This is a genomic window from Ectobacillus sp. OTK, from assembly GCF_059698935.1.
Genome location: NZ_AP048547.1, coordinates 590,515 through 648,185, shown reverse-complemented (window position 1 = coordinate 648,185; position 57,671 = coordinate 590,515). Strand labels below are relative to the sequence as shown.

At 40.4% G+C, this 57,671-nt stretch carries 42 protein-coding genes, 15 tRNA genes, 3 rRNA genes and 1 pseudogene (2 of these 61 only partly in view); 19 read left to right on the top strand and 42 right to left on the bottom strand.

Going from position 1 to position 57,671, the window contains the following annotated elements; genetic code table 11:
• The 5 genes from AC6HZ4_RS03315 to AC6HZ4_RS03295 form a co-directional block, all read left to right on the top strand.
• Positions 1-452, top strand: the 3' portion of a protein-coding gene (locus AC6HZ4_RS03315; protein ID WP_497493638.1) for a phosphatase PAP2 family protein. The gene continues 229 nt to the left of window position 1, outside the view; the window shows 452 of its 681 coding nt (coding positions 230-681); the start codon falls outside the window, past its left edge; its stop codon occupies positions 450-452.
• A gap of 282 nt (positions 453-734) precedes the next feature.
• Complete coding sequence (locus tag AC6HZ4_RS03310; protein ID WP_497493637.1) at positions 735-2,348, top strand: spore germination protein; 1,614 nt, start codon at positions 735-737, stop codon at positions 2,346-2,348.
• Between the two features lie 18 nt (positions 2,349-2,366).
• Entirely contained in the window at positions 2,367-3,566 is a 1,200-nt protein-coding gene (locus AC6HZ4_RS03305) for a Ger(x)C family spore germination protein (protein WP_497493636.1), read from the top strand.
• Positions 3,567-3,645: 79 nt separating this feature from the next.
• A complete protein-coding gene (locus tag AC6HZ4_RS03300; RefSeq protein ID WP_497493635.1) occupies positions 3,646-4,743 on the top strand; it encodes a GerAB/ArcD/ProY family transporter in 1,098 nt (365 codons plus the stop codon).
• A gap of 41 nt (positions 4,744-4,784) precedes the next feature.
• Positions 4,785-4,910, top strand: coding sequence for a hypothetical protein (locus AC6HZ4_RS03295; RefSeq protein WP_497493634.1), 126 nt, complete (start codon positions 4,785-4,787; stop codon positions 4,908-4,910).
• A gap of 119 nt (positions 4,911-5,029) precedes the next feature.
• On the opposite strand, the gene xylB is transcribed toward AC6HZ4_RS03295, so the two are convergent.
• The 7 genes from xylB to AC6HZ4_RS03260 all read right to left on the bottom strand — a co-directional run bounded on the left by xylB (position 5,030) and on the right by AC6HZ4_RS03260 (position 10,654).
• Positions 5,030-6,526: a xylulokinase gene (gene xylB / locus AC6HZ4_RS03290; protein ID WP_497493633.1), complete on the bottom strand. Its 1,497-nt coding sequence runs from the start codon at positions 6,524-6,526 to the stop codon at positions 5,030-5,032.
• Positions 6,527-6,715: 189 nt separating this feature from the next.
• Entirely contained in the window at positions 6,716-7,087 is a 372-nt protein-coding gene (locus AC6HZ4_RS03285; protein WP_497493632.1) for a transaldolase family protein, read from the bottom strand.
• 130 nt (positions 7,088-7,217) lie between these two features.
• Positions 7,218-8,018 (bottom strand): SDR family oxidoreductase, encoded by an 801-nt coding sequence (locus AC6HZ4_RS03280; RefSeq protein WP_497493631.1) that lies wholly within the window; start codon positions 8,016-8,018, stop codon positions 7,218-7,220.
• A 96-nt stretch (positions 8,019-8,114) separates the two neighbouring features.
• Entirely contained in the window at positions 8,115-8,480 is a 366-nt protein-coding gene (locus AC6HZ4_RS03275; RefSeq protein ID WP_497493630.1) for a PTS glucitol/sorbitol transporter subunit IIA, read from the bottom strand.
• A 115-nt stretch (positions 8,481-8,595) separates the two neighbouring features.
• A complete protein-coding gene (srlE, locus tag AC6HZ4_RS03270; RefSeq protein WP_497493629.1) occupies positions 8,596-9,648 on the bottom strand; it encodes a PTS glucitol/sorbitol transporter subunit IIB in 1,053 nt (350 codons plus the stop codon).
• 13 nt (positions 9,649-9,661) lie between these two features.
• Positions 9,662-10,207, bottom strand: a complete 546-nt coding sequence (gene srlA / locus AC6HZ4_RS03265) for a PTS glucitol/sorbitol transporter subunit IIC (RefSeq protein ID WP_497493628.1) — start codon at positions 10,205-10,207, stop codon at positions 9,662-9,664.
• Positions 10,208-10,228: 21 nt separating this feature from the next.
• Positions 10,229-10,654, bottom strand: a complete 426-nt coding sequence (locus AC6HZ4_RS03260; protein ID WP_497493627.1) for a transcriptional regulator GutM — start codon at positions 10,652-10,654, stop codon at positions 10,229-10,231.
• A gap of 487 nt (positions 10,655-11,141) precedes the next feature.
• Here AC6HZ4_RS03260 and AC6HZ4_RS03255 point away from each other — a divergent pair, with 487 nt between their 5' ends.
• From AC6HZ4_RS03255 to AC6HZ4_RS03245, 3 genes are read left to right on the top strand one after another with little or no spacing between them, the layout of a single operon-like run.
• Entirely contained in the window at positions 11,142-13,259 is a 2,118-nt protein-coding gene (locus AC6HZ4_RS03255; protein WP_497493626.1) for a BglG family transcription antiterminator, read from the top strand.
• Positions 13,260-13,263: 4 nt separating this feature from the next.
• Complete coding sequence (locus AC6HZ4_RS03250) at positions 13,264-15,132, top strand: PTS sugar transporter subunit IIA (RefSeq protein WP_497493625.1); 1,869 nt, start codon at positions 13,264-13,266, stop codon at positions 15,130-15,132.
• Complete coding sequence (locus AC6HZ4_RS03245; protein WP_497493624.1) at positions 15,133-15,393, top strand: HPr family phosphocarrier protein; 261 nt, start codon at positions 15,133-15,135, stop codon at positions 15,391-15,393. It begins immediately after the preceding gene.
• A gap of 455 nt (positions 15,394-15,848) precedes the next feature.
• Here AC6HZ4_RS03245 and AC6HZ4_RS03240 read toward each other — a convergent pair whose 3' ends face one another.
• The gene (locus AC6HZ4_RS03240) at positions 15,849-16,508 is read right to left on the bottom strand and encodes a DNA-binding response regulator (protein ID WP_497493623.1); all 660 of its coding nucleotides are present in this window, start codon (positions 16,506-16,508) and stop codon (positions 15,849-15,851) included.
• Between the two features lie 151 nt (positions 16,509-16,659).
• Between AC6HZ4_RS03240 and AC6HZ4_RS03235 the strand changes: the two genes are divergently transcribed.
• The 8 genes and pseudogenes from AC6HZ4_RS03235 to AC6HZ4_RS03200 all read left to right on the top strand — a co-directional run bounded on the left by AC6HZ4_RS03235 (position 16,660) and on the right by AC6HZ4_RS03200 (position 25,307).
• Complete coding sequence (locus tag AC6HZ4_RS03235) at positions 16,660-17,856, top strand: MFS transporter (RefSeq protein WP_497493622.1); 1,197 nt, start codon at positions 16,660-16,662, stop codon at positions 17,854-17,856.
• 749 nt (positions 17,857-18,605) lie between these two features.
• A pseudogene (locus tag AC6HZ4_RS03230) lies at positions 18,606-18,779 on the top strand (DapH/DapD/GlmU-related protein); the annotation flags it as partial.
• 42 nt (positions 18,780-18,821) lie between these two features.
• Complete coding sequence (locus AC6HZ4_RS03225; RefSeq protein ID WP_497495582.1) at positions 18,822-19,418, top strand: acyltransferase; 597 nt, start codon at positions 18,822-18,824, stop codon at positions 19,416-19,418.
• Positions 19,396-20,640, top strand: coding sequence for a glycosyltransferase (locus AC6HZ4_RS03220; RefSeq protein WP_497493621.1), 1,245 nt, complete (start codon positions 19,396-19,398; stop codon positions 20,638-20,640). Before AC6HZ4_RS03225 ends, AC6HZ4_RS03220 begins: the two co-directional genes overlap by 23 nt.
• Before the next feature lie 19 nt (positions 20,641-20,659).
• Positions 20,660-22,900 carry a prenyltransferase/squalene oxidase repeat-containing protein gene (locus AC6HZ4_RS03215; RefSeq protein WP_497493620.1) on the top strand — a complete coding sequence of 747 codons (2,241 nt, stop codon included), beginning with the start codon at positions 20,660-20,662 and terminating at the stop codon, positions 22,898-22,900.
• Between the two features lie 72 nt (positions 22,901-22,972).
• Positions 22,973-23,521 (top strand): chorismate pyruvate-lyase family protein, encoded by a 549-nt coding sequence (locus AC6HZ4_RS03210; protein ID WP_497493619.1) that lies wholly within the window; start codon positions 22,973-22,975, stop codon positions 23,519-23,521.
• Between the two features lie 25 nt (positions 23,522-23,546).
• On the top strand, positions 23,547-24,566 hold the full coding sequence (rfbB, locus tag AC6HZ4_RS03205; RefSeq protein ID WP_497493618.1) for a dTDP-glucose 4,6-dehydratase: 1,020 nt from the start codon (positions 23,547-23,549) through the stop codon (positions 24,564-24,566).
• Positions 24,567-24,998: 432 nt separating this feature from the next.
• The gene (locus tag AC6HZ4_RS03200; RefSeq protein ID WP_497493617.1) at positions 24,999-25,307 is read left to right on the top strand and encodes an ArsR/SmtB family transcription factor; all 309 of its coding nucleotides are present in this window, start codon (positions 24,999-25,001) and stop codon (positions 25,305-25,307) included.
• 136 nt (positions 25,308-25,443) lie between these two features.
• Here AC6HZ4_RS03200 and yhbH read toward each other — a convergent pair whose 3' ends face one another.
• From yhbH to AC6HZ4_RS03060, 28 genes are all read right to left on the bottom strand, one after another.
• Positions 25,444-26,622: a sporulation protein YhbH gene (gene yhbH / locus AC6HZ4_RS03195; RefSeq protein WP_497493616.1), complete on the bottom strand. Its 1,179-nt coding sequence runs from the start codon at positions 26,620-26,622 to the stop codon at positions 25,444-25,446.
• Positions 26,623-26,990: 368 nt separating this feature from the next.
• Positions 26,991-28,886 (bottom strand): PrkA family serine protein kinase, encoded by a 1,896-nt coding sequence (locus AC6HZ4_RS03190; protein ID WP_497493615.1) that lies wholly within the window; start codon positions 28,884-28,886, stop codon positions 26,991-26,993.
• 513 nt (positions 28,887-29,399) lie between these two features.
• Complete coding sequence (locus tag AC6HZ4_RS03185) at positions 29,400-31,484, bottom strand: sensor domain-containing protein (RefSeq protein WP_497493614.1); 2,085 nt, start codon at positions 31,482-31,484, stop codon at positions 29,400-29,402.
• A gap of 139 nt (positions 31,485-31,623) precedes the next feature.
• Positions 31,624-32,121 carry a tRNA (uridine(34)/cytosine(34)/5-carboxymethylaminomethyluridine(34)-2'-O)-methyltransferase TrmL gene (gene trmL, locus AC6HZ4_RS03180; RefSeq protein WP_497493613.1) on the bottom strand — a complete coding sequence of 166 codons (498 nt, stop codon included), beginning with the start codon at positions 32,119-32,121 and terminating at the stop codon, positions 31,624-31,626.
• A gap of 58 nt (positions 32,122-32,179) precedes the next feature.
• On the bottom strand, positions 32,180-33,076 hold the full coding sequence (locus AC6HZ4_RS03175; RefSeq protein ID WP_497493612.1) for an amidase domain-containing protein: 897 nt from the start codon (positions 33,074-33,076) through the stop codon (positions 32,180-32,182).
• Positions 33,077-33,123: 47 nt separating this feature from the next.
• Positions 33,124-34,266 carry a tRNA epoxyqueuosine(34) reductase QueG gene (queG, locus tag AC6HZ4_RS03170; RefSeq protein WP_497493611.1) on the bottom strand — a complete coding sequence of 381 codons (1,143 nt, stop codon included), beginning with the start codon at positions 34,264-34,266 and terminating at the stop codon, positions 33,124-33,126.
• Between the two features lie 539 nt (positions 34,267-34,805).
• On the bottom strand, positions 34,806-37,781 hold the full coding sequence (locus AC6HZ4_RS03165; protein ID WP_497493610.1) for a hypothetical protein: 2,976 nt from the start codon (positions 37,779-37,781) through the stop codon (positions 34,806-34,808).
• Positions 37,782-38,284: 503 nt separating this feature from the next.
• Positions 38,285-38,626, bottom strand: a complete 342-nt coding sequence (locus AC6HZ4_RS03160) for a DoxX family protein (protein WP_497493609.1) — start codon at positions 38,624-38,626, stop codon at positions 38,285-38,287.
• Between the two features lie 128 nt (positions 38,627-38,754).
• A complete protein-coding gene (locus AC6HZ4_RS03155; protein ID WP_497493608.1) occupies positions 38,755-39,339 on the bottom strand; it encodes a TetR/AcrR family transcriptional regulator in 585 nt (194 codons plus the stop codon).
• Positions 39,340-39,623: 284 nt separating this feature from the next.
• Positions 39,624-40,274: a DsbA family protein gene (locus AC6HZ4_RS03150; protein ID WP_497493607.1), complete on the bottom strand. Its 651-nt coding sequence runs from the start codon at positions 40,272-40,274 to the stop codon at positions 39,624-39,626.
• A gap of 197 nt (positions 40,275-40,471) precedes the next feature.
• Positions 40,472-40,552 (bottom strand) — tRNA-Leu (locus AC6HZ4_RS03145).
• 1 nt (position 40,553) lies between these two features.
• A tRNA-Cys gene (locus AC6HZ4_RS03140) sits at positions 40,554-40,628 on the bottom strand.
• 8 nt (positions 40,629-40,636) lie between these two features.
• Positions 40,637-40,711: transfer RNA gene (locus AC6HZ4_RS03135), tRNA-Gly, on the bottom strand.
• A gap of 5 nt (positions 40,712-40,716) precedes the next feature.
• Positions 40,717-40,791: transfer RNA gene (locus AC6HZ4_RS03130), tRNA-Gln, on the bottom strand.
• A 117-nt stretch (positions 40,792-40,908) separates the two neighbouring features.
• A tRNA-His gene (locus tag AC6HZ4_RS03125) sits at positions 40,909-40,984 on the bottom strand.
• 11 nt (positions 40,985-40,995) lie between these two features.
• A tRNA-Trp gene (locus AC6HZ4_RS03120) sits at positions 40,996-41,069 on the bottom strand.
• Between the two features lie 5 nt (positions 41,070-41,074).
• Positions 41,075-41,159: transfer RNA gene (locus tag AC6HZ4_RS03115), tRNA-Tyr, on the bottom strand.
• Between the two features lie 6 nt (positions 41,160-41,165).
• Positions 41,166-41,238 (bottom strand) — tRNA-Thr (locus tag AC6HZ4_RS03110).
• A 35-nt stretch (positions 41,239-41,273) separates the two neighbouring features.
• Positions 41,274-41,349, bottom strand: a tRNA-Phe gene (locus AC6HZ4_RS03105).
• A gap of 3 nt (positions 41,350-41,352) precedes the next feature.
• Positions 41,353-41,428 (bottom strand) — tRNA-Asp (locus tag AC6HZ4_RS03100).
• A gap of 4 nt (positions 41,429-41,432) precedes the next feature.
• A tRNA-Met gene (locus tag AC6HZ4_RS03095) sits at positions 41,433-41,509 on the bottom strand.
• A 22-nt stretch (positions 41,510-41,531) separates the two neighbouring features.
• A tRNA-Val gene (locus AC6HZ4_RS03090) sits at positions 41,532-41,607 on the bottom strand.
• Positions 41,608-41,613: 6 nt separating this feature from the next.
• A tRNA-Glu gene (locus tag AC6HZ4_RS03085) sits at positions 41,614-41,688 on the bottom strand.
• A gap of 6 nt (positions 41,689-41,694) precedes the next feature.
• Positions 41,695-41,785: transfer RNA gene (locus AC6HZ4_RS03080), tRNA-Ser, on the bottom strand.
• Between the two features lie 3 nt (positions 41,786-41,788).
• A tRNA-Asn gene (locus tag AC6HZ4_RS03075) sits at positions 41,789-41,863 on the bottom strand.
• Between the two features lie 29 nt (positions 41,864-41,892).
• Positions 41,893-42,008: ribosomal RNA gene (gene rrf / locus AC6HZ4_RS03070) — 5S ribosomal RNA — on the bottom strand.
• 114 nt (positions 42,009-42,122) lie between these two features.
• Positions 42,123-45,048, bottom strand: a 23S ribosomal RNA gene (locus AC6HZ4_RS03065).
• Between the two features lie 153 nt (positions 45,049-45,201).
• Positions 45,202-46,739: ribosomal RNA gene (locus tag AC6HZ4_RS03060) — 16S ribosomal RNA — on the bottom strand.
• The 16S, 23S and 5S rRNA genes sit together here with 15 tRNA genes alongside, the layout of an rRNA operon.
• Before the next feature lie 323 nt (positions 46,740-47,062).
• Here AC6HZ4_RS03060 and AC6HZ4_RS03055 point away from each other — a divergent pair.
• Positions 47,063-47,419, top strand: coding sequence for a YgzB family protein (locus AC6HZ4_RS03055; RefSeq protein WP_497493606.1), 357 nt, complete (start codon positions 47,063-47,065; stop codon positions 47,417-47,419).
• A gap of 15 nt (positions 47,420-47,434) precedes the next feature.
• Here the strand turns inward: AC6HZ4_RS03055 and perR are convergent, their stop codons facing one another.
• The 6 genes from perR to AC6HZ4_RS03025 all read right to left on the bottom strand — a co-directional run bounded on the left by perR (position 47,435) and on the right by AC6HZ4_RS03025 (position 51,820).
• Entirely contained in the window at positions 47,435-47,866 is a 432-nt protein-coding gene (gene perR, locus AC6HZ4_RS03050; protein ID WP_497493605.1) for a peroxide-responsive transcriptional repressor PerR, read from the bottom strand.
• A gap of 397 nt (positions 47,867-48,263) precedes the next feature.
• The gene (gene bcp / locus AC6HZ4_RS03045; protein WP_497493604.1) at positions 48,264-48,725 is read right to left on the bottom strand and encodes a thioredoxin-dependent thiol peroxidase; all 462 of its coding nucleotides are present in this window, start codon (positions 48,723-48,725) and stop codon (positions 48,264-48,266) included.
• A gap of 50 nt (positions 48,726-48,775) precedes the next feature.
• A complete protein-coding gene (locus AC6HZ4_RS03040) occupies positions 48,776-49,186 on the bottom strand; it encodes a potassium channel family protein (protein ID WP_497493603.1) in 411 nt (136 codons plus the stop codon).
• A 46-nt stretch (positions 49,187-49,232) separates the two neighbouring features.
• A complete protein-coding gene (locus AC6HZ4_RS03035) occupies positions 49,233-50,018 on the bottom strand; it encodes an ABC transporter permease (protein ID WP_497493602.1) in 786 nt (261 codons plus the stop codon).
• A 4-nt stretch (positions 50,019-50,022) separates the two neighbouring features.
• Positions 50,023-50,814 (bottom strand): ABC transporter permease, encoded by a 792-nt coding sequence (locus tag AC6HZ4_RS03030; protein ID WP_497493601.1) that lies wholly within the window; start codon positions 50,812-50,814, stop codon positions 50,023-50,025.
• The gene (locus tag AC6HZ4_RS03025) at positions 50,807-51,820 is read right to left on the bottom strand and encodes an ABC transporter ATP-binding protein (protein WP_497493600.1); all 1,014 of its coding nucleotides are present in this window, start codon (positions 51,818-51,820) and stop codon (positions 50,807-50,809) included. The genes AC6HZ4_RS03030 and AC6HZ4_RS03025 overlap by 8 nt, the downstream gene beginning before the upstream one ends.
• A 183-nt stretch (positions 51,821-52,003) precedes the next feature.
• Here AC6HZ4_RS03025 and AC6HZ4_RS03020 point away from each other — a divergent pair, with 183 nt between their 5' ends.
• Both AC6HZ4_RS03020 and AC6HZ4_RS03015 read left to right on the top strand, forming a co-directional pair.
• Entirely contained in the window at positions 52,004-53,311 is a 1,308-nt protein-coding gene (locus AC6HZ4_RS03020) for a glutamate-1-semialdehyde 2,1-aminomutase (protein ID WP_497493599.1), read from the top strand.
• A gap of 332 nt (positions 53,312-53,643) precedes the next feature.
• On the top strand, positions 53,644-57,671 hold the 5' portion of the coding sequence (locus tag AC6HZ4_RS03015) for a glutamate synthase-related protein (protein WP_497493598.1). Its footprint extends 418 nt past the window's final position; the window shows 4,028 of its 4,446 coding nt (coding positions 1-4,028); its start codon is at positions 53,644-53,646; the stop codon falls past the right edge of the window.

Genomic DNA, 57,671 nt, shown 5'->3' with positions numbered 1-57,671 from the left:
TTTTTCTCTATATCGTGTTAAAGCATCGATCAGAGCTGATTCTATTGAGTACTGCCGTTTTAGGAAGCAACCTCCTCTTTATTACATTAAAGCTGTTCTTCCACCGAGCCCGCCCGGATTTACATCGGCTCATTGAGGTAAGCGGCTACAGCTTTCCAAGCGGTCATGCAACAAATGCGTGTACATTGTACGGGATTCTCTCATTCCTGCTATGGCGGCATATTCCTACCCGATGGGGACGCACCATCTTGGTTATCATAAGTATCATAATGATTCTCGCAATTGGAATAAGCCGCATTTATCTGGGTGTACATTATCCCAGCGATATCATTGGGGGATATTTTATTAGTGTATTTTGGTTAACTGTGCTCATTTGGTTTTATCAGCAATATAAGGAAAAACAGTATGTCTGGCAACAAGCTCGTATAAGCAGGAATAAAACAAACATATAAGGGATCATATACAGAAAAGACCCTGCATATAGACACCCCCATTCCTTCTAGAGGAAGTTCTCTAGAAGGAATGTTTGTACAATATCTTACTATTTTATCCCCCCTCTCAGAAGCGCTTCTCATCGTAACGCTGTTCCCTGCAAATTGGAGCATTTTCATATCACTCCCCCTCCAAAAGCATAGACTTATTCATTTGCACAATTATGCATAATTGGTATTTATTTCAACAAAAATAACATAAGAATCAAATGAAATCATTTGGAGGAGAGAAGCGCGGTCGATATGATTAAAAACATTACGAAATTCATTATATCTCTTTATCACAACAGCAGCTCCTATAACAAAGAACGTTCGATTCAAGATGAACAAGACTCATTAAAAAATAAGGTGCTTACCGGAAACTTAGAGCACGACTTACAGGAATTAAAAACGATTTTTACTCGTTCCTCCGATATAGTGTATCGCGAGTTTCAAGCAGGCGGACAAAACGGAACTCTTATTTTTTTAGATGGGCTTGTCAGTACGGAATTAATGGATGCAGATGTATTAAAGCCGTTATTTAACTATGGAAAAGACCTGGCGCATCCTCCTGAACCCTCTCTCATCAAACAGCTGCTTCTGGAACAAGTCATTACAGCGGCTCAAATCAGTGAGGGACAAAAGATTCAGGACGTGGTTGATCATGTTTTGTCAGGTGATACGGTAGTGCTCATCGACAGAATGCAGCAAGCGCTATTCATTAGCTTGCAACAATGGGATAAACGCAGCGTAGAGGAATCATCAACAGAGCCCGTAGTGCGAGGGCCGCGGGAAGGGTTTACAGAAAACTTGCGAACAAATACTACTTTAATACGGAGAAGACTAAAAACTCCTAAACTAAAGATGGAATCACTAACCGTTGGACGATTATCAAAAACGAATATTGTCATTACGTATCTCGAAGACATTGCAGATGACTCGTTAGTAACAGAAGTTCGCGAAAGAATTAATCGAATTGATATCGATGCTGTATTAGAAAGCGGATATATTGAAGAATTAATCATGGACAATCCTTTTTCTATTTTTCCTCAAATTGCATATACGGAACGGCCTGATAAAGTAGTGGGCAACCTACTGGAAGGACAGGTTGGTATTTTAGTTGATACCACACCTTTTTGTCTGATTGCTCCGCAAACATTTTTTCAATTTCTTCAAGGTACTGAAGATTATTACCTGCGTTATCCTATAGCCTCGTTTATTCGTTGCATTCGGTATCTGTTTTTACTTATTTCCTTGCTTTTACCATCCCTTTATATTGCGATTACAACGTTCCATCAAGAGATGCTGCCGACAAGCTTGCTGCTTAGCGTAGCTGCATCACGTGAAACCGTTCCGTTTCCAGCATTTGTAGAGGCATTGATCATGGAAATCTCATTTGAAGGATTACGGGAGGCAGGCGTTCGTATGCCGCGGCCAGTCGGACAGGCTGTTAGTATTGTAGGTGCTCTGGTCATCGGTCAAGCCGCCGTACAGGCTGGAATTGTTTCGAATCCAATGGTTATGATTGTAGCACTAACTGGTATCGCATCGTTTATCAATCCAAGCTATAACCTTGGGAACTCTATCCGCATCCTTCGGTTTCCTATGATGCTGCTGGCGGGGGTCATGGGATTGTACGGAGTATTATTAGGCGCAATCGCTCTGCAAATTCATATTTGCCGTCTGCGCTCCTTTGGGGTGCCGTATTTTTCACCTGTAGCCCCTATAGATGCCGATAGCACCCTAAGAGATGTCATCATCCGAGCCCCAAGATGGGCCATGGTGAAACGACCAGGGCTGGGAGTAAATAACAAGACTACGCGTATGAAGGACACACTGCGCCCTGGACCTCATCAAAATAGTAAACGTTCAAACTAAATGAGATGAGGATAGCAGATGAAAAGAATACTGACATTACTCATAGTGGTAGTACCTTTACTAGCTGGTTGTTGGAGCCGACATGAAGTCAATGATGTAGCGATTGTGCTCGGGGTAGCTTTAGATAAGGCAAAGGATAGAAAACTCCGGCTTGCGCTGCAAATTGCAGTTCCCAAAGCATCTGGAGGAGCTAACGCATCCAATCAAGGTTCCGATGCCACAAAATCAACCCTGATAGTTTCTGCAGAAGGAGCAACTATCATGGAAGCATATCGAACCCTTCAAGAAAAAGTCCCTCGAGAAATTTTTTTCGCTCATGGCCGTGTAATTATTGTGGGGGAGAAATTAGCCAAGGACGGTGTTTCTTCTATTCTTGATTTCTTTTCAAGACATCGGCAGGCTCACCTACGTAATTATCTTTTATTTACGAAAGGGGAAGCGATTGATATCTTACAGGCAGATCCCCAGTTTGAATCGGCTTTGGCAGAAGAAATTAGAGAAAAGGAAAAAGCGGGAGTTGGAGTGAGGACCCGAGTGCGAGAATTCTGGGGAAGAATGCTGTCAGAAGGAGAAGAACCCGTTGCGGCCCAAGTGTCAAACTTGCCCTTAGCAGCAAGCCGAAATAAAAGAAAAGGATCTGAAGCATCCAAAAGAGTCCCTGCTATTATTGGAGCGGCAATATTTCAAGAAGACCGATTAATTGGTTGGTTGAATGATAAAGAAGCCCGCGGAATTTTGTGGATTCGGGATGAATTGGAATCTGGGGGAGTTTTAGCAGTATCGATACCAAAAGAAAAAGGCGGTGGAAGGATAGGGGCTCAAATATGGAACGTATCCACCAAAACTAAACCAATATTCCGTAATGGTAAGCTTAAAATCAAGATAGAAACTTATGGAGAAGTAGAGCTCTTTGAGAATGCTTCAAGATTAGATTTAAGTAATCCAGCAGTAATCAATACTCTGCAATCAATGCTTGAGAAGGATGTGAAGGCAAGAATCCAGCTCACACTTGGTAAGGTGCAAAAGGAATTGAAATCAGACATATTTGGATTTGGACAAGCTGTTTATCGGGCGAATCCGAAGAAATGGGAGACGTATTATAAAAAAAAGTGGCTTAAAATCTTCCCAAATATAGAAATAGAAATTGTGCCTCACATAACAGTAAAGGGCACTGGATTCACTACAAAATCAACGGTACTGCCAGATACTAAAAGATGAGCAACATTTTTAGCATTCTTCACCACTAGTATCACACGTTATATAAAACTGTTGTTGCCAGACTCAAGGGAGGGATTGCATGGAACGGATCTCTGTTTTTCAACTTTTTACAATGACAGTATTTCTACAGGTTGGTACGACAGTTATATTTGGTTTTGCTTCGTCCGCAGGTAGGGATGCTTGGCTTGCTATTTTAATCTCTACTGTTATAGGCATGATTATGATTTTATTGTATACGTTCCTTATGAAAATGAATCCAAGTTTAACACTCGTGGAATGGTTCCCTGCGCAATTCGGGCGGTGGCTAGGCATGCCTCTTGCGTGGATATATCCGCTTCTATTTTTGTATGTTGCAGGACGTATATTTTCTGACTTAAAGGCGTTAGTACCGGCAACTCTTCTGCCGGGCACACCATCATGGTTTGTAGTTATAGCCATGTTGCTAGTTATTATATATTGCCTATTTTCGGGAATAGAAGTATTGGCTCGGTTCACAGAATATCTAGTACCTGTTCTGTTTTTGCTATTCATCATAGAAATTATCCTGCTATTTGGTTCAGGGCTTGTCAACTTCAAACATGTACAGCCTATTTTAGGACAAGGGTGGGGAAAGGTTTGGTCGGCGGTATGGCCGACAGGCATCACTCAAACATTTGCGGAGACTCTGACGCTAGCCATGATTTGGCCATCGGTAAAGAAACCGGAAAAAGTCAGGAAGATAACTATAATCGCGACCTTGATATCAGGGCTCATCATTTCCGCTTTTAGCCTGATGGAGCTTCTCGTTTTGGGTGAAGACATAGCGGCTCATACAATTTATCCTGTTTATGTATTAGTTAGACAAATATCGATTGCTGATTTCCTAGAAAACTTAGATGCAATGGTAGCCTTAACTATGATTATCACAGCCTATACTAAAGTAACCATTTACTTATTTGCGGCAATTCGCGCTATTCAAATTCTGCTGAATATGCTTGATAATCGTCCAATTATTTTCCCCGTTGCAGCTGTTGCATATTTATTGGGTATAACAATGTCTACCAACATAAATGAACATATTTATGTTGGTCTCACTACGTTCCCTCTTTATGTATGGGTACCCTTATTAATCGTTCTACCAATTGCACTGCTAATTATTACGGTAATAAGAAGAAAATTGTTTAAAGCATTGGGATAAACCTCTATAAAACGAATCAACATGCGAGGAGTCTAACAGAAATGAATCAATATCTATGGCCATGGCAAACACATGTGATGCTACAGCATCCATGGGCACTGCTTGCATTTTTTATCATGCTTTCCATTCCTTTGTCCATCATTTCTTGGAAACGACAAAAGAAATAATCTACTTTAGGCCAAACTGAGCACGTATGATTTTCCCGCGCTCAGTCTTTTTTCATTTCTAAATATCTGTTGCCCCATGGATCAAATTTCCCTGAGATACACTAATCACATACTCTTCTTCAAATAGTCATATCAAATACAAATAGATCCTGATTTCTCCTATACAATTCTTTAAATAACCCATAGTAATGACTATATATCTTTACATTGTCTTGTATAGGCTCTACTGTCTCTGAGTGAAATGAAATCAGCTTTTTACAGGCTTCCTCAATTGAAGGGTACACCCCAACACCTACACCAGCAATAATGGCGGCACCTACACAAGCCTCTTCATTTGTTTTAGTGGTATACACAGGCTTATTGAAAATATCCGCTTGGATCTGGAGCCATAATTTACTTTTTGCTCCACCACCTGATGCAATAACTCTATCAGCCTGAATGCCTAGCGACTCAATAATCTCCAAAGAGTCTTTTAGGGAATACGTCACTCCTTCCATTACTGCCCTCACAAGATGGGCATCTCGATGTTTGAGAGTTAAGCCAAAGAAAATACCCTTCGCATTTGGATCTAGATGTGGTGTTCGTTCCCCAGTTAAATAAGGTAAAAAGATGAGCCCTTCACTTCCTGATGCAATGTTTTCTGCCATTTCCGTTAATGTTTGAAAGTCATTCTTCCGCAAAATGTTTGACTTTAGCCATCCCAAAGAAAGACCGCTGTTTAAACTTGAACCTTGAATATTCCAGGTATTAGATTTAATATGGCAAAATGTATTGGTTCTTAGTTTTGGATCATACACTGGTTTATCAACCATTACCGCAATTTGTCCACCTGTTCCAATATTTGAGGAAACAATGCCGGGGAACACAATACCATTTCCAACCGCCTGCATAAATTGATCTCCACCGCCAAATACAACAGGGGTCCCTTCCTGCAGTCCTGTCTCCTCAGCCGCACGTGTTGTTATTCCACCAGCTACTTCGTATGGTTCATAACAAGTTGGGAATAAGTCTTCCTTAATTCCTAATTTGTTGATGAGAGAAATTGCCCATTTTCGCTTGGCAACATCAAATGCAAGTGTACTAGATGCATCAGTTACTTCAACTGCGAGTTCTCCTGTTAATCGATAGCGTATATAATCCTTCGGCAGAAGAATTGTATCGGCTTTTGTATAGCTTTCCGGTTCATTTTCCTTTACCCACAATAAGGAGGAAATTGCAAAACCTGTTGAAACTGAATTCATCATGCTGTCGATTGCTTGTTCCTGCTTAATAAGCTGATTAATTTTTTCCATTTGTGTTTTTGAACGTTGATCAGACCAAATAATGGCGGGACGAATCACTTCTCCTTTACGGTCAAGCATTACAAGGCCATGCATTTGGCCTGATAATCCGATTCCGCCTATCAAAGCTGGATCTACAGGTTCTTTTTCTAGTATTGTCCTCAGTACCTTTACAGTTGCAGACCACCATACCTTAGGGGATTGCTCGGCATACCCGAGTTCAGGCACTTGGATCGAATAACTTTCCTGTGCTTGTGCAATTACATCCCCTTCCACGTCCATTAAAATTGCTTTTACACTTGAAGTCCCTAAATCAATACCAATTAGATATCTCATATTTATGCCCCTTTTCTGCCCCTGCTTTAATCATTTGCCAATACTATGATTCTAGTCCTAGTAAAACAATAACTACTTTAGGTCTATCATCTATTCTAAAAAACTTGATTGTACTCCCTATTACAGTATCTAGAAAAACAGAGGCAATCAATAGAATTATCCATTTTTTCACAAATATTCTCTCTGCTGTCATAACATAAGGCGTATAGACATAGAAAGGCTAAATAGCCAAGCTGCCAATGTTTTAATACTTTGTTGTTTTAGCAGCTGTATTGCTTTTATTCCTTCACTGGTAACAGGGATTTTTACATACAGATTTCCGCCAATTGCTTCATTTAAATAGAGCGCCTCATTCACAATATCTTCTGCTTTTTCCTCTAAAGCTTGGATATGAAGCATCTTTTCCTCTCCAATAATCGACCGAATTTCTTTTAGTAATGGAAGAAAGGGCATTTTTTCCTTCACTACAATTGTTGGATTTGTTGTAACACCATCTATCGGAAATAGTTCATGTAGTTCCTTAATACTTTCTAGATTGGCTGAATCTATCAAAAGTTCCATAAAATTAATCATCTCCTATATACAAAAATAAGGATAACCCCTTAGGTTATCCTCATAAGAATTGCAGGAAAGCTATTTATCTACTCCTTCTATAGTGACAGAAATGCTTATGGCAAGCGGAGTTCATCTTTTATCCGCGGGATTTTCCTCCTGAAATGTTCACAGTCGTACCTGTAATATAGCTTGCACGATCTGAAGCTAGATATGTGATCAATTCACCAATTTCATCCAGCTTTCCAGGGCGTCCAAGCGGTATTGCTTTGCTGTAATCTGTTCCAAGGCCTTCTACTGTCACTCCTCGTGTATAAGCCAATGCCTCGTTATAGGCAGGTGTTGTTAATCCTGTTTGTTCATTTATGCCTGGTGCAACGCCAACTACACGGATGTTGAATTTCCCTAGTTCTTTAGCCCAGGAGCGAGTAAATCCATTGACAGCGCCCTTTGTAGCAGAATAAGCACTTTGTCCAGCAGACCCTTCCATGCCTGCTTCAGAGGAAACATTAATAATAACACCCTTATTGTTTTTGATCATTACTCTCGCAGCTGCCTGAGCACAAAGGTAAGGTCCCTTCTGATTCACGGCAACCATGAAATCAAAATCCTTTTCATTTAGCTCATACTCTGGCTTTTCACCACGGAAGTCAACAAGTAAACGCGGCAGGTTCACACCAGCGTTATTAACTAAAATGTCTACTGTTCCAAATAGCTCTACAACTTTGTTTGTCATGTTTTCAACACTTTGTTTGTTAGTAACATCGCATTGGATATGGTACGTTCCATCAGCTTGTTCCCCAGTAGTTACATTTAAGTCAGAAACAACCACTCTTGCCCCGTTCTTTACTAAATGAGCTGTTATTTTTGAGCCAATTCCAGATGCACCGCCTGTGACAATTGCTACTTGATTTTCTAATTGAAGCCATGATTGATTCATTCTTTTTTCCTCCTTAATTATCTGTATAGGGTCAGTTACCATTTGTAAAACCAAAAATAGGAAGAAACTCCCAGCATATATTAATCTTTGAAAAACCTATTTTTTAAGAATTTGAATCTGTGAGCCAGCTTCTGGAACTTGAATATCAGCAGCCTCAAGATAAAGGGTTCCTGGCAGTTCAGGAGTATCGGAATCATCAAATTTCAATGTAATATGTCCTAATGAACCTAGATTCTTTTTCACTGCATCGCCTACAGCTGTAATTTTATATTCTGTGCCGTTTAATACTAAAACGTCCCCTTGCTCAATTTCACCTTCGATTTCGTTTACATTAATTAATAAACAATAGTCTGCTAGTTCGGCTGGAGCGTTATCTCCGAATAAAATAAACATGTTCTCTCCAAGAAAATCAGATACGGATGAACCAATTTTATTAATTTTAGTTTGATAAACTGTTTGCATAGTAATTCCTCCAACACCTTATACGAATTTATAGGGAGAAATAAAATCAAAATGAATTAATTTTATTTCTCTCCCTACTCTTAATAATGAATTAATCTCTTATCTTGCCTAAGCTTTACTGCTCATACATCCCAAAGCTTGCGAGCCATGCAATAAACACTGTTGGTGCTCCTGTTAAGAAACGGGAATATAACACAGAAGGAACTCCAACTTCAATTGTTTCAACCTCTGCCTCTGCCAATCCTAACCCTACTGGAACGAAATCTGCTGCAGCCTGCGAGTTAATCGCGAAAAGTGCCGGTAATGCTAAATGTGCAGGAATATTGCCTTTTCCAATCTCTACACCAATTAAAGTGCCAATTACTTGCGAAATAACTGCCCCAGGTCCCAAGAATGGCGAGAGTAACGGGAAGGAGCATACTAGAGAAATTAAGAGTAATCCAGGTAGAGATCCTGCATATGGTGATAAATACTTTGCAAATACATCACCAATTCCAGATGCTTTAATAACACCAATTAGCATTGCAACGAATCCCATGAATGGTAAAATCGTTTTAATCACTGTATCAATGGCTTCACGGCCAGCTTGATAAAACACGCTGACAATGGAGCCCATAGCCATACCAATACGTGCGATTGCACCTTTAGGTTTTTGTTGTTCACTAATTTTCTTATCTGCGCTATACTTAGGTTGATTACTTTTTTCTGCTTCGGCAGCAGGCTCAGCAGCAGCTGCTTGAGGTGTTGCCGCACCTTCATACAAGCTGATGTTTGCTGGTTTGACTCCAGAGACGTAAATGTCTTCCGTAATGTGCTTTGCCAATGGGCCACTTTTTCCTGTTGGCATCACGTTAATTGTCATAATTCGTTTTTGTGGATATAAACCGCATCGTAAGGTTCCGCCGCAATCGATAATGACGCAAGCCATTTCGCTCTCTGGAACACTTGTTTTAAAACCATCCACTAATTCACAGCCTGTTAATTCCGCAATTCGATCCGCGATATCAGGCTTCGTCCCGCCTGTAATGTACACGACTTTATTTTTCTGTTCTGTTGGTGTAATTACAAGTGGGCCACCAAACCCTCCTGGTCCTGCTTGTACAAGAATCGAGTTGTAGCTTCGCCCCACCTTGTCCTCTCTTCCGATTACGCTGCTGTTTGTACTCATATGTTTCCCCTCCTCATAGCTCGACTGTGTCTTTCAGCTTCACGTTTTGTTGTTTAGCTACAAAAGCTGTTGTTAAATCTGTTACCCAACCTCTCAGAAAGTTCGTCACAATTCCTACTAAGAAATAGCGAACTGCTAATTCTGTCGTTTCAAAGCCAAGTGTTGTAATTCCTGCAGCAATTCCTAAGAATACGAATAGTTCTCCTGGATTAACATGCGGGAAAAGTCCATTATGTGTGTGGCAAGAAAATGATGCTGCCGCATAGTAACTTGGTTTGTACTTTTCTGGTAAAAATCTTCCTAGTGATAAGGTCATTGGATTCGCCAAGACGAATGTTCCGATGATCGGAAGAACAAAATATCTTGTGAATGGGTTTTTACCTGATTTTTTTGCTAGTTTTTCCACTCTTTCTTCCCCGACTAGGCGAATAAGCGCATTCATGGCCACTAAAAGCATAATCAATAATGGTACAATTCCAGTTACTAAACTTACGAAAGTTTCAGCGCCTTCTCTAAATAAGCCCATAAACCCATCTGCGAACTTTACAATATAGTCCATCTTGCTTTCACCTCAAGTTAATTATTTTTTAGTTGGTATAAGTAAATCAATCCAGCCTTTTTTGACCTTTAACTCACCTCCTTTAGCAATAATGTGATAGCTATTCAAAGCATCCTTAATAGCCAATCGTGTTAGCTTGTTTACTTTATTAAAATCCTCTTCCCCTAACTTCAATAGATTTTTGCCTTCAAATCCCCTGAGGCTTCTGACTCTTGAGAAGACTGTTATCCCTTGCATTTTGGTTGCCTTTATGATGGTATTCTTTCTGTCGATGGCAAACATAACTATTGTACCTGCCTGAAAAAGCCCTGTTTTCTTTCCAATTGCCACTCGCCCCAACCTTCTCAGCTCTGCATACTTTCTGTTAAAATGCCTAATTTGAAGAAAGCCTAAAATACTTTGGAGAAGCCATGAAAATCCAAAAAACAATATGATATACCAAATCATAAATTCCCCCCTTTCCAAAATTCGGATAGCACAATGTACAATTGTAGACAAAATTAAATTTCTTTCTATGAAACTGATTATATACTACGAAACACACGATGTAACCACTTACATATACAACATTGTCTTAATTGGAATCACGACATTTTTTAACGTCTACACATAAAAAAATGTCACCATTAACATAGCGACATTTTTTAAGAAAGAGGTCTATTGAAGTAGAGAAACAGTTTAGATATAAAGAGATTAACAAATTTAGAAGCGATTACTCTTATCAGTATGCTCTATCTCGAGATAACAGTTTTCACAAATTAGGATTGTTTTCAATCACTTCTATAATAAGATAGAAAGGAATTTGTATTGATAATCTAAAAATTCACCTTGCCGTTTTATATAATTAGAGTATATATTTAATTTTGTCGTTGAATTCACTTGGAATATACACATAAGATTATTTCAATATTAAATCTTGTCAGGAGTGTTCGTGATGCTAGAAAAAGAAGAAACTCAGCTTAATTCTAGGCAGCAGCAAATTCTCTTGCTTCTTCTAAAGTCTCCTTCTCCTGTAACGTTGAAGGAAATTTCAAAAGAGGTTGCAATTAGCGGCCGCACCATTCAAAGGGAGCTATCCGGATTAGATCGTTTTTTGGAGTCGTATGGGCTTGTCTTAAATAAAAAGACGGGAGTCGGACTCTCGTTAGATGGTGATGAGCATGCTCGGGAGAAATTGCTGCAGTATTTATCCATCAACCAGTCAAATAAAATATTTTCACCTGAAGAACGTCAGTATATTCTGAAGCAATTGCTTCTCACATTAAAGGAACCAACTAAGCTTTACCATTTCAGCACTAAGTTTAACGTGACGGAAGCGACGATTAGTAATGACCTGTTAAAGATAGAACCTTGGTTTGATAAACATAACATCAAGCTCATTCGTAAGCCCGGATTTGGGATCTATATTGAAGGAAATGAAAAAAGCATTCGAGAGGCAATTGTTGATTTATTTTACCAGCATTTTAGTCAAGAACAATTAATGGAGGTTCTCTCTACTTACTCATATGCTTCTCACGATAAGATGAAGCTGCATCTCTCGATAAGAAACCGTCTGCTGCAGTTTATTGACCCCGATACGATATCAAAAATTGAAACAGTGGTACAGAAAACCGAACGATGGGGCTACATCTTAACCGACAGTGCCTATGTAGGCTTAGTGGTTCATATTGCATTGGCTGTTCAGCGCTTAAAAAATGGGGAAATTATTACGATTGCCCAAGATGCCTTTAAGAGCATAAAAGATACGCAGGAATATGAAGCCGCCAGCCAAATGGCTAAGGAACTGGAAGCTGAGCTTGAAATCAATATCCCATATAGTGAAATTGGATATATTACAATGCACCTTTTGGGAGCTAAAGTCAAAAGATTACATGCTGCCCCTGTCTATACAAACGATATTGATGAATACGTATATCATATGATTCAAATTGTAGAAAACGAAATTAGAGTAAGTTTATCTAGCGACTCTTCACTTATTGATCACTTAAGTACACATTTAAGATCGGCTATTCATCGAATCAAGTTAAATATGGAATTTCGGAATCCGCTTCTGGGGAACATTAAAGAAAAATATCCTCATATTTTTGCTGCTGCCAGTAAAGCTGCAGCATATTTAGAAAAAAAATTGCAATGTCCAATCCCAGAGGAGGAGATTGGATATTTGGCTATGCATTTTGGTGCTGCGGCAGTAAGAAATGAAGAATTAAAAGATAAATCTTATCGTGTACTTCTTGTTTGTACAAGCGGAATCGGTACTTCCTATTTGCTGTCAGCCCAGATCGAGAGGCAATTTCCGTATATAGAAGTTGTGGATGTTGTTTCTCTTCTTCATCTTAGCGAATGGATTAGAAAGCAGCCGCCGGTTGATTTAATTATTTCAACAGTGCCGTTTGAGTGTGAAGGACAAGTAGTAGTGGTGGTGAATCCATTTCTTCTTCCTCAAGACATTCAACTGATTGAAGGTCATTTAAAACAATTACAAAACTTAAAAAAGCAGGAGCGGGAGATTGTGCATAAAAATATTGAAATTGAAGATACCGTTCAGAAAGTCAATCGTTATGGAGAAGCCATGACTCAGCTGTTAAACCATATTTTTATTTTCACTGATAGTAAAGCGTTATCAAAGGAAGAGGTTATCAAGCAGGTGGCGGAATATGTACAATCCCAGTTTACTGGGGTCGATTCTGCATCTCTGGCAGAAGAGTTACGGAAACGAGAGGAAATAGGAGCATTGGTCATTGAGGAGGACAAGCTCGCTATGCTTCATTGCCGTAGTCATCTGATAAATCATATGTGTATCTGCTTGTTTAAAATAAAAGAAGAAGTAGACTGGGAGCATGGTGTGGCTGTTCGTACAGTTTTGGTATTGCTCGCTCCGAGAAATGCACCTCGGGAGCATATTGAAATCATTAGTGAAGTGAGTAAGGCCTTAATTGAAGAGGACTTTGTTCGAGTTCTAGCAGGAGAGAACATGGAAGAGGCCAAAAATCAAATTAAATCTGTTCTTGGAAAAGGATACTTAGTGAAGTCCAACGCACTATTGAGTAGGTGAACATATGAGACATCTCGATCGAATGGGTCGCTTTATAAGCAGAATGGTATTTAAAAACATGGCTGTATTAATTATTTTAGGCTTGATCAGAGTAGTATTCGGGCCTATTGGCTGGTCGCCCAATCAAGAGATTTATCAAGTCGCGGTTCTTATGGTCAGCTATTTTATTCCTGTTCTTTTTGCATATACTGCCGGTCAGATGCTGGGCAAACATCGGGGAGGCGTTGTTGCAGCCATTGTTATGTTTGTATTAGTAATAGAAAACCCCTCAAGTATGCCGATGATTCTTCCCTCTATGGTAATTGGGCCTGTCATAGGATATAGTATTAAAAAAATGAGTCAGTGGCTCGAAGGAAAAATACCGACAGGGTTTGAGCTGCTGCTGAATAATGTTATTGATGGCATGGCCGCAATCCTATTTATATCTATCGGTATCCATTGGGCCAATCCTATCTTTGTAAAAGCAATGGATGTAATTCTTTATCAAGTAGAATTCCTGACTCAATCTGGATATATGCCATTGATGGCTCTTATCATTGAACCAGGTAAGGCTTTATTTTTTAATAGTGTAATAAATCACGGTATTTTGGAGCCATTAGGAATTCAACAGGCTCAAGAAAATGGGAAATCTGTTTTATTCCTTCTGGAAACAAATCCAGGTCCTGGATTCGGGATGTTACTAGGCTGCTATTTCTATTTAAACGGGACAGAAAAGGAAAATCTAAAATCAGCTCTTCCAGTTCACGTCCTAGGAGGGATTCATGAAGTATATTTCCCTTATGCACTCATGAAGCCTTTGCTCATCATTCCCCTTATCTTAGGGGGAGTGACGGGAAATTTAATCTTCTATCTATTTAACGCAGGACTAGCTGCTACCCCTTCTCCCGGCAGTATTATTCTATTGCTTATGATGGCGGCAAAAGGAACGCACATAGCGGTTGCTGTCGGCTTTCTGGCGTCAGCTGCTGTGAGCTTCTGCGGGTCTATCCTTGTACTGTCTTATGATAAGAAAAGAAAAGCCACAAATCAAAATGGAATTAGGAACGATAGCATGTTAATTCCATTGGAACCTAAGGAGAAAAAGATGGAAGTGAAAAATATCATTTTTGCTTGTGATGCAGGTATGGGCTCCAGTGCAATGGGAGCCGCTGCGTTACAAAAAAGGCTGAAGCAGGAGAATCTGGACATAATGGTGGACAACCTTTCTGTCGATGACATTCCCCACGATGCTGATATCGTCATATCCAATATTCGCTTAACAGAAAGAGCGCGTGCATGTGCCCCGCAGGCAGAGCATATTTCTGTTACCTCCTTTTTAGATCGCTCATTTTATGAAGAATTGATTCCGCGTCTTAAGGCTCAACAGGGAAAAGAATCTATCAAGGAATCATGCACAATCGATACCTTCGAAAATTTGAATGAAGAATATGTTCTTCTTAATATGAAGGCGAAAGATAAATGGGAAGCTATTGAGCAAGTCGGGAATGTATTAGTCGATAGGGGGAATGTAGAAAGTCATTATATTGAAGAAATGAAGCAACGTGAACGGGTTTTCTCCACGTATCTTGGAAACGGTGTAGCTCTGCCACACGGAATGAACGCCAAAAGTGATCAGATTAAAAAAGCAGGTATTTCTATTGCCCAATATCCACATGGAATTGTTTTCGCAGACGGACAGAAAGCTTATATTTTGATAGCCATAGCCGGCAAGGGGCAAAATCAATTGTCCATTCTTTCGCGATTAGCTGAAATCATCGAGCAGAAGGAGATAGTGAGTCAGTTGATTCACGCTGCTACTCGTGAGGAAATCGTTCGAATTATCAAGAATGGGTTAGTTAGATCTGAGAATAAAGGAGAAGGGACTACAGTTTAAATGATCGCAGAAGAAATACTAGTAAGAAATAAATTCGGTTTCCATCTCCGCCCTGCAACTATGTTTGCTTCTGTAGCTCAAGGGTTTTCCTCTGATATTAAAATCGGCTACAACGGGAGGCTTGTGGACGGCAAAAGCGCTATAGGTCTTCTCAAATTAGAAATTAAAGAAGGGGAAATCATTTCCATACAAATTGATGGGACAGATGAACTCGAAGCAATGAAAACTTTAATTCAATTAATTAATAGAGGGTTCATGTGATGTATAGAATTCCATCCCGTGTTGTTTCTTTTCTATAGTTAAGATGCATACAATGAATCTTCCCTCTCCCCCCCCCCCCTGTTACGTAATCGGGGAGGGGGGAATTCTTTTGTAATTTTAGTAAACAAACTAAAAGACAGCTATCCAAACAGAGAAAATGGGGAGTATCATTAAGTTTGTATACTAAGAAACAACAATCAGGACGTCACTTGACCACATCAGAAAAGAGCTGCAAGCGGCATAAGGTATCCGTCATTTCTATTTGACTGGTAATATTTTCGCTAAAAAATGCTCATTTTGAGTTAAAAATATTAAAAACAGCCTGAATTAGATTTATGAAGTTTATCAACTATGTAAATATTAATTTTTTTGATTTTTAATAATAAAAACGTAAGGAAAGACAGTGCTCAATTAAGTTAAACTCATTAGCAAGTTAAAAATTTCACAGGCTATATTCAACCGCAATTTAAATAATACCCTTTTTCTCTTGAATGTATTAGCAGCTTTGGCTTACAAGGGTTTTCCTCTAGTTTTTCTCTTAATTTCTTTATATAGACATATAAAGTATTATGACCTGTAAGTCTTAAATGATTAATTAATTCCTCAGCTTTAAAAGACTTCCCTCTTTTGGTAGATAATAAAAACAAAAGCTTAAATTCAGAGGTAGATAACAATATATCCTCCCCATTCTTTTCTATACTATGTTCTCCTACTTTAAATGTAATATTAGAGCTTATTTTGATTTCATCATCTTTTAAATTCAAATCCCCGACACAAAGATTAGGATTCAGAACACTAAAAAAATCTATTAATGGCTCAGATAACTGTAATGTAGCTAACCCCCTTAGTTGAGCATATTCAATATTACTAACATTAGAATTAATAATCCAAATAGGTAATTGAGTTATTGTGACTAAGTTTCTCCAAAGTGCAAAATCCTCTAGCTTGGGAGATGGAAAATCTAATAATACAGCTAATACATCATTTTGTTTGTGAAGTATTTCGTTAATTTCTTCTTCTGTACTAGCTCTTAGGACAGAAATTTTTTGTTTTGATAATAAGCATTGCATGAAATTTGTGAACATAGTTTTTTTTGAATAGATGATTACTTTCATGAATATTGCACCCCTGCTTTTTTAAAAAATAATTATTCACTTTTTTTATTGTTTTGTGCTATTATATTTCTATGATATTCGAACTTTAGAACATAATCAATATCCAAAATATGTTTTAAAGAACCTTTTAATATCTTAAGGAGGAGTTACTATGTCAGTATCACATGCTTCGGTTCAGACAAATCCTGCAGCAAGCACAAAAGATTTTTTTGTAATTATTGGTTTGTTTTTAGGAGTATTTGTAGTAGGGGCAGATTCATTTATTATTTCACCTTTGTTACCAACAATAGGCGGAGCACTAAATGCTTCTATTGAGCAAGTTGGATTGGGAGTTTCTATTTATGCTGTATGCTATGCATTAGGTGCACCTTTTTTTGGACCTTTAGGGGATAAATTATCTAGAAAATTTATGTTTGTAACAGGTCTTACTATATTCTTAGTAGGAACATTATTATGCGGCATAGCATGGAATATAAGTAGTTTCTATGTTTTTAGAGCTATAGCGGGTATTGGGGCTGCACTATTTACACCTAATGTATGGGCATTCATTGGAGGCCATTTTACAGGTGCAAAGATGGGGAAAGTAATGGGAATCGTAATGTCTGCTCTTTCCTTATCGATAGCTTTAGGTGTTCCTATTGGTTCGTTTATCGCTAATGCAGTTGATTGGAAATGGGCATTTTTTGGTTCCGCAATTTTAGGAGCAATAGCATTTATTATAATTATTACAACTGTACCATTTGTGAAAAATAATAATGTTGTTAGCTATAATTATTTTGCGCAATTTTCTAATGTATTTAAAGCACAGAATGCATTTCTTGCACTTTTAGTAACATTAACTTGGATGTTTTCATTTTATGGTGTTTATACTTACTTAGGATCATTTATTCAAACAAATTATAGCTTTAATACAGCACAAGTTGGCTATGTTTTTATTGTGTATGGTTTAGGTAATTTTATTGCCAGCTTCTTTGGCGGATGGGTAATGAATGCCCTTGGAGCAAAAAGAAGTGTTATTATTAATGGAATTTTGGCGGCATTTATTATAGGAATGCTACCTTTTGTAGGAACAAAATTAATGGGATTAGTTATTTTACTAGCTATTTTATCCTTTGTTCAAGGGTTTGGTGTTACTTCTTTAACCGCATATATAGCAACTATTGTGCCTGCGAACCGTTCAACGATGATGGCTTTAAATAATTCATTCATATATTTAGGATTAACATTAGGATCAGCTATTGGCGGGTATATATTTGAAAGCTATGCATTCACTACTTTAGGGTTAGTTGCGGCAGGCAGTAATTTATTATCCATTTTAATTGCCAGCTCTTTAAGAAAAGCAAACTAAATCGAGTATACATATAACCAGTTAAAATTGAAGCTATTTTTTCAGAGTGTTGGGAAACCGCCCAGGTTTCCCAACACTCTGAAAGTTATTTATTGTGATAAAAATTTCCCTTCACTTCACCTCACCAAAAGGTCAAGTGAAGGGAAATTTTTTCATGTTTAATAGGCAGCGATGAGACAGCATGACCCTCGAAGCCAAGTGTATCATGGCCTGTAAAATATCCTTACCGCCACTTCTACTCAAAATTGCAACTTTTGAATTTTTGCTGGATATACATTCTTTCGCTGGATCAAACAACATCTCAATATGCCCGTGTTAATAAGATTGTTTTTTGATAGAACGGTCTTACTTTTAATTTTGTTATATTCCACAAGAATAAAAAGTTTTATGTTCAGCAGGATATATTTGGAATATTCTTAATGAAAATTAATGGAAATCTTAACTAAATGAATAGGACAAATTTTCCATATACTGTTAAGCTATTGTATGTAAGAAGGGAGGGAGGAATTATCTTACTAGATAATCTTAAAAATTATTTTAGGATGCTGGAGAATGTTAGAGAGCCCTTATTAGAATACAACGTAACTGTTCAAAACTCTTTGATAGCAAGTGGTTCATGGGTGAGGGCAGGAAGTGAAATCCACTCATCTTCAATAGAACATAATACTTTTATCGGATTTCACACAAAAATTTCTAATACTAAAATTAAAGAAGGTTCTTTAATAGCATCCTGTTCGAAAATTGGAAGTATGGGTGGCCCATTCGTAGAAATTGGTAAATATGTTTGGATTGGAGCGCAGGTTATAATTCATGCTGGTGTTCATATCGGTGAAGGAGCAGTAATAGCCGCTGGAGCCATTGTAAAAGAAGATATTCCACCATATTCAATAGTTATGGGAAGACCAGCCAGGGTTGTAAAGAAAAGAAGCCCCATTATCAGAGATAAAGGACCTAATTTTGACAGGATGTTAATTTCTATGAAAAAGAGATTATGCTCAGACACAATATTAGAGTCCACTTTGGTACATATATTAAGTTCATATTCCAATAAAAGGTTTGTAATAACAAAACAACAATTAAATGCAAACGATCTGAAACATAAAGCTAATTGTTTCATCGATGCTGAAATTCAAGGTTATAATCCTGAGTTATCCGATAGGGTTATTATGATTGGGAGAAGGATTTTTGATGATAAAAATAACCTTTTGATGGATGGTGGAATTAAATTCGGCCAAAACGTATTTATTGGTTCTGGATGTATCCTCGAGGGGGGCGGTGGAATAACGATAGGCAGTAACTCAAAATTAGGTCAAAATGTTCATATAGTTTCAACTGGACATGAACTAAGAAAGTTATCGCTGCCGATAACCCCCGAACCGGTAATTATCGGTAACAATGTACTAATCGAAGACGAAGTATTGATATTAGGTGGAGTACATATTGGAGATGGAGCCGTTATTCGCAAAGGATCAATTGTAATTAAAAATGTTCCTAAAAACACTGAACATTTTGGAACAATAAATAAAAGAGGAGATAAAAATGAGAATCATATTAGCACCTAATCCAACTGGAACAGGACATAACATGAGGATGTATGCCATTAGCCAAGAACTAAAAAAATATCAACCGGACATGGAGATAATTGTATATTTAAGTTCAATGCAAGATATCTTTGCAAAGCTATTTAAAAGTATAGATGTACAAGTGTATGATTTAGCTCCAGATCAGGTAGTAGATCATTCTTCTAAATCCCATTTAAAAGAGACATTAAACTGGTCAACTATGGTTAGTAATTATATTGTCCCTACTTTCTTTAATGGAAGCACTATTTTAAAGTATATGAGTAATTTTAAAGAACATAATCCGGATTTAATATTAAGCGATTTTAATACTAATGCCAGTATAGCAGCTTCCTTATTAAACATACCTAATGTATTTGTTACAGAGCGTTTTAATTTTACCCTTCGTGATGTAGGGAATGAGTTATTGACTGAAGGGGGATTTACTATTGCTTCTAAAGAGCTGGATACAGCTAGAGTTGCACTTAATGAGCTTTTTGATTGGATGTGCAGTAACACCAATTTAATTTTGACTGACAAACCATATGTTGAAAAACTTGATAAAGCTCGACTGATTGAAAAGTATTTTAAATCTGGAAAAGCTAAATTTGTAGGACCTATGATTAGGCCAATACCTAGTGAAAAAGAAAAATTAAATATTAAGGAAAAATTGAATCTTGGAGAAGGACCTATTATTGTAGCTACTGTTAGTGGAACTACAATGTTTGCTGAGAACAAGAAAAAATTATTAGAAACTTTTATCCGTATGTTTACAAATATTAAAAACAAATATCCTAAAGCACAAATGGTGTTATTAGGAAGAGAACATCTTGAAGACCTACCAGAAGGAATTATATCTCAAAAATATTTACCAAATTGGATGCCACTTCTTCAACAAGCAGATTTGTTATTAGCGCATCCAGGATGGATAACGGTCACAGAAGTATCTGCCTTGAAAATTCCTAGTATTTTTTGCTTGTCTTCATATAAAGAATATCATGAAGTTGAGGCTTTTGAACGTTTGAAATATCTTCAATATTGTACACATCTGGGACATGATGAAAATGAATTAACTAAAAAAGTGGATTTGTTATTATCTAACCCAGAGAGTATGGAAAATTTATTGGAAAATTATAAGAAAATCGCACCTGATAGTTATGGCTCGTCAAGAGCAGCACAAGAAATCATGAAAGTAATTCAGTTAGACAATAAAATTCTTATTTAAAATACAGGAGGTCGTTAAGATGGTACAAACAATTTTAAAAAGAACATGGGATGTTCTTGAAAATAAATTATTAGATAAGGAGTTTAATGGAATTCTGAGTGCTATTGATTACACTACCAATGAGTTATTGACTCAAGAAAAGTTATTGGAAAGTCAAGCTTTAAGTGCATGGGCTGCTATTCAAGCAAATAAAGAAGAAATTGCATATTCAATTTTAGACTATCTAGTTGATTCAGTTGATAAAGAATATGGTGGAGTGATTGAAGCTAGAGAAAGATATGGTTTAACAAATGAATTAGGAAATGTAAAAACAACATATCGTATGTTTTTAGCTGCTTATATATTTCTGTTGGCACGCAAATTACCTAATGGAGAAAAATATGTAAATTACGGATTAGATATTATCCAGATTGTTGAGGAGTATGCTTTAAATAAAGAAAAACAAGATTACTATCATAAAATGAGCCGAAATTGGGATACGGTTTTAGATGATAGTCGTGACCCTAGAAGTTTAATTTTTTCTGTATTGGCTTTAGTAGAAAAATATCAGTATACAAGTCAAAATGAAGATTTAAACAATATGATAATTAAGGCTGAATTGCTTTTACAATTAATTGATGGTACAGGAAGAATTATTGATCATAGAAATGTTGATGGATCTGTAGCTACTGGTGCAAAGGTAAATTTAGAAGTATCATCATTATCCATTATTTCATTGATTGAATTATATCGAGTAACTGAAGAAGAAAAATTTTTAAAAGCGGCTTATCAGGTATTAAATTTTATTAATTCACATTTATGGGATCATAAATTCGGGGGATATTGGACACATTGTGATTTGGATGGGAAAATTACAATTCATAAAGAATTTATTACCTTATTAACCTCATCAATTCCAATTAAAACGAGTAAAAGTAATGCATGGGCTTTAATTGCCAATTGTCTAGTTTCTCAATATAACGGTGATAAAAATATTGAAGAAGCATTGTCTAAAGGAATTACGTATTTATCTTCACTTTTTGATAGAGTCAATGGCGGTTTCTATATTGGAGAAGGATACTTTTGGACACCGCCAGGATCACCGGTGGGACCTTTTCAACGTTTAATGTTGCCTTCTAGAGAAACACCGGGAACATTTCATTTTGGTTCCTCTAGTTTCTTAAGACTTTATAATAAGCACGCTGATTCGCAAGCTGTAAGCCTACTTGCTTTTGAATTAGTTCGTCAAGCTTTAGGTGGATTTAATTTAGAAGTGGCTGCCACTAAACCCAAGGAAGATTTCGCATTAAATGAATTTAAACTAGAAACTCATAAATTGTCGGAACAAAAGAAAACTGATTTAGCTGAATTTATAGATGTAGAAAAACATATTAGTTGGATTAACGCGGCACATACTAAGGGGTTAGGATATGGTTGGACACCAAATATCTCACCTATCGGAACAAAACCAGATCGCACACCATCTGTTTTCGGTACTCATCATTCCATAGCTAATCTAAAAGTTTTAGGAGAACCAATTGAGGATAAAGAAAATATTGCAAATTGGATTAGACTTTGCCAATCTCCAAATGGTGCTTTTGGGGAATATCCAGGAGGACCTGCTGATGTCCTTAATACATACCTAGCAATTAACGTATTGGATATTTTAGGTGAAGAAAATTTTGGTGATAAAGAGGCATGTATTAATTACCTTAACAGTTGTCAAAATCCAGATGGCGGTTATGGTGTTGTTCCAGGGTTCAAAAGCGATTTATTCCATACTAATTTGGCTGCAGTAGCAATACACACTTTAGGAAGTGAACCGAAATATAAAGATGAATTGATTGAATATTTGTTAAGTGCTGAAAATGCTGATGGAGGGTACGGTGAATACCCAGGTTCTCCATCAGATACATATTCTTGCTATCGAGTTATCGGAACATTAGCTTTATACAACAAATCTATTCCAAATCCTCAAGCAACTATTGAGTTTCTAAAGAAATGCCAAGGCGTTAACGGCGGTTTTGGTCATGACTGGAATAGCAGACAAAGTATGGTGGCAACGTACCATGCAGTTGCTTCTTTATTTCTACTTGAGAGTGAGCCAGAAAGAGTACAAGATTGTATCGAATGGCTAACTGGATGCCAAACTCCAGATGGAGGAATTTCAAATATTCCTGGTGTTACAACTGGTACAATTGATGAAGGATTTGCAGCAGTTCAATCATTATGTATTCTTCAAAGAGGTTTAAGTCCATACTTTGCTATTTTAGTATCTTAAGCATTTATTACTGTGTGTTATCTTGCAGAGTCTATCTGCAAGATAACACCTATATTAAGAGGGGTGTAATTTGTGGTCCTTGTGGAGAATATACAAAAAGAAAATGTTAATATTATAGCCATGAAAAAGGTAGTAGATTTACTGCTTTCTACGGACGGATCAACAACATTAGCATTAGAAACTATCGTTCAAGATAATGTTCAGCTTAAGGTAATTGAACAAGAGATTATAGATAAGAATGCTATACCGAAAGAGGCGGAAAATTTTTTTAGCAATAAAGGCATCATTCTTCGAAGAGCATCATCATTAAACTATAAAGGAGAAATACTCTCCGAAAATATAGTCTTTTCTGATTTGTCGTTGTTACAAAAGGAAATTAGGGGAGAGTTAAAAATAGGAGAAATCCCTATTGGAAAGTTAATAAAAGAGACTGACACAAGAAGAAATATTTTGTATAGAGGTTATCAACCTTCTGAGAATATATTGGAATTATTTGAGGAGTTTTCCTTAAAATCTGAGGCATTTCCTATAAAGAAATATCAAATATTATGTAAAAACCATTGTTTGTTTTATATTTGTGAAGTATTTCATTTAGAGAATATTTATAAAATGATGAAATAATTTCTATAGAAATGAGGGATATAAGTTGAAATATCTTATTACAGGTGGAGCCGGGTTTATTGGCTCTAATTTTTTAAATACTTTTGTAAAAAGATATCCGAATCACCTATTTATTAATGTGGACAATTTATCCTATGCTGGAAACTTGTCGAATTTGAAAGAGGTTGAAAACGCTGAAAATTTTATTTTTGAAGAATCTGATATTAGGGATTATGATAAAGTAGATGTTTTGTTTAAAAAATATAATCCAGACATTATTGTTCATTTTGCAGCGGAAAGTCATGTAGATCGAAGCATAACAACACCGCGAACTTTTTTAGAAACAAATATCCTAGGTACATTTAATTTGCTAGAATTATGCAGAAAATATTGGAACCCTAATGTTGAAAAATTATTTCATCATATTAGTACAGATGAAGTATATGGATCATTAGGAACAAAAGGTTTTTTTAAAGAAGAGACAGCATACAATCCAAGCAGCCCATATTCAGCATCGAAGGCAGCAAGTGATCATTTAGTAAAAGCCTATCATAATACATATGGTATTCCTGTAAAAATAACGAATTGTTCCAATAATTATGGTCCATACCAGTTTCCTGAAAAATTAATACCTCTGACTATCACCAATATTTTATCTAATAAGCCAATTCCTGTGTATGGAAATGGTGAAAATGTAAGAGATTGGTTGTATGTTAAAGATCATTGTGAGGCAATATGGTCTGTAATTGAGAAAGGAAAAATAGGAGAAACCTATAATGTTGGTGGAAATAATGAAAAAAGCAATCTAGAAGTAGTAACAGCTTTATGTAATATAATTGCAGAACTACTTGGTGAAAATCCAGAAAATTATCTAAGCTTAATCACATATGTTTTAGATAGACCTGGACACGATTTCCGATATGCTATAGATTCTACAAAAATCCAAAGAGAATTAAATTGGAAACCTACAGAAACCTTTGAAAGTGGATTGAGAAAAACTGTACAGTGGTACCTTAGTAATGAAATTTGGTTAGAAAGTGTTATATCCAAGGAATACCAAAGATGAATTGATAATAATCATAACGGATGTATTAAAGGAGTGAATGTTAAATGAAGGGTATAATTATGGTCGGGGAATGCCCTTCCTTATTTTTGTTTTTTTAGCTGTATTAATAAGTTATTTTATTTAAAAAGGGCGTAAAACAACAAATTATTCAAAAACTAGTATAGAACTGCTTTTTTATTCATTTCTATCTTTATTTATCATTTAACTACAAAAATTTCATTACCTAATTGGGCAGCAGCTGTTTTAGCATTGCTCCAGCTATAATTGTTATTTATCAATACTAATAAGAGGATGTTACATATATGACTCATAGTTCGTTAATGCTAGAACTTTTAAAATAAAAATGTTAAAATAGATACTATTCAATAAAGATAGTGTCTATTTTTATTGAGTAGTATTGAAAACGTTTCATAAACATTTAAGGAGCGAAGAATGAGAGGATTATATCATCCAAGTACTGAAGAATTAAGGTTGTCATCAATTTTTTATGCTTTAAGTGACCCAGTAAGGCTGCAAATGGTCATGGAACTTTTGGAGAAAGAAGAAGTTTCTTGTGGGGCATTTAATATAGACCTTGCTAAGTCTACTATGTCCCATCATTTTAAAGTTCTTAGAGAAAGTGGTGTTACTCGTACTGATATTCGTGGAACACAACGTCTTGTATCTTTAAGAAGGACAGATATTGAAGAAAGATTTCCTGGTCTAATTAGTGTTTTGCATAATGTTGTAAATCCACTATGACCATAGAAATTTTGCTCCCGGAGTGATTATAAGATCACTCCTTATTTTTTGTTTAATATAATATTTGAGGTTATATATTTGAGTTCTTATACAAAAAGCCCTGCGTACATGCTCCCTTTGTACGCAAGGCTCTTTTTTAGCTGCTTTTCTCCGCTTGTTCCTGCTTGAAAAAGCTCTTCATCGCATGAAACACATCGGCTTTTTGCTTTAAGATATAATAACGGAATCTCTCATCCTTGATATTTTTATACGCTGACATAAGAGTAGAGTGGCGATTGTATTGGTTAACCTCTCCGTATCCGAACATATTAGACACCTTCATCAGCTCCTGCACAAGCTTCACGCAGCGCGCATTGTCAGATGTGAGATTGTCACCGTCAGAGAAATGGAATGGATAGATATTATAGCGGTTTGGCGAATATTTTGTTTCGATCAGCTCCAGCGCCTTACGGTATGCTGAGGAACAGATCGTTCCGCCGCTCTCGCCTTTTGAAAAGAATTCCTCTTCTGTGACGACCTTTGCTTCGGTATGATGGGCGATAAATTCAATATCAACCGTTTCATATTTTGTACGTAAAAAGCGAGCCATCCAGAAGAAAAAGCTGCGAGCCATATATTTTTCCCAAATTCCCATCGATCCGCTTGTATCCATCATCGCTAGTACCACTGCTTTTGATTCAGGCTTTAGTACCTCATTCCAAGTACGGAACTTTAAGTCCTCTGGGTGAATCGGATGAAAGGATGGCTTTCCGCTCATAGCATTTCGTTTATAAGCTGCCATCATTGTTCGTTTTTTATCGATATTACCCATCAGTCCCGTTTTGCGAATATCATTAAATTCAATATGCTCTAGCTTATTTTCATCGGTTTCCTTCCGCTTTAGATCTGGCAGCTCCAGCTCACTAAACAATGCCTGCTCGAGCTCCAAAATCGAAACCTCTGCCTCATAATAATCCTCTCCGGCCTGATCTCCTGCTCCCTTACCTTTTCCAGGACCTTTTTGCTGTCCCCCGCTCGAACCGTCACGGGCTACAACATCACCTACCTTGCTGTCGCCGTTCCCTTGACCTACGTGTTTGTTTTTGTCATAGTTATAACGAATTTTATATTCATCTAGAGAACGAATCGGAATTTTTACCACATCTTTCCCATTAGACATGACAATGCTTTCCTCTGTAATTAAATCGGCAAGATTGTTCTTAATCGCTTCTTGGACCTTCTCCTGATGACGCTGTTGATCATCATAACCTTTTCGGTGGAGGGACCAATCTTCTCTTGCAATCGTATAATTATAGTTGTTATCTTCACTCACCATATTTCCCTCCTTCTATTCTTTTATTTTGGTTTGTAAAGCAACTGTAAAACGCAAATATAATTCCGCTTAGCTGATGCACCATTTCACATACATATGCATATAGTATGGTGTCGGCCTTTTTACTTTTTGTATGAATGGTTGGTTACTCTATCTTATGCAATCAGCACAAATAATTGACAAATAATTTCAGAATTGGACATCCTCATTTTTTCTGAATGGACTTGCATAAAAATATTGCCCAGCTACAAAATGTTTATTTCTATACAGATACGTCCCCTATACACAGGAAACGCATCTACAATAATTCAAAAGAAATTGCTTATGTGTGGACAAAAAAAGCATGCCTTTAGGCACACTTTTTTTGCACGTTACCGATTCAATAAGCTTCCTACATACCGAAGCAGCTCATTGGCGGATGTAGAGTTATAGCCGTATTCATCTATCAATCTCGCTACAACATCATTAATCTTCTTCAACTGATGTTCATCTGGCGTTTTAGTCGATGTAGTGATTTTGACGACATCCTTCAAATCAGCAAACAGCTTCTTCTGGATTGCTTCGCGCAAGCGCTCATGTGAGTTGTAGTCAAATCGCTTTCCTTTGCGTGCATACGCGGAAATACGGATTAAAATTTCTTCGCGGAATGCTTTTTTCGCATTTTCTGAGATTCCGATTTGCTCTTCGATCGAACGCATAAGCTTTTCATCCGGGCTCATTTCTTCGCCTGTTAACGGATCACGCAGCTTCGCCTTATTGCAGTAAGCCTCTACATTGTCTAGATAGTTATCCATCAACGTTTTGGCAGACTCTTCATATGAGTAGACAAACGCTTTTTGTACTTCCTTCTTCGCAATGTTATCATATTCCTTACGCGCTAAAGAAATGAAGTTCATATAGCGTTCACGATCTTCATTACTAATGGATGGATGCTGATCGAGACCGTCCTTTAAGGAACGAAGAACATCTAATGCATTAATAGATGGTATTTCCTTTCGAATAATCGTAGAGGAAATGCGGTTGATAACGTAACGCGGATCAATACCGCTCATTCCTTCATCCTGGTATTCCCGCTTCATTTCTTCTACATCGATAGAATTGTAGCCTTCGACCATTTCTCCGTCATATAGACGCATTTTCTTAATTAAGTCGATGTCTGGACGCTTTGGATCCTTAAGTCGCGTTAAAATCGTAAACATGGCTGCAACGCGAAATGTGTGCGGTGCAATATGCACATCAGCTACGTCACTTTCACGGATCATTTTCTCGTAAATGCGCTCTTCCTCACTAACACGCAAGTTGTAAGGAATCGGCATTACGATAATCCGGGAATGCAAGGCTTCATTCTTCTTATTGGAGATAAAAGAACGATACTCTGTTTCATTCGTATGTGCTACAATCAGCTCATCTGCTGAAATTAAAGCAAAACGGCCAGCTTTAAAGTTTCCTTCCTGCGTTAAGGAGAGCAAATGCCATAAGAACTTCTCATCGCATTTAAGCATTTCCTGAAACTCCATCATACCGCGGTTTGCCTTATTTAATTCTCCATCAAAGCGGTAAGCGCGCGGGTCAGATTCAGAGCCGTACTCCGCAATTGTCGAAAAGTCAATGCTTCCCGTTAAATCAGCAATATCCTGTGATTTCGGATCGGACGGACTAAATGTTCCAATTCCAATTCGGCGATCTTCAGATAAGAATATGCGTTCCACAATCACATCTTCGATACGTCCGCCATATTCCTTTTCAAGTCTCATTAAATTTAATGGCGATAGATTACCTTCGATACGAACACCGTATTCTTGGTAAAACTCATCTCGCAAATGATGTGGTATTAAATGCAGCGGATCCTCATGCATCGGGCATCCCTTGATTGCATAAATCGCACCTTGATTTGTATGCGAATATGATTCAAGACCTCGCTTTAGCATTGTAACTAGTGTGGATTTCCCGCCGCTCACCGGTCCCATAAGGAGCAAAATTCGTTTTCTTACATCAAGCCTCTTAGCAGCAGGATGGAAATATTCCTCTACAAGCCGCTCTAGCGCTTCCTCTAATCCAAACAGCTGGTTGCTGAAAAATTTATAATGCCTGCGGCCATCAACTTCCTCAATGCCGGCATCGCGAATCATGTTGTAAATGCGGGAGTGGGCAGTTTGAGCGACCCACGGTTGTTCCTTTACAATTTCCAAATACTCGGCGAATGTGCCTTCCCATTGTAAACGCTGCTCTGCTTCCCGGTACTGCTCAATCCTTCTTAAAATATCCATATCGGACCTCCCCCATTCTCTTGTTCCAAAAGGATTATTATAACTTTATGCGAGGATGTCCTTAAACATTCTTCAGAATCATAAAAGAGTAAAATTCTAAAAGTTTATCTCTTTTAAAGAAGAACTGCATAATAGATTGATTCTAAAGTTCTTTTTACTGGTCTTATACTCATTCCACGAAAAGGATTACAGAACTTTCAGAATTTATACCAACAAATTGAAGGAAATTTTCTGTATAATAAAGAAGTGAGGATATTACATAGAGGGAGGAATCACGATGAAATTTGTACTCATTCTAGGCGTAATAATCGCATTCCTAAGCGCCATCTTCACTGCCGGCTATAACGATAAACCAGGCGCAAATAGCTAACAAGCAAAGCGGGCTCGGCCCGTTTTGCTTGTTAAAGGGACAGCTCTCTGCCCGATAAGGCGCTTTTTCCCTCATTGGGCAGATGTCTTTTCCTCACAACAAGCAGGCCGAGGGAGCTAGATACATTCGACAGGAATACTTTCTTATCTTTTAAAACAAAAGCTTTCAATTTCTTCTATTGGGAGCGGTTTGCTAAAGTAATAGCCTTGTGCCAAAACTGCGTTTTTACTTTGTAAAAACTGAATTTGTTCTGCTTGCTCGACTCCTTCAGCAATCACCTCCATCCCTAGCGTATGAGCCAGATGAATGATAGCTGTTGTAATTTTTGCATCTCGTTCATCCGCGTTGACCTCCTGCATAAAGGCCCGGTCAATTTTAATGGTGTCAATCGGATACTTTTTTAAATAACCAAGGGAGGAGTAGCCAGTGCCAAAATCATCTAAATGAATGCCTATTCCGTGCTGCTTCAGCTGCTGCAGAACCTGTTCTGCGTACGCTTCGTGTACGAGAGCCCCTTCTGTAATTTCAACAACCAGCAGACCAGGAGGAATCCTATACATCTTCAGAGCCTTTGTAATAGATTCAACAATCTTCATTGAACGAAATTGCCGAGCTGATATGTTCACCGCAACTGGCACAGGAGTGTAGCCCTTATCCATCCATTCCCGCAGCTGACGACACGCTTCAAATAAAACCCACTCATCAATTTTGAAGATGAATCCTGTCCTTTCGGCAAGTGGAATAAAATAATTAGGCGGCACAAAGCCGAGCTCTCGATTGTTCCAACGCAGCAATGCCTCTAGCCCTATCACCTGCTGCGTCATAATATTGACCTGCGGCTGATAATAAAGCGAAAATTCCTTTCTTTCCACTGCGCGGGTAAGCTGATGCTCTAGCATAAAACGTCGTTCTCTTTCTTGATCCAAAACACTGTGATAAAAAGCATAGTAGGCTTTTCCATACTCTTTTGCACGCTCTAGAGCTAAATCCGCCCGCTTTAGCAGAGTTTGCCCATTTTCTCCGTCTTTCGGATAAACAGCAATTCCAATGCTTATGCCGATAGAAAACTCCTCGCCTTTTAATGTAAAATACCTTTTCATGCTTTGCAGAAGTTTTTCTGCTGTTTGAATAATGTCCTTTTGTTCAATTTGCCGCGTAAGAAGGGCGAATTGATCGCCATGCTGCCGAAATAATTGTCCTCCTTCAGGCAGCGTACCTTGCAGGCGTTTTACTGTCTCCTTTAGCACCTCGTCGCCGCCTTCGTGACCCATCAAGTCATTTACAATATGAAATTCATACAAATCAATAAAGAATAGAGAAAACGGCTGCTTGCTTTCTAGATAGTCAGACAAACACTGGGCAAACGAAATAGAATTTAACAGGCCGGTAAGCTGATCATAATACGCATAGTATTCCGTCTTTATCTCATTCTGCACCTGCTTTGTTATATCACGCGCTACTAAATACACTCCTGTAATCTCTCCATGAATGACGATGGGAATCGTTTTGAAAGAGATATATAAATCTTTACCATCCTGCCGACAGCACTTATAGGAGTCAATTTGTACAACTTGTCCTGCTAATGTTTGCTGGAAAATGCTCGATAGCTCCCCTCTGTCATCTATTGGCAATACATCGAATATATATTGCCCATGCAGTTCCCCGGCCTTGTATTCAAAGATTGTGTATGTTGCCGGATTTGCATAAACAATGCGTCCATCTGTATCCAAAGAAAAAATAGAATCACTATTATAATCAAAAAGCGATCGATACCGCATCTGGCTCTCCAGCAGCTCCTCTTGCTTATGCACACGTTCTGTTACATTACGCGTAATACAAACAATATACTGGCAAGTGCCTGATGCATCAAAGATAGGGTTTAGTAAAGATTCATAATACGAAATCGTTCCATCCTCTGATGTAACATGGTCCTGAAAAACAACAGACTCTCGCTTTATCACAGCTTTTTCATACATAGCAGTCAGCAATTGCGCTACGTCGGCTGCCATCAGCTCTTGAAATGTTTTCCCATAATAATTACTGAATACTTTTGTATGGGCTCTTGCTTGTTTGTTCATATAAACATATTGAAACACAGGTCCTTCTATCACCTTTATAACAAATACTAAATCTTGAATTGTATTGAGCAGCATTTCATTAAGCAGACCGAGCTGTACACTTTCCTGAAAGTATTCTTTGTTCGAACCCGTTGTAAATTGTTCTTCCATGTCATCCCCAACCTAATATATTTATTCTTAACTATGTGCATTCTTCCAATGAAGTATGTACAATTATGCAATATATAGGGATTAGGAAGTGTCTGACTATCTTCACATAAAAAAGAGCTGCCGGTTGTATGGCAGCTCTTTATTTCATAAATTCCTTCAATAATTCCGGATAATTTTGCTGACGCAGCGCCTCATACACGAGGATAGCTGCTGTATTAGACAAATTCAAAGAACGGACATGCTCAGTCATCGGAATGCGCAGACAACGGTCAAAATTCTTTTGAATTACATCCTTCGGCAAGCCGGTCGTTTCTCTCCCAAATACAAAATAATAATCCTTTTGCAGATCGCTGTAGTCAAAGGAGGAGTGCGGTTTTTCCCCATACTTTGATAAATAAAAGAACTCTCCAGCTGCATTTTTCTCATAAAACTCATCCAGCGAATCATAGTATGTAATCTCAACAAACTCCCAATAATCAAGTCCTGCACGTTTTAGCATCTTATCATCTGTAGAAAAGCCGAGCGGACGAATTAGATGAAGCTTTGTGCCTGTTGCTGCGCACGTACGCGCGATATTTCCTGTATTCGCCGGAATTTCTGGTTGATATAAAACAACATGTACTCCCACAATTTTCACCTCTACCCAGTATTATATCACTTGCAGACAAAAAGAAAACAGGCAGCAATTACGCTGCCTATACATTATCAAGAATATGAAAAAACTTATATTTCATTTGCGGCGTATATTTGCTTGAATCCTGATATGCCCAGTAGCGTCTGCGGCTGTCAGCCGAATGTGCATTCACAAGGGGCATGCCATTTGCATCCTTTGCCGTCACAATTGTTGTATGATTCCAACGTCCGTCATTTTCAAAATCATACGCAATCACATCCCCGAGAAGAAGCTCCTCGGGCTTTTCTACCTGTTGAGCCCGCAAACCAACTGCAGCCCCCGTTAAGTACCATTGAAAGGAATGAGCAACTGACCAACTCCAGCTCCATTGCCCATTTTGATGCCACCAGCCCTTTCTAATATTCGGATACCCCGTCATCGGGGACTCTCCAGCATGCAAGCATTGCGAAATAAAATTTGTGCAATTATCCTGAAAATTACGATAAGCAGGATTGCGGCCGTTCCACCAGGCTTCAGCATACTTAACCGCTTCAAGCCGGTTATATTTGTAGGGAATTAGATTTCCCTTTCCCTTGGTCACTTCCCTCTCTAGCGTTTCTCCTGCTCCAGCTATTGTTTCATATGCGGCATACATATCATCCTCGAGCCGCCCCCGCTCAAATACAGCACGGCGATGCACCTGCTCCTCTTCCGCATAGAAAAAATCCTTTTGGCGAATGAAGTATTGGAAGTGAACGATGTAGTCTACATCCTTCCGCTTCCCTAATGTAAGTTCCCGAATTACGCTTACTCGTGCATCACATTTTATAATCTCCGCTTTTCGTTCCTTCAATAACTCTTTCTTCCGTCTTAGAACGTGAGAAACATCCCCTTTTAAATGAGCGCTTGCACGTTCATTTCCAACGAGAAAATCCATTTGATGACGAATGATTGTCTCGAGCGCTGCTTTCACTCCCATTCTCATTCCCCCTCATCTTACAATATGAAGGAGGGGGAAGGAATCTGCTAATTTTGTGTATCTTGCAGCATAATTAAGCCTTTTTCCATTTCTGCAAGCACCTGTTCATCCTGCTCTGCTTGCTTTGCTTTTTCAATTTCTTCCGCTGCTTCCCTTATGCCAATTCTTCCAAGCGCCCATGCTGCTGTTCCGCGCATAACAGGCCGCGGATCCTGCTTCATAACAGTGATTAGATCTGGAACTGCAGTTTCGTCCTTATAATGCGCTAACGCGAGAATTGCATTTCGCTGAATCGGTTTTTTGCCGCGCCACGAGCCGGACATATAACCGTACTTCTCCTTAAACTCGCGATTGCCAATTGTAAGAAGAGGCTTCAACAAAGGCTTCACCAGCTCTGGATTTGCCTCCATTTCTGGATGAAGATGAAAATCAATTCCTTTATTTTTAGGGCATACTGTTTGACATGTATCACAGCCATACAGACGATTCCCAATTTTCACTCGATACTCCTCAGCCAAAAACCCTTTTGTTTGCGTTAAAAACGCAATACATTTTTGTGAGTCAAGCTGTCCACCTTGCACAAGTGCGCCGGTCGGACAAACCTCCACACATTTATTGCACGTACCGCAGCCTTCCTCAAGCGGGATATCTGGCGGAAAAGGGATGTTTGTGAGCATCTCTCCCAAATAGACATAAGAACCAAATTCCGGTGTAATAATCGCGCAATTCTTCCCGCTCCAGCCAATGCCTGCCCGCTCCGCAACAGCACGGTCACTTAATTCACCCGTATCAACCATTGACTTCACCTGTACATTTGGGACGCGCTCCTGTAAAAACTGCTCAAGCTTCTGTAAACGATCACGTAAAACAGCATGATAATCCTGTCCCCAAGAAGCACGGCAAAATATTCCCCGGCGTTCTCCCCGTTTACTTTGCGGGGCATCCTTCAATTTAGAAGGATAAGCAAGCGCAATTGCGATAATAGACTGCGCACCAGACAAAACAAGCTGAGGATTTGTCCGCTTCTCAATGTCCTGTTCTTCGAATCCAGATTGATAACCAAGTTCTTGCTGCCGAAGAAGACGGTGCTTAAGCTCTTGAAACGGTTCTGCGCTCGCAAACCCGATTTTATCAATCCCAATTTGCTTACTGTATTCGATGACCTCGTGTTTGAGCTGCTCCCAATTCATATATGTCAAACCTCCCTTCCCATACCGTTACACACTGTATTTCTAATTTTATTGTAGGACATACTTACGGTAAACAAACAAATCTACCCAAAAAACATTAAAAAACGCAATGCTTCGTTTAATCTGAGAAACGAAACACTGCGTTATGCACAATAAGTATAAATTGCTCTGGAACGGGTAACAGGATCAAAATTATAACATCAGCTTAAATAGCCAAGATTTTACCCGTAAAACTACATCCGCTTGTAAAGAAATTGTGAAGTTTTTGTTAACTGTTTAGAAGTATAGCATGAAATAATATAATCGACAAGAATTTTAGCGATAAAAGTCGAAAAAAGTTAGTATGCGCAGAAATTGTTGAAATAATACATATTGCTTTTATGCAAAATGTGTATATATCTAGCCCAGAACAAAAGCTTCCCTTATAAACGGTCACAAAGCAAAGTCTGAAACCATTATACCTTCCAACAGGTAAAAGGGCTTCGGCAAACTGTGCCAAAGCCCTTTGTCAGCTTAAATACATATTTCCTTGATTACAATCATTCAAATTCACCAAGGTAGTCTTTTGCTACACGCACGCTTTCTTTCTTAGCATTAACGCCTGTATTTGTAACTGTTACATAAATCGTTCCTGCACTTGCCCCAAGCTGACGGATGGTAACATTTACTGCCTTCTTACCAGGTGCTACGGTTACAGTTGATCCAAGCTGCATACCACTTGCACTATATACTCTTACTTCATCACCTTCTGCAAGTCCTATTACACGTACAATGTCATCTGCATTATCATTATTTAAAACAACGATATTGGCTGCTGACGGGGCAGCTGTCGTGTCCGTATCATAAGACTTTGCTGTACGATTACTCTCCAGCTTGCTTGCATTTTCCACACTGACATAGATAGTACCACCTGCTGCCTCTAGTAAATTTACTCCGGAAATGGACGCTTTTATGATTCCATTGACATTAGCTGCTGTTGCTTTTGCAATTTCCGTACTATCCGTCGCCGAAGTGTATAATTTTACTTCGTCTCCTACAGCTAGACCGCTTACCTCTACTGTATCATTCACATCTATATTGCTATTCACTATCTTCACATTAGACGCTGACGGGGCGGCCATGACTGGTGTTGTGTTATAGTTCACTTCTGTACGAGGGCTTTCCCACTTATCTAGATTTCTCACTGTTATATACAGCGTACCTCCTGTTGCTGACGGCAAATCCACCTTAGAAATTTTTACTTGTGTTTCCCCAGATGGTACTGTAGCTGTTTCTCCTAGTTTTGTATCGCCTATCGCCGCAGTGTATACTCTTACTTCGTCTCCTGCCCTTAATCCCTGTACCGTAATCGTATCGCCTAACGCCGCTTTAGTATTGCTTGTTGTTACCTTAAACGTCGCCGGCACTGCTGTAACTGGCTCTTTGGCGTAATTCACTGCTGTTCGTGTGCTTTCTAATTTACCTATGCTTTTTACACTAATATAAATGGTTCCCTCCGTGACTGACGGTAAATCCATTTTATAGATTTTAGCTTGTGTTCCTCCGGATGGCACTTTAGCTGTTGCTCCTATTTGTGTACCGCCTATCGCAGCAGTGTATGCTCTTACCTCATCTCCCGCTGCCAACCCTTGTACTGTAATCGTATCTACTAGCGTTCCCTTATAGTTCCTTATCGCTACATTAGGGATTATTGGCGCTTTTGATACCGGCTCTGTTGTGTAATTAATTAATGTGCGTGTACTTTCCCATTTTCCCGCCTTTGTCACGCTAACATAAGCAATGCCGCCCCTTTGCTTTAACTTTCCGTCCGGGATAGCTACTATTTTTCCAAATCCAGATGCTACTAATGTCCCATCCATCGCAGCATCGTATATTTTTACTTCGTCTCCTTCTGCAAGGCCATCTATCTCTACTATATCAGCTGTACCGGCTTTGTTATTTGTAATCTGAACGTCCTTTGCTAATGGTGCTTTTGTTATGTCTGATTCATACTTTATTGCTGTACGTGCACTCTCTTGCTTGTCCGCTTTTTTCACACTAACATAGACAGTCCCGCCCGTTGCCGATGGTAAATTTGCTACGGAGATTGTTGCTTTTATTACTCCAGATACATCTGATGCATTTGCGGTTGTTCCTATCTGTGTACCCCCAATTGCTGCATTGTATACTTTTACTTCATCTCCTACGGCTAAGCCGCTTACTTCCACTGTATCAGCTATACCGATTTTATTATTCGTAACCTGAACGGCTGCTGCTGGCAGTGCTTTTGTTATGTCTGATTCATACTTTACTGCTGTACGCTTACTTTCCAGCCTGTCTATATTTTTTACGCTGATATAGATGGTTCCGCTATTTGATGATGGTAAATCCAATCCAGAGATCGTTGCTTGTGTTTCGCCAGATCCCACTGTGGCTGCTCCGATTGGTGTACCGCCGACTGCTGCACTGTATACTTTTACTTCATCTTCCGCTGTTAACCCTTTTACTGTAATCGTATCTGCAAGTGCTACACTTCTATTTACTACGGCAATATTAGATGCTATTGGTGCTGCTGTAACAGGTTCTGTCACATATTTCACTGCTGTACGTGCACTTTCCTGTTTCCCAGCCTTTGTCAAACTAATATACATAGTTCCACCTATTGCATTTAACAAATCTACTCCTGAGATCGTTGCTTGTGTTCCCGCGGATACAGTTCTAGCCATTAATGTACCGCCTATTGCTGCACTATAGATTTTTACTTCATCCCCTGTTTCTAATCCTCTTACTTCTACCGTATCAGCTGTTCCTGTTTTGTTATTTGTAACTTTAACTACCGTTGCTGACAATGGCCTTGTTGTATCTGACTCATACCTTACTGCTGTACGCTTGCTCTCTAATTTATCTATGCTCTTCACACTAGCATAGAGAGTTCCGCCTGCCGCTGACAGCAAATCTATCCCTGAAATCGTTACTTGTGTTGCTCCAGCCGCTACGGTTGCGGTTGTTCCTAGTTGTCCGCCGCCTGTCGCTTCATCATATAGACTTACAATATCTCCTGCTATTAACCCTTTTATTGTAATTGTATCAGTTAATGGTGCAATGCGATTCACAACTACTATATTAGAAGGTTTTGGCGCCGTTGATACTGGTTCTGTCATATATTTCACTGCTGTGCGTCCGCTCTCCTGATTATTCCAATTTATTACACTAACATAAATCGTACCGCCTGTTTCTAGCAATAAATCTACTCCTGAGATCGTTACTTGTGTTGCTCCAGATCCTACAGTAGCTGTTGCCCCTATTTGTGTATCGCCTGTCGCTGCACTATAGACTTTTACTCTCTCTCCCTCTACCAAACCTTTTACTGTAATCGTGTCGGTAGAACCCGTCTTATTGTTCTGAACTGTCACATTAGACGCTGCCGGCCCCGGTGTCGTTGCTGCAAGTACAGAAACAGACGGATTAACAGTAGCAAGTGCAAATATTGAGCTTATGTACAAACTCTTCAAAAACCTAGCCTTTGTCTTGTTCATTATGAAAGCTCCCTCTTATTTCTTTTAAAATATATTAATTTAGCAAAACCAAAAACATAAAATAACTTTTATTACCTACATAAATCTATTAATTTCTCTATTCCTCATTTAAGATATCATATTTTTTCAAAAATATTAATGGAATAATTTTCATATATTAATATTAAAAAAATCACTTCTCTAATGACAAGTGACGTTTTGTCTTTCTCGTTCTTTTTTAAAGACATTCCCCTGTCTAACTTTCGCTTATATCTGCTTTTTTACATCATGTGCATGTAAAGACTAGGAAATTTTCAAAACAAGTATGTGTTTGGAAAATTTCCTCACAAAATTAGAAACGACACAAAAACGCCTCAAGCAAAAATACAGAGGCGTTACCTGGATATTTTTAATGTTATTATTGAAACAGATCGCCCGCAGTAAGTTTGAGCAATCACCAATGATTTACCCGATTTGATACAAATGTTTTGATCTCGTGCAATGCTTTGTCACTCAATCGTTCCTTAGTAATAACGAATGATAATGATAATAGCTGCTATTAAACAAACAGTTGATGGAATAGTCATAGTTAAAGGTTGTTGAACCCTAAAAATGTGTGTATATATTGCACCAATCATAAGTACTATAATTATTAAGCTGCTAAAGATTGCAAGGTTATAGTTCCACAAGCCAAATATTAATGCTATTGAAGCAGCGATTTCAAAAATTCCAATAACCGTCATAAACCACATTGGATATTGGTAAAGATTCCAATGTTCAACCTGAAAATTTGGTTTAATCATTTTGATTATCCCACCCATACCTATAAACAATGCCAATATAATCTGCAGAATCTTTGTAACCATATTCCTACTTCACTCCTCGAATTATAGAATCAGTTAGACTGAATAGATATCTGTGAAATCATTTTCTTCAGATTCAATTTGTTAAGACCTAAAAGCCATAAACAAAAATAGATATCTGCAGACACTTATTATTTATCCACCATGCCATTCATCACCAAATTTATAACTTCTCCTGCTAATATTTTCGGATTGCTTTTATTTTTTAATAAACACGAAATAATTAGCTGTTCAACCATCCCAAAGATACAAACAGCTGCGATATCCATAGACAAATCTAAACGAAAATATCCAGATTGCTGTTCATGATGTAAATTATCTGACAGTAACTCAATTATCTTTTCTTTAAAATGTTCTGAATCATCAGCAAGAATTAGACCGATTCTAGTTAAATTCGTATCCTCTGCAAAAAATTGAAATAAGTTTTCTAGCGAGGCAAATACTCGCTGAGTAATATCATCTTTTTCAATATTTGAAGATAAACGTTGGTTTTCAATTAATTGAAATAGCTTAGTTCGAAAATCACTGACCAATTCATCAAAAATCGCATTTTTACTAGGAAAATAAAGATAAAATGCAGGTTGAGTTAAATTTGCACGTTTAACAATGTCACTGACTTTCGTATTGTGAAATCCATGATTAGCAAATTCATAAGCTGCTGCTTCTTTAATACGTGCCCTGCTCTCCTTTCCCTTTAAGCCTTTTTCCTTGTTCATTTGAACACCTCCTTTCAATCGCTTGTTTATATTACTTGAGAGTAACGTTACTCACGAATAACTTATTAACACAATAATGGAAAACAAATCCAACGTCAATATGTTTTTTAAATTGCTGAAATATAAGCTGCCCGCAGTCGGATTCGAACCAACACTCCAGAGGAACACGATTTTAAGTCGCGCGCTTCTGCCTAACAACTATACATCTATATAAAATATTTATACAGTATAAAATAGAATAAAAAGAGCTTTTCAAACAGAAGAAGTGATAGGAATATTTCCTATCACTTCTTCAATGCTTCTTCAATTGCATTCTTAATTCCATCATAGTTAGCATCCACAAGGCTTCCATTTACATAAACAGTAGGAGCCCCTTGCACCTTCAATTCTAAAGCTAAGTCTCTATCCTGCTGAACCATCTTTTGAATCGCTTGACTATTCAAGTCCTTTTGAAATTGCTTTACATTAATTTCAGGGAGCTTCTCTTTTACAATTTTCATAAGCAGTTCCTCAGTAATCCACACTTGATCCGTATCTTGCTGAGCAGCATACAGCTCAGCATAAAACTTCCAAAAAGCATCTTGGTTTTGTTTGTAAATTGCTTCGCCTGCAGCAGCGCCTAAATCAGAATCGTCTCCAATGAATGGGAAGTTAATAAAGTGAAACTGGGCTTTTCCCGTATCAATATATTCCTTTTGGATTTGAGGAAGAACATGCTCATCCCATTTTTTGCAGCCTGGACATTTAAAATCTGCAAACTCGACAATATGGACAGGGGCATCTTGATCCCCTAATGTTTGTTGCTCCTTATATGCGAATGGATCCTGTTTATCTTCTGTTTTCTTTCCTATAATTGTATAAACAATTACCCCAACCAAAATTAAAAATGCCAGCGAAAAAATCATAAATAATGTAGAAAACTGTTTAGACTTCATTCTTTATTCTCCGTTGCTGTTGTATTTACTTCTAGTATTGCCACTCCATCATGTAATACTCAGAAAGCATCTTCTATTACACATCATACCAACGTATATAGCACTCGTCCAACGGAAAGATCGTTCGTTCAAAAAGCTGTCACATTCTTTATATTTACATAAAAAAAAACCTTTACTTTGATAGTAAAGGTTTTTTATACCGGTGGTCGGGGTCGAACCGACACTCCAGAGGAACACGATTTTGAGTCGTGCGCGTCTGCCAATTCCGCCACACCGGCATGGAGGCGGCAACCGGATTCGAACCGGTGGATAAAGGTTTTGCAGACCTTGGCCTTACCACTTGGCTATGCCGCCGAATATTTTGGAGCGGAAGACGGGATTCGAACCCGCGACCCCAACCTTGGCAAGGTTGTATTCTACCACTGAACTACTTCCGCATATATGGCTGGGCTAGCTGGATTCGAACCAACGAATGACGGAGTCAAAGTCCGTTGCCTTACCGCTTGGCTATAGCCCACTGATAAAACTTTATGTTATACACCTTCGAATCCAATATGTGAATTCTGATTAATACATTCCTCATTATTCTCCATTATAACCCATTCACTAATCACTGTAAAGATTTAGGTTTAAATGGGGCGACTGATGGGAATCGAACCCACGAGTGTTGGAGCCACAATCCAATGCGTTAACCACTTCGCCACAGCCGCCATTACAAGAATGGCAGGGGTAGTAGGAATCGAACCCACACCGGAGGTTTTGGAGACCTCTGTTCTACCTTTAAACTATACCCCTATAGATGGTGGAGGGGGACGGATTCGAACCGCCGAACCCTGAGGGAGCGGATTTACAGTCCGCCGCGTTTAGCCACTTCGCTACCCCTCCACATGATGCCGGCTAGAGGACTTGAACCCCCAACCTACTGATTACAAGTCAGTTGCTCTACCAATTGAGCTAAGCCGGCGTAATATATTTTTTATAACCAGAAAGTTTAACAAATGGTGGCTCGGGACGGAATCGAACCGCCGACACGAGGATTTTCAGTCCTCTGCTCTACCGACTGAGCTACCGAGCCAAATGGCGGTCCCGACGGGGATCGAACCCGCGATCTCCTGCGTGACAGGCAGGCATGTTAACCACTACACCACGGAACCACTTTGGTTGCGGGGACAGGATTTGAACCTGCGACCTTCGGGTTATGAGCCCGACGAGCTACCAGACTGCTCCACCCCGCGATGATAAGAAATTCAATTTATATGGTGGAGGATGACGGGCTCGAACCGCCGACCCTCTGCTTGTAAGGCAGATGCTCTCCCAGCTGAGCTAATCCTCCACATGTTGGTGACCCGTACGGGATTCGAACCCGTGTTACCGCCGTGAAAGGGCGGTGTCTTAACCGCTTGACCAACGGGCCATGTAATGGCGGAGAGCGAGGGATTCGAACCCTCGATACGCTTGTGACGTATACACGATTTCCAATCGTGCTCCTTCGGCCTCTCGGACAGCTCTCCATTTGGCTCCGCAAGTAGGATTCGAACCTACGACCTATCGGTTAACAGCCGATTGCTCTACCGCTGAGCTATTGCGGAATATAAATTGTTTTAAGCCTATTAGGCCAGCCTAGCGACGTCCTACTCTCACAGGGGGAAACCCCCAACTACCATCGGCGCTGAAGAGCTTAACTTCCGTGTTCGGTATGGGAACGGGTGTGACCTCTTCGCCATCATCACTAGACCTATTTGCTTGACTCATATTAGAGACAATGATCATTATATCACGCTCTTTTATAAAGTCAACAGGAATTTTGATATTCCTTCAAAACTAGATAACATACTGCGTTGTGTAATTATGATTAAGCCCTCGATCGATTAGTATCTGTCAGCTGCACGTGTCGCCACGCTTACACCTCAGACCTATCAACCTGATCATCTTTCAGGGATCTTACTAGCTTGACGCTATGGGAAATCTCATCTTGAGGGGGGCTTCATGCTTAGATGCTTTCAGCACTTATCCCGTCCGCACATAGCTACCCAGCGATGCCCTTGGCAGAACAACTGGTACACCAGCGGTGCGTCCATCCCGGTCCTCTCGTACTAAGGACAGCTCCTCTCAAATTTCCTGCGCCCGCGACGGATAGGGACCGAACTGTCTCACGACGTTCTGAACCCAGCTCGCGTACCGCTTTAATGGGCGAACAGCCCAACCCTTGGGACCGACTACAGCCCCAGGATGCGATGAGCCGACATCGAGGTGCCAAACCTCCCCGTCGATGTGGACTCTTGGGGGAGATAAGCCTGTTATCCCCGGGGTAGCTTTTATCCGTTGAGCGATGGCCCTTCCATGCGGAACCACCGGATCACTAAGCCCGACTTTCGTCCCTGCTCGACTTGTAGGTCTCGCAGTCAAGCTCCCTTATGCCTTTACACTCTTCGAATGATTTCCAACCATTCTGAGGGAACCTTTGGGCGCCTCCGTTACACTTTAGGAGGCGACCGCCCCAGTCAAACTGCCCACCTGACACTGTCTCCCGCCCCGATAAGGGGCGCGGGTTAGAACTTCAATACAGCCAGAGCGGTATCCCACAGGCGCCTCCACCGAAGCTGGCGCTCCGGCTTCCCAGGCTCCCGCCTATTCTGTACAAGCTGTACCAAAATTCAATATCAGGCTACAGTAAAGCTCCACGGGGTCTTTCCGTCCTGTCGCGGGTAACCTGCATCTTCACAGGTACTATAATTTCACCGAGTCTCTGGTTGAGACAGTGCCCAAGTCGTTACACCTTTCGTGCGGGTCGGAACTTACCCGACAAGGAATTTCGCTACCTTAGGACCGTTATAGTTACGGCCGCCGTTTACTGGGGCTTCGATTCAAAGCTTCGCCTGGAGCTAACCTCTCCTCTTAACCTTCCAGCACCGGGCAGGTGTCAGCCCCTATACTTCGCCTTGCGGCTTCGCAGAGACCTGTGTTTTTGCTAAACAGTCGCTTGGGCCTATTCACTGCGGCTCTCCTTACGAAGAGCACCCCTTCTCCCGAAGTTACGGGGTCATTTTGCCGAGTTCCTTAACCAGAGTTCTCTCGCTCACCTTAGGATTCTCTCCTCGCCTACCTGTGTCGGTTTGCGGTACGGGCACCATTTACCATCGCTAGAAGCTTTTCTTGGCAGCGTAGAATCAGGGAGTTCGCCCATAAAGGGCTTCCCCATCACAGCTCAGCCTTTACGGTAAGCGGATTTGCCTGCTTACCAGCCTAACTGCTTAGACATGCACAACCAGCGGCATGCATCCCCTATCTTTCTGCGTCCCTCCATCGCTCAAACGGTAAAGAGGTGGTACAGGAATATCAACCTGTTGTCCATCGCCTACGCCTTTCGGCCTCGGCTTAGGTCCCGACTAACCCTGAGCGGACGAGCCTTCCTCAGGAAACCTTAGGCATTCGGTGGATAGGATTCTCACCTATCTTTCGCTACTCATACCGGCATTCTCACTTCTAAGCGCTCCACCAGTCCTTCCGATCTGGCTTCACCGCCCTTAGAACGCTCCCCTACCACTGATACCAAAAGGTATCAATCCGCAGCTTCGGTAGTATGTTTAGCCCCGGTACATTTTCGGCGCAGAGTCACTCGACTAGTGAGCTATTACGCACTCTTTAAATGGTGGCTGCTTCTAAGCCAACATCCTAGTTGTCTAAGCAACTCCACATCCTTTTCCACTTAACATACATTTTGGGACCTTAGCTGGCGGTCTGGGCTGTTTCCCTTTTGACTACGGATCTTATCACTCGCAGTCTGACTCCCAAGGATAAGTCATTGGCATTCGGAGTTTGACTGAATTCGGTAACCCGATGGGGGCCCCTAGTCCAATCAGTGCTCTACCTCCAAGACTCTAGCGCTTGAGGCTAGCCCTAAAGCTATTTCGGGGAGAACCAGCTATCTCCGGGTTCGATTGGAATTTCTCCGCTACCCACACCTCATCCCCGCACTTTTCAACGTGCGTGGGTTCGGGCCTCCAGTAGGTGTTACCCTACCTTCACCCTGGACATGGGTAGATCACCCGGTTTCGGGTCTACGACCACGTACTACGGCGCCCTATTCAGACTCGCTTTCGCTGCGGCTCCGCTTTTTCAGCTTAACCTTGCACGGGATCGTAACTCGCCGGTTCATTCTACAAAAGGCACGCCATCACCCATGAACGGGCTCTGACTACTTGTAGGCACACGGTTTCAGGATCTCTTTCACTCCCCTTCCGGGGTGCTTTTCACCTTTCCCTCACGGTACTGGTTCACTATCGGTCACTAGGGAGTATTTAGCCTTGGGAGATGGTCCTCCCGGATTCCGACGGAATTTCACGTGTTCCGCCGTACTCAGGATCCGCTCAAGAGGGAACGAAGTTTCGACTACAGGGTTGTTACCTTCTATGACAGGCCTTTCCAGACCGTTTCATCTACCCCGTTCCTTTGTAACTCCATATAGAGCGTCCTACAACCCCAAGAGGCAAGCCTCTTGGTTTGGGCTATCTTCCGTTTCGCTCGCCGCTACTTAGGAAATCGCGTTTGCTTTCTCTTCCTCCGGGTACTTAGATGTTTCAGTTCCCCGGGTATGCCATCAACACCCTATGGATTCAGGTGAAGATACCATCCCATTACGGATGGTGGGTTTCCCCATTCGGAAATCTCCGGATCAAAGCTCACTTACAGCTCCCCGAAGCATATCGGTGTTAGTCCCGTCCTTCATCGGCTCCTAGTGCCAAGGCATCCACCGTGCGCCCTTTCTAACTTAATCATTAAAAAGTTTACACTTTGTTTTTACTATAGCACAGTATTTGTTATCTAGTTTTCAAAGAACATCATTTGAAGGATAGTTCCTTCAAAACTGAACAAAACATCTAAAACGTCTTTTACTTATCACGAACTGCATTCGTGAAAGTCTCCATAGAAAGGAGGTGATCCAGCCGCACCTTCCGATACGGCTACCTTGTTACGACTTCACCCCAATCATCTGTCCCACCTTAGGCGGCTGGCTCCCGTAAGGGTTACCCCACCGACTTCGGGTGTTACAAACTCTCGTGGTGTGACGGGCGGTGTGTACAAGGCCCGGGAACGTATTCACCGCGGCATGCTGATCCGCGATTACTAGCGATTCCAGCTTCATGCAGGCGAGTTGCAGCCTGCAATCCGAACTGAGAACGGTTTTATGAGATTAGCTCCACCTCGCGGTCTTGCGACTCTTTGTACCGTCCATTGTAGCACGTGTGTAGCCCAGGTCATAAGGGGCATGATGATTTGACGTCATCCCCACCTTCCTCCGGTTTGTCACCGGCAGTCACCTTAGAGTGCCCAACTAAATGCTGGCAACTAAGATCAAGGGTTGCGCTCGTTGCGGGACTTAACCCAACATCTCACGACACGAGCTGACGACAACCATGCACCACCTGTCACTCTGCCCCCGAAGGGGAAGCCCTATCTCTAGGGTTGTCAGAGGATGTCAAGACCTGGTAAGGTTCTTCGCGTTGCTTCGAATTAAACCACATGCTCCACCGCTTGTGCGGGCCCCCGTCAATTCCTTTGAGTTTCAGTCTTGCGACCGTACTCCCCAGGCGGAGTGCTTAATGCGTTAACTTCAGCACTAAAGGGCGGAAACCCTCTAACACTTAGCACTCATCGTTTACGGCGTGGACTACCAGGGTATCTAATCCTGTTTGCTCCCCACGCTTTCGCGCCTCAGCGTCAGTTACAGACCAGAAAGCCGCCTTCGCCACTGGTGTTCCCCCACATCTCTACGCATTTCACCGCTACACGTGGAATTCCGCTTTCCTCTTCTGCACTCAAGTTTCCCAGTTTCCAATGACCCTCCACGGTTGAGCCGTGGGCTTTCACATCAGACTTAAAAAACCGCCTGCGCGCGCTTTACGCCCAATAATTCCGGATAACGCTCGCCACCTACGTATTACCGCGGCTGCTGGCACGTAGTTAGCCGTGGCTTTCTCGTTAAGTACCGTCAAGGTACGAGCAGTTACTCTCGTACTTGTTCTTCCTTAACAACAGAGCTTTACGACCCGAAGGCCTTCATCGCTCACGCGGCGTTGCTCGGTCAGGCTTTCGCCCATTGCCGAAGATTCCCTACTGCTGCCTCCCGTAGGAGTCTGGGCCGTGTCTCAGTCCCAGTGTGGCCGATCACCCTCTCAGGTCGGCTACGCATCGTCGCCTTGGTGAGCCGTTACCTCACCAACTAGCTAATGCGCCGCGGGTCCATCTGTAAGTGACAGCCAAAGCCGCCTTTCCATTTCACATCATGCGATGCGAAAAAGTATCCGGTATTAGCTTCGGTTTCCCGAAGTTATCCCAGTCTTACAGGCAGGTTACCCACGTGTTACTCACCCGTCCGCCGCTAGGTTCCGAAGAACCTCGCTCGACTTGCATGTATTAGGCACGCCGCCAGCGTTCATCCTGAGCCAGGATCAAACTCTCCATAAAAGTGTTTGTCTAGCTTCATAAATAAAAATTGACGTTTTGTGTTTTGTTCAGTTTTCAAAGAACTTGTTTGCCGCTTAAGGCGACTTTCTTATAGTAACATCTCTTTATTTCGATGTCAACATTTCTTTTCATCTCACTCGCTTTATGCCGTTTCGCATCAGCGACGTTTATTACTATATCATGACGATTTTATAAGGTCAATAATTTTTTCATAAAAATCTACGTTTCATTTTCCCTCTTCTGTTGCTCCTTAAGTCCATATCATTTTATATGAAAGCCGAAAGAAAGTTGTGCTATATTATTCCTTAAGGGAGAGTGGTTGGATGGGAATCAAATACTCGAATAAAATCAATAAAATCCGCACGTTTGCATTAAGTTTAGTATTTGTGGGATTGTTTATTTCTTATCTAGGAGTATTCTTTAGGGAATCTCCAATTTTAATGGCCCTGTTTATTCTAATCGGATTCTTAGCCATTATCTTAAGTACAGTTGTTTATTTTTGGATTGGTATGCTTTCTACAAAAACGATACAGGTTATTTGCCCAACCTGCGAAAAGCCGACAAAGATGCTTGGTCGCGTCGATGCTTGCATGTATTGTAAACAGCCGTTAACAATGGATCGCGAATTAGAAGGAAAAGAGTTTGATGAAGCATATAACCGGAAACAAAAAAAGGGCTGACAATTGCTGTCAGCCTTATTTGTTGCATTCTGGACAAATACCATAAAGCTCTAAACGGTGACTTTTAATAACAAACCCGGTTTGCTCTGCCGCCTTCTGCTCTATCTCATCCAATCCGGTATAAGGGAAATCTACAATTTTACTGCATTTTTCACAAATTACATGATAGTGATGATGCGTTACGTAATCAAAACGACTGGAAGCATCTCCATAAGTGAGTTCCTTTACAAGTCCTACTTCTTTAAACACCCGCAGATTGTTGTAAACGGTTGCTACACTCATATTTGGAAACTTTCCTTCTAATGCTTTGTATATTTCATCGGCTGTTGGGTGAGTCATTGATTCCACAAGATACTCTAAAACGGCATGACGTTGTGGAGTTATGCGCACACCCGTGCCTTTCAATTGCTCTAATGCTTCTTTCAATTCCTCTTTGACCACCGTCATGCACCCCAATTCTATATGAATTATTATTTTATAATATTTATAATCAGTGTACAGCTTTTTTATTCAATCTGTCAACATTTCTCCTGTATTCCTCTGGCTTTTAGTAAAAACCAATTTTTGTATAAAACCTTTTTCTTCAAAAACAAACCCTTCATTTGCTTATTTCTATGTTAACCAGTTGCTTTCATATTCATAAAAACAGTCGCAAAAAAAGTGCGGAAATGGTTTCCGCACTAGAAAGGCTATCATCTGAGGAGGTATGCCCTGCTTTTACAATATGCACAACTGCAAAAACGGGTATAGACGAATGCCCTATATTTCCCTAAAAAAATTTGTACGTTTGACATTCTTTTTCTCACTCAAATTTCATACCTCAGCTTGTCGGCCCGCTGTTCCTCTATATTTCTTTAATAGCTGCAAGTACTTCTTCTGTATGTCCTTTAACCTTTACCTTGCGCCATTCCTTAACAATTTCTCCCTTGCTGTTAATAAGAAATGTAGATCGTTCGATGCCCATGTATTCTTTACCGAAGTTCTTCTTCAGCTTCCATACTCCGTACAGCTGTGCAGCTTCGTTTTGCTCGTCCGCCAACAGCAAAAACGGTAAGCTATATTTTTCAATAAACTTAACATGCTTACTTACTGGGTCAGGACTAATCCCAAGAATTATCGTATTTTGTGCATCAAACAATCCATATGCATCACGAAAATCACACGCTTCTGTCGTACAACCCGGTGTCATATCCTTCGGGTAAAAATATAACACTACATTTTTACCGCGATAGTCTGACAGCTTCACAAGCTCCCCATTGCTTGCTGGGAGCGCAAAATCTGGCGCTTGCTTACCAACCTCTATCATTTTCCATATCTCCTTACCAAACGTTTTCTTCATTAACAATCATAGCAAAACTAATCCCGCTTTTCATGCTCCATGAACGTACGTGCTACAAAAGCAGCAGGCATTGTATAGCCAACAAGAGCTTCTACAATCGCTATCCAGCGTCCAATCCCGACCGGCGTAATGTCTCCATACCCGACAGACAGCAATGTAATCGCACTGAAATACATACACACCTCCACCATTTGAAACGAATGTACATCCAAAATCTTCCCATCCTCCTCTAAAATAGGAAATCCGATTTCTTCAAGCACTAAATAGCTCATACCAAATGCAACGAGAACGGTTGTATATATAAGGCATAATAAAAATAAATTATGAACAGAAAAAAAATGACGATTTACCCTCGCTGCTATCCAAAGCGATTTCATACTAAAAATAATTGCGACCATCGAAATCATTAAAAGCACAATCCATCCCATGCTCCCCACCTCATTTCATTTGTATGAGAAGATAGGACAAATTATATCAATTCCCAGCGCCGCGATAACGCTTTACACCAATATTCCAAATCACCAATGCTATCCCAAAGAACAAAAGCCCCATCACTGGCGTTAAAAAAGCATAGCTATACCATTCAGTTCGCCTTAAAAAATAGGATGCTGGATATACGCCGACGAAAGCAAAGGGCAGCACCCACGTTAGCATAAAGCGGATTACCCGGTTGTAAATATTAACAGGATAACGCCCATAATTACCGATGTTATACATAAGCGGCATAATTGAGCTCCTTGCATCCGACCAAAAACCGATACTAGCAAGCGAAACAAAAATGCCCCCGTATACAAGAGCTCCCCCTATCGCCATTACAAGAAAGAGCAACGAGTCATACCAATGAAAGGACAATCCAAGCTTGCCCGCCGCATAGCTCATAATGAGAAGTCCTGTAACACCGCCGAGCAGCGATTCCAGCTCCATTTTTTCCAGAACTACCTGAAACAAGCTGTGAATAGGCCTCGTCAAAATACGATCCATCTCCCCCTTTACAATATATCGGTCATTAAAATCCCAAATATTGAAAAATGATGAGAATATTGCAAAAGGAACGAGGAAAAAGCCATAAATGAAAATGATTTCCTCACGTGTCCATCCCTGCAGTACCTGTGTATGGCCGAACACTACTAAAATAAAAACAAGATTAACCGCTTGAAGAAGCATATCAGAAAGCAGCCCTACAATGAGATCTCCCCGATATTGCAGCTTCGTTTTTATATACTGCGCTGCATATTGCAAAAAGAGACGAATATACATCATCACTTCACCCTCCTTGCACCACAAGTCGTTTTTTAGCTATATTCCACATAATTACAATTGGTATAAAGAGCACAGCTGACCAAACGGCCTGAAATAAAATTGCGTTCCAAATTGCTCTTCCTTGGATGCCCTCTGTAAAAATCATGCTTGGAATGTAGCTAATTGCTTGAAATGGAAAAAATGTCATTATCTGTTGAGCCCAAACAGGATAGAAGCTAATTGGCAACAGTAAACCAGAGAATAAATCAATCGTCACCCGCTTTGCATACATAAGCCCATCATTATTAAATAAGAAGAATGTCATCATACCAGTCATTAAATTAATTTGTGTATTAATAATAAAGCTGAACACAAGAGAAATAAAGAAATACAATAGCGTATAAGGATTCAGCTTAATGCTAAGAGAAAACAACAGCGCCACTAGTATCATGCCGGGGATTGAAAAGAAGAAAAAACGAAAAATCCCTTCCCCTAACCCTTGCATCACCTTCATTCCCAAATAGCTATAAGGACGAATAAGCTCAACAGCCACACGACCCTCTTTAATTTCCATTGCAATCTCCCGATCAATGTTATTAAAGTAAAACGCACGCGCCATCCAGGCTACTGCTACATATGTTGTCATCTGGGCTACAGATAATCCTTGAATACTTTCTTTTCCGCCATAAATTGCTGTCCATAAAAAGTAATACGCACCGATATTAATGGTATAAATAACAATTCCACTATAATAATTAGAGCGATAGGCAAGCATCATCAAAAACCGAATCCGAATCATTTCGATATATTTATCCATGCACAACGCCCTCTTCGTAAATGTTGCGGATAATCTCCTCTGTTGATACCTCATTTACCTTCATATCTTGAATACGGAACGTTTGTACAACCTTTGCAATAAGCATTGACAAAACAATTTCTTCATTTGGAATACGCGCAGTCCAAACGTTAGAGCTATTTCCTTGTGTCCAGCTTACTTTAGTATCAGGCAGGAGCATGACAAGCTGCTGATAGGAGACTGGAGAAGAAAATTGAAATTGTATTTCTTTCTCATCCCCCCATTGAGCACGAAGCTTTTCAAGGGATCCATCATAAATAATTTTTCCTTCATCTAGCATCACAACGCGTTCGCACAACGCTTCGATATCTGAAATATCATGTGTTGTAAGCAAAATTGTCGTGTTATATTTTGCATTAATTTCCTTTAAAAAGTCCCGGATTTTCAGCTTTACAAGTACATCAAGACCTATTGTCGGTTCGTCCAAAAATAAAAGGGGCGGGTTATGGAGCAATGCAGCTGCTAATTCACAGCGCATTCGTTGTCCAAGAGAAAGCTTGCGAACAGGTTTGTCCAGAAGCGAACCAATATCAAGCGTTTCAATAATATGTCCCATGTGCTTTTCGTACTGTTCATCAGACACCCCATATACCTTTTTTAACAGGCGAAACGATTCTTGAACAGCAATATCCCACCAAAGCTGCGAGCGCTGTCCGAACACAACACCGATAGAGCGAACAAATTTCTCCCTTTCCTTATGCGGATTCATCCCATTCACAATAATACGCCCGCTCGTCGGCGTTAAGATTCCTGTCAGCATTTTAATAGTCGTTGATTTACCGGCTCCGTTTTCACCTATATAACCGATCATCTCCCCTTGCTTTACAGTAAAGGAGATATCATTTACTGCTCGAACGACTTTATAGTTACGATTAAACAAATCTCGAAAAGCGCCCTTCAATCCAGAGCGGCTTGAATAGGCAACGAATTCTTTTCGCAAATCTCTTACCTCAATTGCGTTACTCATGCTGTTCCCCCTCTTTTATACTGCCTTTAAGGCAGTGCAATACTCACAACGAATAGTTTACCCAAGCTCACAGTGCAGCACAAACATTATGCCCTCCTACCCATTAAACAGGAAAAACATGTTACAATAAGGCATGCATCATACTCCATATAGAGTAGACTACTTGAAGGGAGAGCAAAAGAAGTGAACTTCACCCAATCAGAACAACTTCATACAGAAGCATTGCAGCATATCGTCGGAGGTGTAAACAGCCCATCCCGTTCCTATAAAGCGGTCGGCGGTGGTGCGCCTGTTGTGATGAGGCGTGCCAAAGGAGCATATTTTTGGGATGTGGATAACAACAAATATATCGATTATTTAGCGGCATATGGACCGATTATTACAGGTCATGCGCACCCGCATATTACAAAAGCAATTCAAGCCGCGGCGGAGAACGGTGTACTATACGGCACGCCAACAGTGCTTGAAATCCAATTTGCGAAAATGCTGAAGGAAGCAATTCCTTCTATGGATAAGGTCCGCTTCGTAAATTCTGGAACAGAAGCAGTCATGACGACTATTCGTGTCGCACGCGCCTATACAGGCCGCACAAAAATCATTAAATTTGCAGGCTGTTATCACGGGCATTCTGATCTCGTTCTCGTGGCAGCAGGTTCTGGTCCGTCTACGCTTGGAACCCCTGACTCTGCCGGTGTCCCAGCGAGCATTGCGCAGGAGGTAATTACTGTTCCATTTAATGATGTGGAAACATTTGCGGCCGCCTTGGAAAAATGGGGTCATGAAGTGGCTGCTGTTCTTGTCGAGCCGATTGTAGGAAATTTTGGAATTGTGTCGCCTAAAGAAGGATTTTTGGAGGCTGTTAATGAATTAACTCATAAGGCTGGAGCTCTTGTTATTTACGATGAAGTTATTACCGCATTTCGCTTTATGTACGGAGGGGCCCAAAATTTACTCGGTGTCACTCCCGATTTAACTGCCCTTGGAAAAATTATCGGCGGCGGTCTTCCAATTGGCGCTTACGGCGGCAAAAAGGAAATTATGGAGCAAGTTGCACCGCTTGGTCCTGCATATCAAGCAGGAACAATGGCAGGCAACCCTGCGTCTATGTCTGCTGGTATTGCCTGCCTTGAAGTGCTGAAGCAGGAAGGAGTATACGAAAGACTAGATGAACTCGGTGCTCTCCTGGAAAAAGGAATTGCAGAGCAGGCAACGGTACACAAAATCCCTATTACAATCAACCGTTTAAAAGGCGCTTTAACAGTGTTTTTTACAACAAAACGCATTGAAAACTATGAGGATGCCCAAAATACCAACAGTGAAATGTTTGGAAGGTTTTTCAAACTTATGCTGCAGCAAGGAATCAATCTTGCTCCGTCTAAATATGAAGCTTGGTTCCTTACAACTGAGCACTCAAAGGAAGACATTGAACGTACAGTCGAAGCTGTTGGAAATGCTTTCGAGCAGCTTTCTAAAGAATTTGTAAATTCCTAACATTAAAGAGAAAAAGTAGGGGAAATGTTCTCTATTTTTTCTCTATTCCTAGTTTAATAAACAAGAAATCAGTAGTATAATTATTCCTAATCACTTCATAAAGAAAACTCACCGATTAGCGAACCGTCAGGCTAAGACAGAGGCGTAGCTGCACTCATACTTTATCACTAAAATTCCCGCTGCGTCGAAATTAACTTCCAGCTAGGACTTTATGCTTTCCTAAAGTGTAAAAAAGCACTTCATTTTTCCTTATTGTATATTTGGGCATCATCCGCCTTGAATATTCTAATAATTAAGAAAAGTCTTATTTTTAAAAAATTGTATGGAGGTGAATGGCCTTCAAGGCCCTCTCAATGACAAACAAATGGACTCCTGCGCTTTTTCAAGACTTTCGCAACTCAGAACACGACGCCTGCGGAATTGTTTCCGTTATGGAAAAGAAACGTATCCCCACAAAGGCAAACATTGACTTATGTATACAATCTCTCGTTAAAATGAATCATCGCGCCGGCTTTATTAATGGAGAAGGCGATGGCATTGGAATTCATATTGATCTCCCAAAAGAATTATGGAAAGAAAAATTGCGAACGAACGGGCAGGATCCGCAAATTGTGGACCGTTCCGATTTTGTTGTCGGCCACTTTTTCCTCGATAGTAAAGCAGATGTAATCTCGCTGCAAGCTGAAATGAGAGAAGCTTTTACAAATAATGGCCTGCATGTTGTCTTTGAAAGTGAAAAGGTAACACATACGGAGGCTCTTGGACCGCTCGGCCAAAAAGAAGAGCCTGTATTTTGGCAAATTGCCCTTCTGCCGCAGCAAAGCATAAAGCATGTAGAACGTACATTATTTGAACTTACCATTCTACTTGAGAAAAATGACAAGGTTCATGTTGCATCCTTAAGCCCTCATCATGTTATATACAAGGTAATGGGAGCAGGCGATACACTCGTCAGCTATTACACAGACTTAACAAACCCGCTTATTGCATCAACAATGACTCTTGGACATAACCGATACTCTACAAATACTTTATCAAACTTCTTCCGTGTACAGCCGTTCAGCGTGCTCGGACATAACGGCGAAATTAATACGATTGCAAAGCTGCGAGATCAAGCGGAAATGCTGAACGTACCATTAACAAATGGCGGAAGCGACTCGCAGGACTTAAACCGTACAATCGACACACTGATTTCCCGTTATGATTACAGCTTGTTTGAAGCAGTTGATCTTCTGTTCCCGCCAATCGTAAATGAAATCAAGCTATACAAGGAACACCTTCAGGACTTATATACGTATATGCGCGAGGGATGGGGCCATTTTGCTCAAGGGCCTGCCGGTATCATTTCCCGCCATAAGGACGAAGCAGTCTTCAGCGTCGATTCCTTAGGATTGCGCCCTTTGTGGAAAGTTGAGACAGAAACATCTTACATTTTCTCTTCAGAGCCTGGTGTCGTACCTCCAAATGAGTATATAGCTGAGCCAAAGGCACTTGCACCTGGTGAAAAAATCGGTCTCAAATGGAATGAAGCAGGAGAAATGGTTGTATACGAATATGAACAATTTCAAGAGGAAATATATAAGCGTTTTAGTCAGCGCGTGAATTTGGCAGATTACCGCTTCCACCTTGAATCCCCAACGCCGCAAAAAGCGAAAAAGGTAGCGCCTGACTTAAAAGTAGAAGATCGTCAATATGCAGCTTTTGGATGGGATCGCGAGAACATTCAATTGCTTGAGCAAATGGCAGAAAAAGGAGCTGAGCCAATTCGCTCCCTCGGGCATGATGCGCCGCTTGCTGCTCTAGATTCCGGTCGACGCAATATCGCGGACTTTATAAAAGAAAGCGTTGCCGTCGTAACCAACCCGGCGATTGACCGTGACCGCGAAATTGAGCATTTTTCAACGCGCACAGTCATCGGAAAACGACCGTCACTGTTTGAGAAAACACAACAAACAACGATTTTAGAGCTGCCTTCCCCTGTATTATTAGAAGGGGGAATCGGACAGCAGGCTGCAGAGCAAGCAGGACAGCTTTCCTATGAGCAGCTTGCAGGATTCTTTGCAGCGAATGATTCCCTTTACAAGCTATCTGCAACATATAAGGAAGATGAAACGTTAACAGCAGCATTAGATCGTTTGACACAGGAAGCAATTACCGCCATACAAAACGGTGCTGCATTGCTCGTATTAGATGATGAGGGTGCTCATCAAAACGGAAATCTATGGATTGATCCGCATCTCATCACAGCAAATATGCAGCAGACACTTGTTAAGGCAGGTTTACGCCGTGACTGCTCTATTTTACTTCGTTCCGGTGCGATCCGCTCCTTGCACGATCTTGTGACTGCATACGGCTTAGGTGCAGATGTCATTAGTCCATATCTTATGTTTGCCACAGTAAGCGACGGAACAGAAAAACCTTGTCTCAATCTTTATAATGCTTTGAATAAAGGGCTAGAAAAGGTTATTTCTACAATTGGTATTCATGAATTGCGCGGATATGGACGTCTCTTCTCCTCAATTGGATTGCATGATGAAGTTGCAAATGTGTTAAATATCGTCAATTTCTTGGGCTCTGATACACTTATATTCAACTTTGAAAGCATGAAAGAGGATGCCCTCAAGCGTGCGGAAGACTATAACAAAGAAACTGTGAAAATGCGTAAAACATTCCACATCTTCCCTCGTATTTGGAAAGCAATTGGCGATGTAGCAAAAGGAAACGCATACGACGACTACCGTGAAAAATTAACGGACATAGAAACAAAAACACCGATTTCCATCCGTCACTTAGCAGATTTTAAAGAATCCAGTGCTCCTGTTCCAACAGAAAAAGTAAGTATCGAGGTTGGAGAGCATCATTTACCATTTATAATCAGCTCCATGTCCTTTGGTTCACAAAATGAAATTGCATTCCGAGCATACGCGGAGGCAGCGGACCGTTTGAATATGATTAGCTTAAACGGTGAAGGCGGAGAAATTAAGGATATGATTGGTAAATACCCGAAAACGCGTGGACAACAGGTTGCATCTGGACGTTTCGGAGTCAATGCGGATTTATTGAACTCCTCCAATTTAATTGAAATTAAAATCGGGCAAGGAGCGAAGCCTGGTGAAGGCGGGCATTTGCCTGGCTCAAAGGTAACAGCGAAGATTGCTGAAGCACGTAACGCAACAATCGGTTCAGACTTAATTTCACCATCTAATAACCATGACATCTACTCAATTGAGGATTTGGCGCAAATCATTGCTGAGATCAAAACAGGTAATAATAAAGCAAAAGTTGCTGTTAAAGTTCCAGTTGTTCCGAACATTGGAACTATTGCAGTCGGAATCGCCAAAGCAGGCGCTAACTTCATTAATATCAGCGGATTTGATGGCGGTACAGGTGCAGCGAGAATTCATGCACTACAGCACGTTGGATTACCGGTGGAAATCGGTGTGAAGGCTGCTCATAATGCACTCATTGAGGCCGGCATGCGCGACAGCGTAGAAATTTGGGCAGATGGCGGTCTGCGCAGTGTGGCAGATGCATTAAAGGTGATGCTTCTTGGCGCAAACCGCGTTGGATTTGGAACACTGTCGATGATTGCAATTGGCTGTACAACTTGCCGCGGCTGCCATCTGGACACATGTCACGTTGGGATTGCAACGCAAATTGAATCCGAAGCACAAGCGAAGGAGCATGGATTACGCCGTTTCGTCCCTCGTGAATTTGACGGTGCCGTGCAAGGACTCATGAATTTGTTTACAACATTTGGATTAGAGCTAAAGCGTCTCGTAGGTCTGCTGGGCTTCAACAGCCTGGAGGAGGTTGTTGGCCGCTCCGATCTGCTTAAACAAACGCGCGGCTTACAGCTTATGGATTTATCCCAGATGCTTCGCGTATTAGAGACAAAACCATTCTTAACAGTTACGCTGACACCCGCGGAACAAGAGGCTGCCTCCGAGTTTGCAGCAGACTCAAAAGAATTGGTTGCAGTCGGTGTCGAACAACGTGCTATGGGAGCATTAGAATCCTGTTATCGCACACGAGGCAAGCTTGCAGGCGAATCGCTCAATCCAATTACGCTTCAATATACAAATGCCATTCCAGGAAACGGGCTCGGTGCATTCAACAGCAAGGATATTTTCATCCACGTCAGCGGCGGTGCACAGGACGGTATCGGAAAAACATCATTTGGCGGCGGTATTTATATAATGAAGGCAAAAGGAAAAGACGGCAATTACTATAATGGCTCCGCGGGCAAAGGCTTCGGCTACGGTGCGCAAAAAGGAGCACTATACGTGCAAGGAAATGCTGATGCACGTGCTGGTATCCGCCTTTCCGGCGCTGATATGATCATCGGCGGCCGTGTTAC

Excerpts from the sequence above, each read along its gene's own strand:
- AC6HZ4_RS03310 (WP_497493637.1), top strand. The coding sequence starts at position 735 with ATGATTAAAAACATTACGAAATTCATTATATCTCTTTATCACAACAGC.
- AC6HZ4_RS03305 (WP_497493636.1), top strand. The coding sequence starts at position 2,367 with ATGAAAAGAATACTGACATTACTCATAGTGGTAGTACCTTTACTAGCT.
- AC6HZ4_RS03300 (WP_497493635.1), top strand. The coding sequence starts at position 3,646 with ATGGAACGGATCTCTGTTTTTCAACTTTTTACAATGACAGTATTTCTA.
- AC6HZ4_RS03295 (WP_497493634.1), top strand. The coding sequence starts at position 4,785 with ATGAATCAATATCTATGGCCATGGCAAACACATGTGATGCTACAGCAT.
- xylB (WP_497493633.1), bottom strand. The coding sequence starts at position 6,526 with ATGAGATATCTAATTGGTATTGATTTAGGGACTTCAAGTGTAAAAGCA.
- AC6HZ4_RS03285 (WP_497493632.1), bottom strand. The coding sequence starts at position 7,087 with ATGGAACTTTTGATAGATTCAGCCAATCTAGAAAGTATTAAGGAACTA.
- AC6HZ4_RS03280 (WP_497493631.1), bottom strand. The coding sequence starts at position 8,018 with ATGAATCAATCATGGCTTCAATTAGAAAATCAAGTAGCAATTGTCACA.
- AC6HZ4_RS03275 (WP_497493630.1), bottom strand. The coding sequence starts at position 8,480 with ATGCAAACAGTTTATCAAACTAAAATTAATAAAATTGGTTCATCCGTA.
- srlE (WP_497493629.1), bottom strand. The coding sequence starts at position 9,648 with ATGAGTACAAACAGCAGCGTAATCGGAAGAGAGGACAAGGTGGGGCGA.
- srlA (WP_497493628.1), bottom strand. The coding sequence starts at position 10,207 with ATGGACTATATTGTAAAGTTCGCAGATGGGTTTATGGGCTTATTTAGA.
- AC6HZ4_RS03260 (WP_497493627.1), bottom strand. The coding sequence starts at position 10,654 with ATGATTTGGTATATCATATTGTTTTTTGGATTTTCATGGCTTCTCCAA.
- AC6HZ4_RS03255 (WP_497493626.1), top strand. The coding sequence starts at position 11,142 with ATGCTAGAAAAAGAAGAAACTCAGCTTAATTCTAGGCAGCAGCAAATT.
- AC6HZ4_RS03250 (WP_497493625.1), top strand. The coding sequence starts at position 13,264 with ATGAGACATCTCGATCGAATGGGTCGCTTTATAAGCAGAATGGTATTT.
- AC6HZ4_RS03245 (WP_497493624.1), top strand. The coding sequence starts at position 15,133 with ATGATCGCAGAAGAAATACTAGTAAGAAATAAATTCGGTTTCCATCTC.
- AC6HZ4_RS03240 (WP_497493623.1), bottom strand. The coding sequence starts at position 16,508 with ATGAAAGTAATCATCTATTCAAAAAAAACTATGTTCACAAATTTCATG.
- AC6HZ4_RS03235 (WP_497493622.1), top strand. The coding sequence starts at position 16,660 with ATGTCAGTATCACATGCTTCGGTTCAGACAAATCCTGCAGCAAGCACA.
- AC6HZ4_RS03225 (WP_497495582.1), top strand. The coding sequence starts at position 18,822 with ATGTTAATTTCTATGAAAAAGAGATTATGCTCAGACACAATATTAGAG.
- AC6HZ4_RS03220 (WP_497493621.1), top strand. The coding sequence starts at position 19,396 with ATGAGAATCATATTAGCACCTAATCCAACTGGAACAGGACATAACATG.
- AC6HZ4_RS03215 (WP_497493620.1), top strand. The coding sequence starts at position 20,660 with ATGGTACAAACAATTTTAAAAAGAACATGGGATGTTCTTGAAAATAAA.
- AC6HZ4_RS03200 (WP_497493617.1), top strand. The coding sequence starts at position 24,999 with ATGAGAGGATTATATCATCCAAGTACTGAAGAATTAAGGTTGTCATCA.
- yhbH (WP_497493616.1), bottom strand. The coding sequence starts at position 26,622 with ATGGTGAGTGAAGATAACAACTATAATTATACGATTGCAAGAGAAGAT.
- AC6HZ4_RS03190 (WP_497493615.1), bottom strand. The coding sequence starts at position 28,886 with ATGGATATTTTAAGAAGGATTGAGCAGTACCGGGAAGCAGAGCAGCGT.
- AC6HZ4_RS03185 (WP_497493614.1), bottom strand. The coding sequence starts at position 31,484 with ATGGAAGAACAATTTACAACGGGTTCGAACAAAGAATACTTTCAGGAA.
- AC6HZ4_RS03175 (WP_497493612.1), bottom strand. The coding sequence starts at position 33,076 with ATGGGAGTGAAAGCAGCGCTCGAGACAATCATTCGTCATCAAATGGAT.
- queG (WP_497493611.1), bottom strand. The coding sequence starts at position 34,266 with ATGAATTGGGAGCAGCTCAAACACGAGGTCATCGAATACAGTAAGCAA.
- AC6HZ4_RS03165 (WP_497493610.1), bottom strand. The coding sequence starts at position 37,781 with ATGAACAAGACAAAGGCTAGGTTTTTGAAGAGTTTGTACATAAGCTCA.
- AC6HZ4_RS03160 (WP_497493609.1), bottom strand. The coding sequence starts at position 38,626 with ATGGTTACAAAGATTCTGCAGATTATATTGGCATTGTTTATAGGTATG.
- AC6HZ4_RS03155 (WP_497493608.1), bottom strand. The coding sequence starts at position 39,339 with ATGAACAAGGAAAAAGGCTTAAAGGGAAAGGAGAGCAGGGCACGTATT.
- AC6HZ4_RS03150 (WP_497493607.1), bottom strand. The coding sequence starts at position 40,274 with ATGAAGTCTAAACAGTTTTCTACATTATTTATGATTTTTTCGCTGGCA.
- AC6HZ4_RS03055 (WP_497493606.1), top strand. The coding sequence starts at position 47,063 with ATGGGAATCAAATACTCGAATAAAATCAATAAAATCCGCACGTTTGCA.
- perR (WP_497493605.1), bottom strand. The coding sequence starts at position 47,866 with ATGACGGTGGTCAAAGAGGAATTGAAAGAAGCATTAGAGCAATTGAAA.
- bcp (WP_497493604.1), bottom strand. The coding sequence starts at position 48,725 with ATGATAGAGGTTGGTAAGCAAGCGCCAGATTTTGCGCTCCCAGCAAGC.
- AC6HZ4_RS03040 (WP_497493603.1), bottom strand. The coding sequence starts at position 49,186 with ATGGGATGGATTGTGCTTTTAATGATTTCGATGGTCGCAATTATTTTT.
- AC6HZ4_RS03035 (WP_497493602.1), bottom strand. The coding sequence starts at position 50,018 with ATGATGTATATTCGTCTCTTTTTGCAATATGCAGCGCAGTATATAAAA.
- AC6HZ4_RS03030 (WP_497493601.1), bottom strand. The coding sequence starts at position 50,814 with ATGGATAAATATATCGAAATGATTCGGATTCGGTTTTTGATGATGCTT.
- AC6HZ4_RS03025 (WP_497493600.1), bottom strand. The coding sequence starts at position 51,820 with ATGAGTAACGCAATTGAGGTAAGAGATTTGCGAAAAGAATTCGTTGCC.